The following is a 44,986-nucleotide window of genomic DNA, read 5'->3' on the forward strand; positions in this document are numbered from 1 at the left end:
TGGCGAGGAAGCGGTCGTCCCAGTCGCTACCGGGTCGCTCGTGCCGCACCCCCGCATTCGAATCTCGCTCCGGAGCCATCGACGTTGCCTTCATGTCACTACCTTCCGAACGGAAAGCCACCGCTTCCGCTGAGGACGCTTGACAGGTGGTTGTATATACAGGACTATACACCTAAATCCTGATTTTCAGTGACCCGGCACACATTCGTCATTTCGAGGAGAAAAACCCATGACCGACGCTTCCACTCCGCCAGGATCCGGCCCGCGTCCCGTCTCCGCCGCACACGGCAGCGAGCTGAGCGCTCTGGGCTGGCAACAAGAGGGCGCGTTGCGGATGCTGATGAACAACCTCGACCCCGAGGTCGCCGAACGCCCCGACGACCTCGTCGTCTACGGCGGTACCGGCCGGGCCGTGCGCAGCTGGGAGGCGTTCGACGCGATCGTGCGCACTCTGAAGACGCTGAAGTCCGACGAAACCCTGCTCGTCCAGTCCGGTAAGCCGGTCGGCGTGTTCCGCACCAACGAGTGGGCGCCCCGAGTGCTGCTCGCGAACTCCAACCTGGTCGGCGACTGGGCCAACTGGGAAGAATTCCGCAAGCTCGAACAGCTCGGCCTGATCATGTACGGCCAGATGACGGCCGGCTCGTGGATCTACATCGGCAGCCAGGGCATTCTGCAGGGCACCTACGAAACCTTCGGCGCCGTCGCCCGCAAGCGGTTCGGCGGCACCCTGGCAGGCACCATCACCCTCACCGCCGGTATGGGCGGTATGGGCGGCGCGCAGCCGCTGGCCGTCACCATGAACGACGGCGTCGCGATCTGCGTGGACTGCGATCCGGCCCGCATCGACCGCCGCATCGACCACGGCTACCTCGACACCAAGGTCGACTCCGTACAGGATGCGCTCGACCTCGCCATCAAGATGCGCGACGAGCGCAAGCCGCTGTCGATCGGCCTGGTCGGCAATGCCGCCGAGATCTTCCCGCAGTTGCTGGAGATGGACGCGCCCATCGACATCGTCACCGACCAGACCTCGGCTCACGATCCGCTGTCGTATCTGCCCATCGGCGTCGCGCTCGAGGATTGGCACAAGCTCGCCGACAAGGACCCCGGCTGGTTCACCACCGAGGCCCAGGCTTCGATGGCCAAGCACGTCGAAGCCATGGTCGGCTTCATGGACAAGGGTGCCGAGGTCTTCGACTACGGCAACTCCATCCGCGACGAAGCCCGCAAGGGTGGGTACGGGCGTGCTTTCGAGTTCCCCGGATTCGTCCCCGCCTACATCCGCCCGCTGTTCGAGGAGGGGCTGGGGCCGTTCCGCTGGGCGGCACTGTCGGGTGATCCGAAGGACATCGCCGCCACCGACAAGGCGATCCTCGAGCTCTTCCCGGAGAACGAGCACCTGAAGCGGTGGATCACCATGGCCGGCGAGAAGGTGAAGTTCGAAGGCCTGCCCGCCCGCATCTGCTGGCTGGGCTACGGCGAACGTCATCGCGCGGGCCTGAAGTTCAACGAAATGGTGGCGTCCGGGGAGCTCTCCGCCCCCGTCGCCATCGGCCGCGACCACCTGGATTCCGGTTCGGTGGCCTCCCCCTACCGCGAAACCGAAGCCATGGCAGACGGTTCCGACGCAATCGCCGACTGGCCGTTGCTGAACGCCCTGCTCAACACCGCCTCGGGCGCTTCCTGGGTGTCTATCCACCACGGCGGCGGCGTCGGCATGGGCCGCTCCATCCACGCCGGTCAGGTGTGCATCGCCGATGGCACCGAGCTTGCCGCACAGAAGTTGGAGCGGGTGCTGACGAACGATCCCGGTATGGGTGTGATCCGGCACGTGGATGCCGGGTACGAGCACGCGGCCGACGTCGCGCGAGAGCGCGGGGTTCGGATTCCTATGCAGGAGAGCTGATCTGAACGGTGCGCTCGGGGCTCCGGGCGCACCGGTGATAGCGATGACCCTCGGAGCCGCGTGAGGGGCGGCTCCGAGGTCATCGCGCTGTCAGGCAGCACCGCCGGGCCTGTTCGGGGCGGCCCGGTGATCCTGGTCAGGGCGGAGGACCTTCTCGAAGTTCGGGGCCGGCGACCAGACGTAACTCCGTCCGGCTTTCGCTCGAATCAGCAGGCCACGGTTCTCCAGGTCGACTAGATCGTTTCTCGCGGTCTGATCGGATATCTTATGACTTACCATGTCGAGCGTCCAGGCTGGGGATCGCCAAAGTTTGGTCAACTTTGGCTGTCGCTTGGGTCGCAGGGCTTCCGGCGCCCTCGTCGACGCGAACTCGCCAGTCGTGGGACCGCGGTCACAGGACTTGTAACATCGGCACATGAAGCTTGGAACACTCACTTGCGCAGGCATTCTCGCCACTTCTGCGCTGATCGTCGTGACACCTCTCGCATCGGCTTCCCCAACCGGATCGTCCGGCTACGGGGGCGTCCGGGAAGTCGTGGTCATCGACGGCATACAGGAGGTAGGCGATCTGTATACCTGCTGGGCGAGTGTGTATGAGCGTGACATCGAGTTCGATAATCAGAGCTCACGCGACTACATGGTGTACGCATCGCACGACTGCCTTGGTGACCCCATCGCGACAGTCGCCCCGGGGACGACTGCGACCCACTACGGTTGGTCGGCTCGAGCCACCCTCTACTAAGACCTATTGATCAACTGTTTCAAGCCCGCGGTGTCGCGTCCGCGGTGAGCGCTGGGCTGGAGACGACCTGTTGGGGGTGCGCGAGCGAGTCGTGCGCGCAACGCGTCGGCGTCTGCGAGTATGGGCCCGATCCCTGAAACGAGAAGGAGTCGAGCCGATGACGAAGTACCTGATCTCGTTCCCGAGCGGCGCCATAGCCGACGAGGATCTACAGGCGGCTTCGGATGCGTCGCGCGCAGTGGTCGAAGAGGCGAAGGCCGCCGGCGTCTGGGTGTTCGGCGGTGCCATCGACGAGAGCCTTCCGCCGGTCCTGGTCGACGGGGACGGCACGGTAACCGAGGGCACGTACCCGCAGACGAAGCAGCTCGAAGGCGGCTACGCGCTCCTCGAGTTGCCCTCACGCGAGGCGGCGCTGGAATGGGCCGGGAAGCTCGCAGCTGCCTGCCGGTGCGCGCAGGAGGTGCGCGCGTTCCACTTCGATCCCGCCAGTTGACGGGTTCGACCGTTCGCGTCGAAGGCGCTACTTCACGACTGATCGGTCTCGTCGGCGTAGACGCGGACTGCGAACTGCACCGGCTCGATGGAGATCTCGGCGAAATCCGCCGCTGACGCGAACGTCGCCTGAGGCGTACTTGCGTAGTCGACAGCGTGACCACCGGATTCGTCGACGATCCCGCCGATCGACTGTTCGTAGGCGGCCAGAGCGGATGTGATGACCGAATCGTCCCGGAAGTCGCTCTTGGCTCGAGCGAGGTACTTCCGGACCTCGTCATCGCTGTGCTGACAGCCGTAATCGGTCGGGTAACGCTGCGCGGGTTCCGGCGCCGGAGCCCATCGCAGGTCGTTGCTTTCAACGAAGTCGACGACCGCAGCGAGTTGCCCAACCGCCGTCACCAATTCCGGGAGCCGGCCCGCGCAGATTTCCGCGGCTGCCGATGCCGAGCCGAACACCCGCTCGAAACCTCGATCCAGCGGTCCCTGCGGTGCTGGGGCCGCGGCCACAATGGCATCCCAGACCGGCTGCGCGATGAGCGCGAACACGACCGCGTCGCCATCCAGCACGGTCGATGGGGAATAGCCGCCGTCCTCGATCGCGACATGCGTGCGCTCGATAAGGCGGATCAGATCCTCGATGTCACTGTCGGCGGTGAGTGCGTCACCCTCGAAGGTGCTGGTCTGATCGTCGGCGAATAACCGCCCCTCGCGATACCGGTCGACGAAATAGCGCAGAACCAGCTCGGTGTTGAGATCTACATGAATACCGTCGATGCCGCCGATTCGGTCGTAAGTGCCCTTGATACCCAGTGTGATCGGCAGGTAGTCACCGCCCACACGCCGCAGGACGACGAGAGTGGCGTCAACAGGCATCAGGCTTACGCCGGTGAGCATGCATCGGCAGTCGTAGAAACCCATATGTCAGAACCTATTCCTATGAAAATTGACATCCCGGTCGGCCCAGCAGACCCGATCGGGATCGACCACCGCCTAACGCGAACACTTCCCATCCGCGGCAATGGCTGACCACCACCCCGCCCGAACGTCCCTGCCGCACACCCACCGACTACCGTTCCGTCCTACTTACCCCGGCGATCAACGCGCGAGCTTGCGCACCGTATACGGCGTGCTTGGCCAGTAGATCGAATGTGCGTCCGTACACAGCGATCTCGCCTGGCTGGGTAATCGTCAACTCGGCAGTGATCGCCTCAACCTGCACCATCCGATCGTCGAACATGACAAAGTTCGTCACCTGCATCGGCAACTCGGCGGTCGACGGCACGATGCCAACAGTTGTTCGCGGGAGCCCGATAACTGCCAGTAGCCGATCCAATTGACCGGCCATCACAGCAGCTCCACCCACTGTGGTGCGGAGTACCTGTTCAGCGATGAGGATGTGGAATTTTCGGTTGCCGCGGTACAAGAGTTGCTGACGTTCGATCCGCTTGGCAACCGCTTCGTCTACGTCATCAGGTAGCCGATGGAACGCAACCGAATGGCGCAGGACGGCCTCAGCGTATTCGGCGGTCTGGAGAATTCCCGGGACGATATTCGGCTGGAAGATCCGCACGATCTGCGCCTGTTCAGCCAGCTTGATCGACCGGCGCTGCCCTTGCCGAAGTCCGGCGGCATGCTGGCGGCGATACTCTATGTACGCCGCATCCAGGTTGTGCACGCTGGCGAGCAAGTCATCGAGTTGATCGGATGCGTCGGCATGTCGGCAGTAGGCCCGCACGTCCGCGTCAGAAGGTTTGACCCTGCCGTACTCGATCTTCGAGACCTTGGACTCATGCCAGCCCTCACGGTTGGCGAGGTCACGACCGGTGATACCTGCGCGGCGTCGAAGCTCCCGAAGCCGTGCCCCGAGAGCTTCGCGCGCCTGTTGTATCGAGCCGGTCACCGTCCGGGGCTGACCGCAGAGATATAGTCGGCATACGGCGTGGCGAGCGGCCAGAGCCGTTCCCTCACTTCTCGACAGTGCCCGACGACAGCCGGATCAACTGTCATTGCGGCGGCGCCAGCCGCGCTTCCCCGCTCGTTCACCAAGTTGTACACAACACGGTCGTCATCGAGCAGCCAGAAGTCATCGAGCGGGACCTCACCTGCGTCCACCATATGGCGAGGCAAGTACCGGATATCTTCGCCGGCTTCAACGTTCAGCTCGGTCAACGCCAGCAACCACTTTTGGTAATCGGCGTGCGGAACGGTGACAACTCGGACCCTTGTCACCTTCACTCCACGTGCTGTCGTCCCCCGCACCAGGCGCGCCCACGGCTCGAACCACTCGTGGTCGTCCGGTTCTCCGTCGAGAAACCGGCGTAACGGCTCGGACTCGTTCGCAACCGCGTACGAGTCACGCACCTCCAGATGGAACGCCTCACGCCTGCACTGCCCGAACAGTTCAGGCCATGGGTTGCCGTTCAGCAGTCGCACCGTAGAACGTCCTCTCCCGTCGTGGTACTTCTATCGCCGTTTCATCCTCAGCCAACGTGAGTTGATCGAGCACATCGGGCTCTTTCACCAAGCGGCCCGACAGTGTGAACGTTCCGCGGCCAGTGTCGGCAAGCGTCGCACCGATGTAGTCGCGTGGTTCCGCGAACCCAATCAGGAGGTGCGGAATCTCGACCGTCCCCTCCCGATCAGTCGTCCAACCCTGCACGATGTAGCTGTCCTGGTCGGTCGCGTACAACGTCGGGCAGTCGTTGGTTCCGGAGCCGCCCCGTCCGAGAAACCGTATGCGCATTGCCTCATCCCCTGTCGAGCAGTGTGCACGGACTTTCCGTGTCGAGAATCATCGTCCTCGTCTACGGGCCGAAATTCGCCTAAATGCTCTAACTCGGCAAGTTTTATCAAACTTCTGGCCCTGGGTCACGCGTGGGCATAGCGTCCTGGACAGCCCTCGGCGCCGAGTGTCGACCCCTCCCCGGCACCGGGTGGTACCCAAACCAACGACCGCAGGGGGTTTCATGTCGGACTACATCGCCGTGTTCGCCGTGGCCGGTTCGATCGCTGTGTTGCTGCTCGGCCTGATTTACGTACTGCCCTACACCTTCGAAGACCCTGAACCGCCGATCACCGAGACGGCCCCTCGGATGTCGGTGCGGATGGCGCATGGGGTGATGCAGGCGCATCGCAGGTGCAGTATCGAGAGTTGCCCGCATAAGCGGGATGCGTATCGGACTCTGGTCGCGGTTGGAGCGATCACGCCGGATCAGCGTGCCGAACGGTATGTGCGGTGATCGATTCCGAGGATGAGCCGCGTGGGTGGGTCCACTGGGATGACGGGACCTGGTCGACGCTGGATGCGTATGGGACGCCGAGTGAACGGCGCACCCTCGAGGAGATGCTACGGGACCTACACCAAGGTGGAGAAGCCTGCTGACTTGTCCGATGTACGCGACTTCGCGCCGAGGAATGCTGCCGTACATGAGCACTGCGGTGTCGTTCGGCGAGCCGGATACGGTTCGCTCGCCGGCCTATCGGGTGGCGGTAGATAGCCGGACCAGGTGATTATGAATGCGTCCGGTACTGGAGAGGGCGGCGGTCGTGGTAGCAGGCACCATCTGGCGGTGGAAGCCGCGCAACGGCACGGGCGTCATCATGACCGACGATGAGACGCTCGTCTGGTTCCACCTGTCCGCTGTCCACGGCGAGAGCATCAGCACCATTACACAGGGGATGCCGGTCGACGTCGATATCGATGACATTCCGCAGGAGGGATACGAATACCGAGCGAAGTCCGTCCGGAGACGATTCCGGACAGCGCGGAAGTTCGTTCCTGTGGTCGAACTCGCACGCACCAGCGCTCTCGTTCCCCGTGTCGACTATGCCGAATGGCGCGCCGATATGGACGCGATGGTTGACCAAGAGTTTCCCGACCGTGAGTAAGTCCGCCGAGAGCATCTTCATCTGATTTCATCAGAAGTACAGGGCGATCTGCCCGAGGTCGTTCGCAGGATTTGCCGCGATGCCCCTGCCGCTCGTGAACGGCAGGGGCATCGAATCCACCCAGCGAGCGGGTCCGTAGTTCAGTCCAGCGTGCCGATCACCGATTCCGCGCCGGCGAGCAGCGCGCCGGAAGCGGCCAGCTCCACGGCCTTGTCGATCTCCGGCGCCAGATGCCGGTCGGTGCCGGGGCCGTCGACGTGCTCACGCAGCACCGCGCGAACGGCACCGGTGGCCGGGGACGGCTCCAGCGGAGCACGCAGGTCGAGCGCGCGGGCGGCGGTGAGTGCCTCGATGGCGAGCACGCGGGTCAGGCCGTCGAGCGCGCGGCGCAGCTTGCGCGCGGCGGACCAGCCCATGGACACGTGGTCTTCCTGCATTGCCGACGACGGGATCGAATCGACGCTGGCGGGAGCAGCCAAACGCTTCAATTCCGACACGATGGCCGCCTGGGTGTACTGGGCGATCATGTGCCCGCTGTCCACACCCGGATCATCGGCCAGGAACGGCGGGAGCCCGTGGTTGCGGGCCTTGTCGAGGAAGCGGTCGGTGCGGCGTTCGCTGATGCTTGCTACGTCGGCGACGACGATGGCGAGGAAGTCGAGGACGTAGGCGACGGGGGCGCCGTGGAAGTTGCCGTTGGATTCGACGCGGCCGTCGAGGGTGACTACGGGGTTATCGACGGCGCTGGCGAGCTCGCAGGCAGCTACGCGTTCGGCGTGGGCGACGGTGTCGCGGGCGCCGCCGGCGACCTGGGGAGCGCAGCGCAGGGAGTAGGCGTCCTGGACGACGGTGCAGTCGGGAGTGGCGTGGCTGGCGACGATGGCCGAATCCTTCAGCAGCCGAGTCATATTCGCGGCCGCGACCGCCTGGCCGGGCTGCGGGCGCAGGGCTTGGAGGTCGGCGGCGAAGACCTTGTCGGTACCGAGCAGACCCTCCACACTCATCGACGCCGTCACGTCCGCGAGCTGGAGCAGCTTGCGCAGGTCGTGGCAGGCCAGCACCAGCATGCCGAGCATGCCGTCGGTGCCGTTGATCAGCGCGAGGCCCTCTTTTTCTTCGAGCTCGACCGGCTCGATGCCTGCCGCCGACAGAGCCTGTGCGGCCGGCATGAGCTCACCGTCGGCATCGCGCACGGTGCCCTCGCCGATCACAGCCAGCGCGACATGCGACAGCGGCGCAAGATCACCGGAGCAGCCGAGGCTGCCGTACTCGTGCACCACCGGTGTGATCCCCGCCGACAACAGGTCGGCGTACACCTGCGCCACCTGCGGACGCACCCCGGTGCGACCGGTGGCCAGCGTGGACAGCCGCAGCAGCATCAGCGCGCGCACCACCTCACGCTCCACCTCGGGACCGGAACCGGCGGCATGTGAGCGGACCAGGCTGCGCTGTAACTGCTTACGCAGCTCCAGCGGGATATGCCGGACCGCGAGCGCGCCGAACCCGGTCGACACGCCGTAGACGGGCTTCGGGTCCGCGGCCAGCGCCTCGATCCGCTTGCGGCTCTCGGCGAGCGCGGCGATCGCGTCGTCCGACAGCCGCACCGGGGCGCCGTCCCTGGCGACCCGCACCACGTCCTCGGGCGCCACGGGACCGGTCCCGACGACCACGGCATCGGCGCTGTCCGCCGCTGCTCGCCCGGCGCGTCGCAAGGTCTCCATACTCACAATTGTTCTCCGTTCCGAAATAGGTCGTAGGACAAAACTCAGGCGCGCTCGGTCACCGGTGCGGCGACCGGGACGTCCTCCGGCTCGGGCTCCGGACGCACCCAGCGGCGATACGCGATGAACAGCAGCACCAGCCACACCACGCCGACGACCAGCGCGACCCGGCTGTCGGTGTCGAAGGCGATCACACCGATCACGAACACCAGGAACCCGATGGTGATCAGCTGCCCGTAGGGCCAGAACGGCACCGGGAACTTCAGCTCCGCGACCTCATCGGCGCTCATCCGGCGGCGCGAGCGGTAGTGCGAGAGCAGGATCATCAGCCAGACGAAGATGGTCGCGAAGGTGGCGATCGAGGCGATGACCAGGAACACCTTGTCGGGGATCAGGTAGTTGAGCAGCACGCCGACCAGCAGCGTGGCGGTCATGATGACCACCGTCATCCAGGGCACGCCGTTGCGGGAGACCTGCTTCATCACCGCGGGTGCCTGGCCGCGCTGGGCCATACCGAACATCATCCGGCCCGCTCCGAAGATATCGCTGTTGATGGCCGACAGCGCCGCGGTGATCACCACGATGTTGAGCACCGTCGCGGCCGGGCCGATGCCGAGCCCTTGGAAGATCTGCACGAACGGGCTGCTTTCGCCGCTGATGCTCTGCCACGGGTTGATGGCCATGATGACGGCCAGCGTCAGCACATAGAACAGGATGATCCGAACCGGGACGGTATTGATCGCGCGCGGGATCGTGCGCTCCGGATTCTCGGCTTCACCTGCGGTGATACCGATGATCTCGGTACCGCCGAAGGCGAACATGACGATCGCGAAGCAGGCGACGAAACCACCGAAGCCTTCGGGGAAGAACCCGCCGTCAGCCCACAGATGGGAGACACCGGTGCTGGTGTCGTGGACACCGAAACCGAAGATCAGGATGGCGATACCGCCGGCGATCATGGCCACGATCGCGACGATCTTGACCAGGCTGAACCAGAATTCGACCTCGCCGAACACCTTGACGTGCAGCAGGTTGATCGCGCCGATGAAGAAGATGATCGACAGCACCCAGATCCATCGGGGCACGTCCGGGAACCACAAGCCCATGTACACGCCGAACGCGGTGACGTCGGCGAGGCAGACGATGATCATCTCGAAGGTGTAGGTCCAGCCGGTCATGAACCCGGCCAGCGGGCCGAGGTGCTTGCTGGCGTACTCGCCGAACGATCCGGAGACCGGGTTGCTCACCGCCATCTCGCCCAGCGCGCGCAGCACGATGTAGATCGCGGCGCCGCCGATGAGGTAGGCCAGTAGCACGGACGGGCCTGCGCGATTGATCGCTTCGGCCGAGCCGTAGAACAGGCCGGTCCCGATGGCCGATCCGAGCGCGATGAAACGTATGTGCCGGGCGTTGAGCCCACGGGTCAGCACTTCGGCGGTCTTGTTCAAACCATTCTCCCGAGATCGTTCAGGCGGAAACCGATGCGTTTGGGCCGCGGTTGTGTGTCCCGTCACATTGGCCCTACATGTATAAACCTGTCTATACAGGAATGTCAACGCCCACATTCCGTACAGCGCGAGCCCGCGGTGGCCACGACAGGCGAACCGCCACGTCAGCCCCTTGACAGCCTGTCTATACAGGCCTATACATATTCGGCATGGCGTGATCCACCACACAGCGCGGTAACCACCGCGCCGCCGGGTCGCCACTCATGTCGACGCCGCAGAAAGTCAGGCTCATGAACAACGACGGCACCTCCGAGGACATCCTCAGGCTCGAACGCCGCACCATCGACGTCGTTCCGGACAACGAACGGCATGGCACACCGCGCAGCCAGTTCACCCTGTGGTTCGGGGCGAATATGCAGATCACCGCGGTGGTCGACGGTGCGCTCGCGGTCGTCTTCGGCGCCGACGCGCTCTGGGCAATTCTAGGGCTACTCATAGGCAACGTCTTCGGCGGTGCGGTCATGGCACTGCATTCGGCACAGGGCCCGCGGATGGGCCTGCCACAGATGATCTCGAGCCGTGCCCAATTCGGCGTCAAAGGCGCAGTGGTTCCGCTGGTGCTGGTGATCCTGATGTACCTGGGATTCGCCGCCACCGGCACCGTGCTGGCCGGGCAGGCAGTCGACAAGATGCTCGGGATCGACAACCCGACCGTCGGAATCCTCATCTTCGGCGCGCTCACCGCGTTCGTCGCCATCACCGGGTATCGGCTGATCCACGTGGTCGGCCGCATCGCCACCGTCCTCGGGATCCTCGGCTTCACCTACCTGGCGATCCGGTTGTTCGCCGAATACAACGTCGGCGACTTCGTCGGCATCATCGGATTCGACCCGGTGACCTTCCTGCTGGCCATCTCCCTCGGCGCAGGCTGGCAGCTGACCTTCGGCCCCTACGTCGCCGACTACTCCCGATACCTGCCGCGCAGCACCAGCGAACGCACCACCTTCTGGTCGACCTTCCTCGGCAGCGTCATCGGCTCGCAATGGTCGATGACCTTCGGTGCGCTGGTCGCGGCGGTCGCCGGTGACGCGTTCCTCGGCAACCAGGTCGGGTTCCTCGGCGAGCTCGCCGGGCCCGCCGTCATCGCCTTCCTGATCTATCTGGTGATCGTGGTCGGCAAACTGACGGTCAACGTACTCAACGCCTACGGCGGTTTCATGTCAGTGCTCACCAGCGTCACCGCGTTCAACGGGCGCTCGCACATCTCCACGGTCGCCCGCAGCCTGTACATCCTCGGGTTCGTCGGGGTGTCGATGTTGATCGCGATCGCCGCGAGCGCAGACTTCCTGGAGAACTTCAAGAACTTCGTCCTTGTGCTGCTCATGGTGTTCACGCCGTGGAGCGCGATCAACCTGATCGACTACTACCTGATCTCCAAAGAACGCATCGATCTGCCCGCGCTCTACGACCCGGCGGGCCGCTACGGCGCATGGAACGTACCCGCGCTGGCCTGCTACGCCCTCGGCGTGGTCGCGCAGATCCCGTTCCTGGCGCAGAAGCTCTACACCGGCCCGATCACCGACATGCTCGGCGGCGCCGACATCTCATGGATCGTCGGCATCGTATTCACGGCCGCGATCTACTACCCGGTCGCCAAACGCACCAACAACCCACCCGCGCAGATGATCTACCCGTCGCACACCGCGATGGTCGACACCCGTATCTAGGAGTCATGCATGGCAACCACCGCACTGACCGATATCGGCGTCCTCGTCACCAACGATCCCGCCCTCGGCGAAGGGCCGCTCGGCCTGCGCCGTGACGCCGCCGTCGTCTTCGAAGACGGCGCCGTCGCCTGGGTCGGCGATTCGGCCGCCGCTCCGGCCGCCGATACGCAGCACTCCCTTGACGGGCGCGCCGTACTGCCCGGATTCGTGGAATCCCACTCGCACCTGGTGTTCGCCGGGGACCGGGCCGAGGAGTTCGCGGCGCGGATGTCCGGGCAGAAGTACGCAGCGGGCGGAATCCGTACCACCATCGCGGCCACAAGGGCCGCCACCGATGAGCAGCTCGGGGCGAATGTGCGCAGGCTGCTCGACGAATCGTTGCGGGCGGGCAGCACGACCGTCGAATGCAAATCCGGCTACGGGCAGTCGGTCGCCGACGAACTGCGCAGTGTCCAGGTGGCAGGACGCCACACCGACGAGGTGACGCTGCTGGCCGCGCATGTGCCACCGCCCGAGTACGCGGGCCGCGCCGACGACTATGTGGCGATGGTGGTCGCGGAGATGATCCCGAAGTGCGCTCCGCACGCCAAATGGATCGACGTATTCTGCGAGCAGGGCGCCTTCGACCGCGACCAGGCGCACGCCGTGCTCACCGCCGGAATCGCGCACGGACTGATTCCGCGGGTGCACGGAAACCAGCTGCGGCAGGGGCCGGGTGTACAGCTCGCGGTGGAGCTCGGGGCGGCATCGGTCGACCATGTGACGCACGTGAACGCCGCCGATATCGACGCCCTCGCCCAGAGCGACACCGTCGCCACCCTGCTGCCCGGCGCGGACTTCTGCACCCGCAGCAGCTATCCCGACGCTCGCGCACTGCTCGATGCGGGTGTGACGGTGGCGCTTGGCGCCGACTGCAACCCCGGCACCAGCTATACGACCAGCCTGCCGTTCTGTATCGCCATCGCGGTGCGCGATATGCGCATGACACCGGACGAGGCCGTCTGGGCCGCCACCGCCGGCGGCGCCCGTGCCCTGCAACGCACCGACATCGGCGCGCTGACGCCCGGCGCCCGCGCGGACGCACTCGCGCTCGACGCGCCATCCCACCTGCACCTGGCCTACCGGCCCGGCGTCCCGTTGATCAGCCGAGTGTGGCGCGAAGGCACGCTCGCCCACGCGAACTGAGGAGCACACGATGCAACCACGCTGGACTGGCCGCACCGATGGCACCGCCCCCGAACACCTGCGCTGGCATCAGGTCGTCGAACCGTACGAGTCCGGTGTCGAGCCGGGCGCGTGTGTGTTCATCGGTTTCGCCAGTGACGAGGGGGTGCGACGCAACAAGGGACGCGTCGGCGCGGCAGCCGGACCCGATGCGCTGCGTCAGGCACTGGCACCCATGGCGCTGACCGAACCACACCGCGCCTTCGACGCGGGCAACGTCACAGTTGTCGACGCGCTCGACGAGGGTCAGCGCGAGCTCGGCGCCACTGTCGCAGAGCTATTGGACGCCGGGCATTTCCCGATCGTCCTCGGTGGCGGCCATGAAATCGCCTACGGCACCTACCTCGGCGTTGCCCGGTCCGCGCTGCGCACTTCTAGCACCCGGGTCGGAATCCTCAACCTCGACGCCCATTTCGATCTCCGCGCCGACCCGGTCCCCAGTTCCGGCACTCCGTTTCGGCAGATCCTCGAAGCGGACGGCGGTGTGCGGTACGCCGTGCTCGGCATCAGTCAGCCGAGCAATACCGCCGCCCTCTTCGACACCGCCGCGAAGTTCGACGTGCGCTACCTACTCGACGACGATTGCGATCAGGCGGCCGCACTCACCTTCGTAGACGGCTTCCTCGCCGAGGTCGACCTCGTGTACCTCACCATCGATCTGGACGTCCTGCCCGCCTCTGTCGCGCCGGGCGTCAGCGCTCCCGCGGCCTTCGGGATCCCCCTCCCGACGATCCAAGCCGTCTGCGACCACGTCACCGCGAGCGGCAAGCTCGCTGTCGTGGATGTGGCCGAGCTGAATCCGGGGCTCGATATCGATAACCGAACCGCACGAACGGCAGCGCGATTGATCCACCGCATCGGCACCCGGCATATGCCGTTGAGCTGAACGCGCGAAGGCAGCCGTCGGACCAATAGCCAGTCGAGCCGACGGCCGCGAACTAATGTCGAGCCGTGACCAGCGAATCTCACGAAGCGGCCATGCGGCTGCTCGATACTGTCACCGAATCGACGCAGCGTCTGCTCGCCACGATCGATTCTCTGGACGACGCCGCTCTCACCGAGCCGTCCCTGCTGCCCGGCTGGACCCGCGGGCACGTGCTTGCGCACCTGTCCCGAAATGCCGACAGCCTGGTCAATCTGCTGCTGTGGGCGCGCACCGGAATCGAAACCCCGCAGTACGCAAGCGCTTTCCTGCGCGAATCCGACATCCAGGAAGGCGCCCCACGGCCCCTCGCCGAGCAGCGCACCGATTTCGTGGAGTCGGCGCAGCGTTTCGTGGGCCTCGCCCGCACCCTCACCCCCGAGCAGTGGGAAGCCGAGGTACGCACCCGGCAGGGCCGCCCTGTCCCCGCGACCGAGATCGTCTGGATGCGCTGGCAGGAGGTCGAAATCCACCACGTCGACCTGGGCGCCGACTACACCCACACCGACTGGCCCAGCGCCTTCGTCACCCGACTGCTCCCCGAGGCCGCAGCGAGCTTGAGCAAGTCCGCCACAGAACCGTTCGACATCATCACCCCCGACTTCACCACCACCATCGGCGAAGGCACTCCCACCCACACCATCACAGCCCCCGCTGCCGACACTCTCGTATGGCTCCTCGGCCGCAACACCCCCGACTCACTCCCCCAACCTCTCCCGCCGCTCCCCGACTGGAAGTAGAGCGAGTGGGACCTGGTTGCGGCAATTGTCGAGAAGACCCAGCAGCCAGGTACCCTCGCGAGCGGTGTCAGGCGGCCTTGGCGGACCAGCCGTGGTGGGTGAGGCGGCTGTGGGGGGCTACGTTCGCGACGGGGGCGCCGGTGCAGTCGTTGGAGGCGAACAGCAGAAAGTTGCGCGAGCTGCGGTTCTCGACCTCGATCTCACGCGGGAAGCCGCTGGCCCAGCACTGGTCGAGGTTGCTCAGCTCCATCGTGCCGTCGATCATCACTACTTCGCGGCCGTCACCTCCGCCGAAGGAACCGGTGGGAAGGCCGGCGGGAAAGGCGGACGCGGCAGGTGCCGCCACGGACGCGGCGATGATAGTGAGAGCACCCATGCAGGAGACCATTCCAAGTTTCACGCGCCGATGCTACAAGCCGCGGACCGGCCATCCCCACCGCTGGAGGGTGTCAGCTGTCGCCGCTCGGGCGTGCCCGGAGGATCTGATCTCCGGCGTCGACGTAACGTTCGAACAGGTCGGTGACGTCGGCCAGACGTGCCCGAGCCGGCGGATCGTCGGTGAGTTCGGCGCCATGACGGAGGACCTCGACGAAACGGCGCGCGCGCTGCTGGCTGGCCGCGAGCAGGTTCTCCAGACCGCCGCGCGCTTCGACGAGTAGGCGACGACTGCCGGGTTGCGCGATGGTGCGGGCCAGGCCCCAGGACACCAACTCACGGACAGCCGTGCTCACCGCCCCCTTGCTGGCGTCGGCGACCACGCCGAGGTAGTCGAGGCCGACCGGTTCGGATTCGAGCAGCAGCCTGCCGTAGACGCGACCGGTGGCCCTGGCGAGGTTCCAGGAGGCGAACAGGTCGCCGACCTGCTGGGCGAACTCTTCTCGCTCGTCGGCGCTCATGATCGGATCTCGCGCAGGAACTCGAGCAGCACCGCGGTGACCGAGGCCGGCGCGTCCAACGGGGCGAGGTGGCCCGCGTCGGCGATGACATGTTCGCGGATCCCCTCGGCCGCGGCCCACCGTGGCATCGCCGAGGCGATGTTGCCAGTGCGATCGAGAGCGCCGCGGATCAGGCACAGCGGAAGCGGGGTCCGATATTCGGGCTCCGGGTCGACCAGACTCGCGGTGGCTCGCCAGACCTCGATGAATTCGACCTTGCCGATCCGGGTGAAGGCGTCGGCAGCGTACGCGCGTCCGGCAGGCGTCACGGCGGACGCGTCGGCCATCATCGATGGCAGCGATCGCGCCGGTATCAGCCGCAACATCGGTGCGGCCATCCGCAACAGGCCGCGCTCCCACGCACTCAGCGGCCCGTGGTTCCAGGTCGAGTCGATGACGACCAGTCCCGAATAACGCTGCGGCTCCCGGTACACCGCGACCTGACTCAGATTTCCGCCCAGCGAATGCCCGACCAGCACCGGCCGCTCCAGGCCGCAGTGCTCGATCAGCGCGGTGAGATCCGCCAGCGCCCGCTCCGCACTGAACCCACCGCTGTTCGGGCGCGACCGGCCGTGTCCGCGCATATCCCAACCGATCGCCCGCAGCCCAGCTCGTCGAACCTCATCCAGCTGTTCGTCGAACATGGCGGAGTCGACCCCGGCTCCATGGGTGAACACCACCGGCCACCCCGCCCCACCACTGTCGCGATGTCGGATCGCACACCCCGGAAGCTCTAATGTCTGTGTCATATTCACAATATTCTGAATATAGCCGAATATGCCGCTGAGTCGCCGAACCCCGATGCCGCTCGGCGCCTGAACGAGCGGCGGGAAGATCACGCGGCAAGCCTCCGTCGAGAACCCCGTAGCGCCTTGCACACTGCGCGACCCTCGGCGGCCGTGGAGGATGTCGCTGTGACGAGTCCGCGCATCCCGCTGGCCGACCTTCTCATCGCCGGTCTCACCGCATCGACCACGGCCGCCGAACGGGCGGCGGCGGTTCGGCCGCCGTACCCGGTACCCGCCGCCATTGCCCCCATCCGAGATCACGTTCTCCGCGAGCTCGAGGTCCGGCTGCCGCCTGACGGGGATGGGCCGCGGACGGTCACCCGGGCTTTGGGGCCGGTCGAAAGTTATCGGGAGACGGTCCGCGTGCTCGGTCGACCGCGCCGTGCGCTTTTCGATTTCGACGACGCGGCCTGTGCGTTGATCGCCGTGGGGGCACTGGCCGCCGACGACGTGGAGGACCTCGCCCCTTTCTTGCCCACCTGGTGCGGCTATCGCCGGCAGCTCGTACTGAACCGCCTCGCTGCCGGGGATCTGGCCGGCGCCCGGGCCTCGGCAGCAGAACTCGAGGACGAATACCGCTGGCGCGCTTACCGCGACATCGGCGCCGAGCTCGCTGTGCGCGGCGACGCCACAGGCTTCTTCGCTGAGTGGCGGCATTACGCGATCGCTCGTGAACGTGAGGACCTGGCCGAACTCGCGAAGCTGTTGGTCGCGGGTGTCGCAGGCCGCGAGGGTTGGAATCCAGCTCCGGCGGGCGGGCTGGTCGAGGACCTACAGCGTGTGGTCGACGGCCACGCCGCCGGGGTTCTGCCCGAGCTCGACCAACTGGTCCTGCTGTCCGCCGCCATCAGGTCGGTCACCGACCCCTGTCCGCAACGCGATCACCCCCTGCTCGACCGGGTCGTCGACCGTCTCGTCGCCATAGGCCCGGCCGCGGGCAAGGCGGCCGTGCACCGGCGCGACGCCGAGCTCGCCGCATTGTGGCCTGCCATCGGCAATCGTGACACCCTTGCCCGCATCCGCCAGGCGGTCCAGACGCCGGGGTTCCGAGAGAACCTGACGATGCTGCCGCGGGATGCGGCACCGGCCGGGTCCGACTGATCTGTTCGTCCACGACGATGTCCGCGTCGCCGGGGCCTGGCATGGAACTGTCGCAGCCGGGAGCTGGCGGCAGAGGAGCGCGACACCGGCCTGCGCGGTGCGGCCCCACGGTGATCCTTCTGGCGCGACCGACCTCGAACACGAATCGGCCCCTGATCTGCTGGTGCAGTTCAAGGGCCGATTTCTGTGCGCCCGAAGGGATTCGAACCCCTAACCTTCTGATCCGTAGTCAGATGCTCTATCCGTTGAGCTACGGGCGCTTGCCTGTGTTCAGTTGTTCACCCGGTTTCCCGGGCTTGGCGGAGGCGAGAGGATTTGAACCTCCGGTCCCCGTGAAGGGACAACTCATTAGCAGTGAGTCCCATTCGGCCGCTCTGGCACGCCTCCTGGAGCCTTCTCTTCGAGGGCACCGGTCCTTTCGAACCGCCGAGCAGCAAGGTTACAGTAGGCGATCCACAGAGTGCAAAACGGCTGGTAGTTAGCGTAAATTGCTGTCGAACCAGTCGAAGATCCTGGTTTGGGCGTCGACGAGATCGTCGCGCTCGTCCTCGTCGTCGTCGCCGGGTTTGTCGGCGCGGTGCAACAGGCCCGGGTAGCTGATCACCAGACTGGCCACCGACGCGCGGGCGGCGGCGTCGCGCAGTTGCTCGACCTCCGTGGGCGGGGTGGTGGGATCGGTGTCACCGAACAGGCCAAGCCACGGCGCCTGCAGGCTCGGGGCGATCTGCACCAGGGCCTCGGCCTTGCCGGTGAGCGGGCTGACGATGCCAGGGGCCGCGACGCTGACGGCGGCGCCGATGGGGCGGTTGGTCGCGACGAGGAAGGCCGCGGTGCCCGCGGTATCGAACCCGAGTGCGCCGATGCAGTCCGGGAACACCCCGTGCCGGGTCAGCCAGTCGAAGCAGGCGTCGAAATCCTCGAAGAGCTCGTCGCCGAACACCCCCGTCGACGGGGTGTCGGTGGCGCGGTGGAACAGGTTGGGGGCGACCACCGTCCAGCCCTCGGCGGCCAGCGCCCGCATGAGCTCCAGCAACGGTCCGGTGAACTCACCGGACTCGTGCAGCAACACGATGCCGCCGCGGGCATTGCCTTCGGGTTCGACCACCGTGATGGGCACCTGCCGGTGTGCGGCCGGGCGCTGATCCGGCTCGGGCTCACCCTCGGTTGCCATGTCGTCCCCGACGCGCAGCGGCGCTAAATCGTCATAAGTGCCCGACATGAATCCAGCCTAGGACCGAATTCTGATCTTGGGGAGAAATTGCACGTGAGAGGCCCTCGCGCACGAAAATTCCTGGGCCGGGCATATGGTTGGGGGGTGACCGCGCAGATTCGGCCGGACCTCGATTCCATTCCGGCGTACGTCCCCGGCCGCAACCATCCCGGTGCGGTCAAGCTCGCCAGCAACGAGACCACCTTCGGCCCGCTGCCCGCCGCGCTGAAGGCCATCACGGAGGCTGCGGAGCTGTCGAGCCGCTATCCGGACAATCAGGTGACGGAGTTGCGGGCCGCGCTCGCGGAGTTCCTCGGCGTCTCGCCGGCGAACGTCGCGGTGGGCTGCGGCAGTGTCGCGCTGTGCCAGGAGCTGGTGCAGATCACCTGTTCCTCGCCCGAGGACGAGGTGGTGTACGCGTGGCGCTCGTTCGAGGCGTATCCGATCGTCACCCAGGTGGGCAATGCCACGGCCGTGCCGGTGCCGCTCGACCCGGAGCTGGTGCACGATCTGGACGCCATCGCCGCCGCGGTCACCGACCGGACGAAGATGATCTTCATCTGCAACCCGAACAATCCGACCGGCACCGCCGTCGGCCGCGAGGCACTGACCGGCTTTCTCGATTCCGTCCCGGACAACGTGCTCGTCGTCCTGGACGAGGCCTACTACGAGTACATGCGGCTGACACCGCAGGATCGCCCCGACGGGGTCGAGCTCGGCCGGAATCGCCCCAATGTCGTTGTCCTGCGTACCTTCTCGAAGGCCTACGGTCTGGCCGGATTGCGGGCAGGCTATGCGGTCGGCGCGCCAGAGGTGATCACCGCGCTCCTGAAGGTGCATATCCCGTTCAGCGTCAACCGGGTCGCCCAGGCCGCCGCGGTCGCCTCGCTGGAGGCGCGCCACGAACTACTCGACCGCACCGAGCCGCTGATCGCCGAGCGCGACCGAGTGCGGGCCGCGCTGGTCGCCGCCGGCTACCGGGTGCCGCCGAGTGAGGCGAACTTCGTCTGGCTGGCGCTGGACGAGCACAGTGTCCCGTTCGCGGAGGCGAGCGCGGAAGCGGGTGTGCTGGTGCGACCGTTCGCCGGTGACGGCGTGCGTGTCACCGCCGGCGACCCACACGAGAACGACCTGTTCCTGAACTTCGCCACCGATCCGGCGGTCGCCGCCCGCTTCACGGGCTGACCTCCCCGAGCCCGTCAGGAGATCCCGAGTCCGCGTGCGATGGTCGGCCAGGAGCTGACCAGCTCGTCGGCCCAGTACGGCCAGGAATGGGTGCCGGTGGACCGGAAATTCGCAGTGTGCGCGATGCCGAGGGCGTTCAGCCGATCGACGAGGCGTCGGGTGCAGGCACTGGTGCCCGCCTCGAGCGGGCTGCCGAAGCCGATGGCGGTCAGCCATTCCGGATTACCGGGGTGGTCGTATGTGCCGGGGATACCGCTACCCGATGAGAGGTAGATGGCCTTGCCGCGCAACGCTTCCGCCTGGCTGGTGACGTCGTGCGCGAGCCACGCCGGGTCGTCGGGGCGGCCGAACATATTGTCCGGATCGCCCTTGTACGTGGCGATCACGGCGCGGACCTGCGCCTGACCGAGGTCGGATCCGCTGGTGTAGCAGCCGCTGTGCGCGGCGATGGCGCTGTAGAGCTGCGGTTCGCGCACGGCGAGCATCATGGCGCCCTCGGCGCCCATCGACACCCCCATGAGGGCGTTACGGCCGTTACCGTCGAATCTGGCGTCGATCAGCGGCGGTAGTTCCTTGGTGAGGAACGTCTCCCACATGTTCGTGCCGAGCACGGGATCGGGGTGCTGCCAATCGGTGTAGTAGCTGGCCGGACCACCGACGGTCAGCACGACGTTGACGTTCTTGTCCTCGTAGAACTCCATCGCCCGGCCACGTTCGATCCAGTTGTTGCTGTCCTCGACGGCGCTACGACCGTCCAGCATGTAGACCGTCGGCCGAGGAGCGCTGCGATCGCGCGGCAGCAGCACCTGCACTTCGACGGTGCGGCTCATGGCGGGCGAATCGACGTAGACGCGCAGCCTGCGATCGGTGATCTCGCTGATCCCGCTGATCGTGGGGCGTGCGGACATGGGCCTGGTCTGCTCGGCCATGCCAGGGCCGTCGGAGGATCCGGTGCCTTGTTCCTCGACGGGCGCCGCCGTTGTCAGGGGGGCACCGGTCGCCACCGCACCGATCAGCAGTGCGGCGCTCACCAATGCGCCGGACAGCCAGCGCCGCGGGCCACGCCGAGACAGCATGCAGCCATCCTGCCAGACGCGCCGACGAGGCTCCGGCGGCGCGAGTCGGGCGCGGCGCGGATTCATCCTGTCAGCTCGATATTCGGCCGAACTCAGGGCTCGTAGACGCCGTAGGCACGGTTGGCGATACACATCGGCACCACATGCTGATCCCGGCGCCATTCGAATCGGGCAGCAGCCTCGACGGTTTCGCGTTCCACCAGGCAGACGGTGGTGGTGCCGGGCAGGGTGATATTCGCCAGCGGCGAGACCGCCAGCGGGATCCCGACGTAGACCTTGTTGTTCATGCACACCGGCACCACCGGTACACCGCGGGCGGCGCTGTGGCGGTCGGCCACGCCTTGGGCGTACGGCACACCGCCGCAGTCCAGTGGGTCGGCGTCGCTCGCCTGGGCCGGTGCGGCGGCGAGGGTGAGACCGGCCGCGGTACCCACGGCCAACAAGGTCAGGGATCTAGCGATGGTGGTCCACGTCATAGCGGCATTGAAACACCCGGCCCGCACGACACACTCGATAATCCGGGCGTGTCATCAGGCTGGGATGTGATCGGTATCGAGGCGACGACGCCCGCCGCGGCCGGAGAGATCCGGCCGACGGCGGCGGTTCGTTGCGGAGACGGAGGGATTTGAACCCCCGGTCGCTCTCACGACGCTCGCTTTCAAGGCGAGTGCATTCGGCCGCTCTGCCACGTCTCCAGGCCAACGATCGTAACCGATCCGGCCGATGGCTCAGCGGCCGTCCGAGAGAGCCTCGAGGTCGATGCGGGAGAACACGTCGGCGATGACGTCGAGCTGCTCGGGGGTGAGCAGGTCGATGAAACCCTTACGGACGGCCTCGACATGGCCGGGCGCGGCTTCGGACAACATGCTGACCCCGGCGTCGGTGAGTTCGGCGAGGACCCCGCGCCCGTCCTCTAGACAGGTATTGCGGCGCACCAGCCCCTGCGTCTCCATCCGGCGGATCTGATGGGTGAGGCGACTGCGGGAGGACAGCACGCCGTCGGCGAGTTCGCTCATGCGCAGCGACCGCCCCGGTGCCTCGGACAGCAGCACGAGGATGCGGTATTCGGCCAGGCTCAGATCGTTGTCGCGCTGCAACTGCCGGTTCAACGTGGTCATCAGGCGGAGATGGCCGTCCATGAACGCCCGCCACGCGTTCTGCTGAGCCGGGGTCAACCACTCCGGCTCAGCGGAAACGCGACCGCTTGGTTTGGTAGGCACGTCGGTATTCTATGTCGTCCGACCAGCGAAGTTACCGGCCGGTTACCCCTTTCGCGGTCAGCGCGGGGTGGCGAGCAGATCGCGCGAGAGATCACCGACCTTCGCGTGGCCCGACAGACCCATCGCCGAATCGAAGTCGGCGAGCAGCAGACGCAACGCATGACGCACGCCGTCATGGCCCGCGATGCCGAGGCCGTAGGCCCATGGGCGCCCATAGAACACCGCTTTCGCGCCGAGCGCCAAGGCGATGAGCATGTCGGAGCCCGTGCGGATACCGGAATCGAAAAGCACATCGGCCCGATCGCCGACACTCGCGACGACGGCGGGTAGCGCGTCAAGGGCCGCGATGGAGCCATCGACCTGACGACCGCCGTGATTGCTGACCACCACCGCGTCGGCGCCGGCGTCCACCACCTGCCTGGCATCGTCGGGATGCAGGATGCCCTTCACCGCGATCGGCAGATCGGTCCATTCCCGCACGTGCGCGATATCCGCCGGACGCAGCGTGTGGTTGCCGAAGAGCCCGGCCCAGGTGAGGATCGCGGTGCGCATCGCGTCCTCGCTGTCCTCGGGCGGCGCGGGTAGCTTGGCGCGGAACACCGGATCGGATAGGTAGTTGGCGATGCCCTTACCCTGCAGGAACGGCAGATGCGCCAATTCCAGATCACGGGGACGCCAGCCGAGCGACGGGGTGTCGACGGTGACGACGATCGCCTTGGCGCCCGCCTTCTCCGCACGCTGGACGAACGAGCGGGCCAGATCGTTGTCGGCCGGCCAGTACAGCTGGTACCACCATTCGCCGGAGACCGCACCGACTTCCTCGATGGTCGACGATGCCGCCGTGGACAGCACCATGCCAACCCCGAGCTCCTTGGTGACCTCGCCGACCACCGTCTCCCCGCGCTCCTGCAGCAGCTCCAGCACGCCGACCGGTGCGGTCAGCACCGGTGCAGCCAGTTTGGTGCCGAGCACCTCGACCGACAGATCGCGGGTGCCGTAGCCGGTGGTGCCGCGCAGCATGCGCGGGACGATCCGGTACCGGTCGAAGGCCGCGCGGTTGGCCTGCGCCGTCCGCTCCCCCGACGCGCTACCCGCGACGTAGGCGAAGGCCTCTGCGCCGAGCAGCTCCTCGGCGCGCGCCTCGAGCCCGTCCGCCGTCATCGGCAGTTCGGGCACCTCGCCGCCGAGACCGCGAAAGTAGATCTCATTCTGAAAGTCGATGAAGCTGCTCACGCTCGAAGACGCTAGCCCCTGCGCCCCGTGACCGCGCCCACACACCCGAATCCCACCGCGACGTTGCCGCGATGGTCCGGTGGTAGCCCGAAGTGGTCGGGCAATATGGGGCGTGTGCGTGCGATCAGGTTGAACGGGTTCGGCGGCCCCGAGGTGATGGAGTGGGCCGAGACGCCCGATCCGCAGGCCGGGCCCGGTGAGGTACTCATCGACGTTGCCGCCGCCGGAGTGAACCGGGCCGACGTCATGCAGCGTAAAGGCCACTATCCGCCGCCGCCGGGTGCGAGTGAGGTCCCCGGGCTGGAGTGTTCGGGCGTGATCGCTGCTGTCGGTGATGGCGTGCGCGGCTGGTCGGTGGGTGATCGGGTGTGTGCACTGCTGTCCGGCGGCGGCTACGCCGAACGCGCCGTCGCACCGGCGGGCCAGCTGCTTCCCATACCGGACGGGCTCGATCTGGGCGCGGCCGCGGGATTGCCCGAGGTCGCGGCCACGGTCTGGTCGAACCTCGTGATGACCGCCGGACTACACGCGGGACAGCTGGTGCTGATCCATGGCGGTGGTAGCGGTATCGGCACGCATGCGATCCAGGTGGCCAAGCGGCTCGGCGCCCGGGTCGCGGTGACGGCGGGTTCGGCGGGCAAGCTGGAACGGTGCCGTGAGCTGGGCGCCGACATCCTGATCAACTATCGCGAGGAAGACTTCGTCGCCGTCATCCGTGCCGAACAGGGCAGCGGTGGACCAGGGGCGGACATCATTCTCGACAATATGGGCGCCGCCTACCTCGCGCGCAATGTGGAAGCGCTGGCCACCTACGGACAGCTGGTCGTCATCGGGTTGCAGGGCGGGGTCAACGCCGAGCTGAATCTCGCGGCGCTGCTGGGGAAGCGTGCCGCGGTCCGCGCGACGAACCTGCGCGGGCGTCCGGCGAACGGGGTCGGCAGCAAGGCCGAGATCATCGCCGAGGTCCGCGAGCATGTGTGGCCGCTGGTCACGGAGGGAGCGGTGGTTCCGGTGATCCACGCCGAACTGCCGATCAACGAGGTCGGTGACGCACACGCATTGCTCGACTCCGCCGACACGGTCGGCAAGGTCGTGCTGCACATCGGCGACTACTGAGTCGCACGGAGCTATCGCTCGCCGGTCCGCACCGCACCCGACCAGACCGGCCGGACCTCGCAGATCGCCGGCCTACGCGCACAGGTAGTCGCCGACGGGATCGACTCGTGTTGTGGCGCCGGCATTCGGTCGGCGGGGGTGCAGAGCCGGGGTGAACCCGGTTGCGCGCTACTCAGTCCAACGCCGACAACGCGCGACCGAGCTGGTCGATCTCGAACCTCGTCGTGTAGGGCGCAAGGCCGACGGTCACCGCACCACCCTCATCGTTGACACCGAGCGCATCGAGCAGCCGGCTGCCGCCGTGCGTGCCGCTGAGTACGACGATGCGATTGTCGGCGAGCTTTGCGGCGATCTTCTCCGCCTGCAGCCCGACCATGGTGAAGCTGACGGTCGGGATACGGGTGGAGGCACGGCCGATGACGGTGAGGTTGTCGATCTTGTCCAGGGTGTCCATCAGATGCTCGAACAGCTGGTCGTGATAGTCCTGCAGCGAGGTGATGGAGATTTCCAGGCGCTCACGGCGAGTGCCGGTGGCGCGTTCGTCCAGGCTCGCCAGATAGTCGATCGAGGTGGTCAGCCCGGCGAGCAGCGAATACTGGTGCCCGCCGACCTCTAGCCGCTCCGCACCCTTGGCATACGGGTTGAGCGACATCGACGGGATGCGGTCCAGAAACGCCGGGTCGCGGAACACCAGCGCACCGATCTGCGGCCCACCCCACGACGGCGCGCTCAGCGCGACCACGTCGGCGTTGAGTTCCTCGATATCGATCAGGGCGTATGGCGCGGCGCCGAACGCGTCGGCCACCAACAGTCCACCCACCTCATGGACCCGGTCCGCGGCAACCCGCACCGCGGGCGCCGAACCGACGATCGGTGATGCGGCGGTCAGTGCGACCAGACGCGCAGTGGGCCCGATCAGCTCCTCGAACTGCCAGGACGGCATCTCGCAGGTCTCGATCTCGACCTCGGCCCAGCGCACATGCGCGCCGTAGCGGTTGGCGATGCGCAGCCAGGGGGCGACATTGGCCTCGTCATCCAGGCGCGACAGCACGATCCCGGTACCGAGCCCGAGACGCGAGCTCAGCGATTCGGCCAGCCAGGCCAGCAGTACCGCACGATCCGGTCCGAGCACTACGCCGGCGGGATCACCGCCGACCAGGTCTGCCACCGCCTCGCGCGCCGAGTCCAGAATCGCGGCTGCGCGCTTGGCTGAGCCATGGCGGCCGACGTGGGAAAACGACGACGTACGGAAACCTGTTGATACGGCCCGGGATACCGAATCCGGAACCAGCATGCCCGCTTGCGGGTCGAGATGGATCCAGCCGTCGCCCAGGGACGGTATCAGGCCCCGAACCCGTGCGACGTCGTAAGTCATGCTGGCCACTCTAAGGGCAGCGGGCGAGGCCGCGTAACCCTCCCCACAGCCACCGCCTTTAGCACGTTCGCCGCCGACGCGACATGATGGAGACCATGACGCACTCGGATGACGCATCGGATCCCGTTGTCGTAATCGGACCCGAAGGACGCCCCCTGCTGCTACCCGGCGGTAAGGGTTCGGACGCGCCTTTCACCGCCCAGGTGGTCTCCGACGACGACGGCAAACCCAACGACTCCGACGACCGCGACGACTCCGGCGAATCACTGGCCGACATGGTCGAGCAGCCGGCAAAGGTCATGCGCATCGGCACCATGATCAAGCAGCTGCTCGAGGAGGTCCGTGCGGCACCGCTCGACGATGCAAGCCGCGCCCGCCTGCGTGAGATCCACAAGTCCTCGATCCGTGAGCTGGAGCAGGGGCTGGCACCGGAACTGCGTGAGGAGCTCGAGCGGCTCACGCTGCCGTTGACCGATGAGTCCGTGCCATCGGATGCCGAGCTGCGCATCGCCCAGGCCCAGCTCGTCGGCTGGTTGGAGGGCTTGTTCCACGGTATTCAGACCGCGCTGTTCGCCCAGCAGATGGCCGCGCGGGCGCAGCTCGAGCAGATGCGCCAGGGCGCGCTGCCGCCCGGTGTGCACGCGAGCGACCCCCGTGGTGGCCAGCACGGCCAGACCATCGGCGGCACCGGCCAGTACCTGTAACCGCAGGACAAATAGTGCTGGCCGGGCCCGGAACGTATCGGCCGAGTAGTGTCGAGCACCGTGCCCGCCGCTGCCGCTCGCCCCGACTCGGTTTCTGAAGTGAGTAACGAACAGACCTCCGAACCCATCGTCACCGCGCCCGTCGAGCCTGCCGAGCCGCTGATGTCGGACTCGCAGTCCTTCGCCCGCGCGTGGCGGGACATGCACGACGGCTTCGGCCAGCGCGAGTTGTGGCTATCGCTGGGCTGGCAGGACATCAAGCAGCGTTACCGGCGCTCGGTGCTCGGCCCGTTCTGGATCACCATCGCCACCGGAGTGCAGGCCACCGCCATCGGCATTCTCTACGCGGCGCTGCTCGGGCAGCCGCTGCGGGAGTACCTGCCGTATGTGGCGGTCGGGTTGATCGTGTGGAACGTGATCCAGGCCAGCATCCTCGAAGGCTCCGATGTGTTCATCGCCAACGAGGGGCTGATCAAACAATTGCCCTCGGCGTTGAGCGTGCATGTGTATCGCCTCGTGTGGCGGCAGTTCTTGTTCTTCGCGCACAACTTCGCGATCTATTTCGTCGTTCTGATCGCGTTCGGGGTATGGCAGAACCTGCATTGGACGGTCGTTTTCGCGATACCGGCCTTGTTGTTGATCTTCGCGAACTCCATGTGGGTATCGATCCTGTTCGGCATATTCAGCACCAGGTACCGCGATATCGCCCCGATCCTCGGCAGCATGACCCTGATGCTGTTCGTGCTGACCCCGGTCATGTGGAACACGAAGAGCCTGCAGGAACAGGGCGGCGAGGTGGCCGATCGGGCCAAGCTGGCCGAAATCGTGCCGACCTTCCACTACCTGGAAATCGTGCGCGCACCGCTGCTCGGTGACGACCAGCAGCTCTATCACTGGGTGATCGTCGGCGCGATCACCGTCGTCGGCTGGGTCGCCGCCGTACTCGCCCTGAAGAAGTTCCGTTCGCGCGTCCCGTACTGGGTATAGGAGTCGATGCAGCGATGACAGATCATGTGAGCATCGAAACCCGCAATGCGTGGGTGGAGTTCCCCATCTTCGACGCGAAATCGCGGTCACTGAAGAAGGCCTTCCTCGGTAAGGCCGGCGGCGCCATCGGACGTAATCAGTCCGACGTCGTGGTGGTCGAAGCCCTGCGTGACATCACCCTCTCACTGAAAGAGGGTGACCGGATCGGCCTGGTCGGACACAACGGCGCCGGCAAATCCACCCTGCTTCGGCTGCTGTCGGGCATCTACGAACCCTCGCGTGGCAGCGCCAGGATTCGCGGCCGGGTGGCGCCGGTCTTCGATCTCGGTGTCGGCATGGACCCGGAGATCTCCGGCTACGAGAACATCATCATCCGCGGACTGTTCCTCGGGCAGACCCGCAAGCAGATGATGGCCAAGATCGATGAGATCGCCGACTTCACCGAGCTCGGCGAATACCTGTCCATGCCGCTGCGCACGTACTCCACCGGTATGCGCGTGCGCCTCGCGATGGGCGTGGTCACCTCGATCGATCCGGAAATCCTGTTGCTCGACGAGGGCATCGGAGCCGTCGACGCCGAATTCATGAAAAAAGCCCGGCTGCGCCTCCAGAAATTGGTGGCCCGATCCGGCATCCTGGTCTTCGCCAGCCATTCCAACGAATTCCTCGCCCAGCTCTGTGATTCGGCCCTGTGGATCGATCACGGCCAGGTCCGGTTGCACGGCGGCATCGAGGAAGTGGTGCGGGCGTACGAAGGCCCCGAGGCGGGTAATCACGTCGCGACCGTCCTTGCCGAATTGGAAGCCGAGAAGGCTGCCGGTGACGCCGAACGAGAACTGGAGCCGAACCAGACATGAGTGAGCCGACCGGGCCGAACACCCCGATCGCTGCCGGGGCGTCCCCGGTCGAGTCAGCGGCTTCCGCCGAGCAGGTGGCGGTCGACACCGGCGCGACCGCGCGCATCGTCGCCGTCGTCGTCACGCACAAGCGGCGCGAACTGCTGACCGAATCGCTGAAGGTGCTCGCCTCCCAGTCGCGTCCGGTCGACCATCTGATCGTCGTCGACAACGGCAATGAGCCGGAGGTCGCCGATCTGGTCCGCGACCAGCCACTGGAAACCACCTACCTGGGCTCGGCCCATAACCTGGGCGGAGCGGGCGGGTTCGCGCTCGGCATCCTGCACGCACTGAGCCTCGGTGCCGACTGGGTGTGGCTGGCCGATGACGACGGCAGGCCCGAAGGCCCCGAAGTGCTGGCCACGCTGCTGGACTGCGCGGGCAGGCACGGCCTGGTCGAGGTCTCGCCGGTGGTCTGCGATATCGACGAACCCGACCGGCTGGCATTCCCGCTGCGGCGCGGCGTTGTCTGGCGGCGGCTGCGTTCGGAACTCGGCGACGAGGACTTCCTGCCCGGTATCGCGTCGCTGTTCAACGGTGCGCTCATCTCCGCCACCGCGATCGACGTCATCGGTGTGCCCGATCTGCGCTTGTTCGTCCGCGGCGACGAGGTGGAGGTGCACCGCCGACTTGTGCGCTCCGGCCTCCCGTTCGGCACCTGCCTGCAAACCGCCTACCTGCATCCCAACGGCGCCGCGGAGTTCAAGCCGATTCTCGGCGGCCGCATGCACACCCAGTACCCGGACGACCCGGTCAAGCGCTACTTCACCTACCGAAACCGTGGCTACCTCATGTCCCAGCCCGGCATGCGCAAGCTCCTCCCCCAGGAATGGATCCGCTTCTCCTGGTTCTTCCTCGTCACCCGCCGCGACCCGGCCGGTCTGCGCGAATGGTTCCATCTGCGCAGCTTGGGCCGGCATGAGCAGTTCGGGAAACCGGAGTAGGTTGCGCGCGCCCGCTCGGGCGAAAATCGGTTGCGCCGGATCGGCGCGTCTGTGAGAGTCGAGGAAACTTCGAGGTGAACGAGGAGGTGGAGTTCGTGGTGAATGTCGCGCGGTGTGTCGTGTCCGGGTCGGCGGTGCAGGTGCACGCCACCGGATCGAACTCCATCTCGTACTCAACTCGCTGAGCTCCGATCGGGGCTCGGCGTCCCCACGGAGGTTCTCTCACCATGGTCGATAACGACCTGTTGGTTCCCTATGGCTGGACCGAACGCGTCCGGCTCGAATATGCCGCACTGCTCGACACCGATTGCGTGCCCGCACGGGTGATTCGGATGGATCGTGGCGAATGCGATGTCGCGACACCCACCGGACCCGGTCGGGCGACGTGCCCGCGCTCGGATTCCGAGGTCAGCGGTCTCTGCACCGGTGACTGGGTGCTCATCGACGAGACCATGCACGTGCGGCGGATGCTGCCGAGGCGCTCGGCGATCGTGCGCTCAACGGCGTCACGCGATTCGCACGGGCAGGTGCTCGCCGCCAATGTCGATACGGTGCTGGTCTGCACCGCGGCCGACGGCGACGTCGACCTCGGCCGGATCGAGCGCATGCTCGCCCTCGCCTGGGAGTCCGGAGCGCAACCAGTCGTCGTGCTCACCAAAGCCGATGCGGCCGACCATCTTCCGCTGGACCAAGTCAGTGCCGTCGCGCCGGGCGCCACGGTGATCGCGGTCAGCGCCACCGCCGGATACGGCCTCGATGTGCTCACCGCTCTGCTCGACGGCACCGTGGCGTTGATCGGACCGTCCGGCGCGGGCAAGTCCACGCTCGCCAATGCCCTGCTCGGCGCTGAGGTCTTCGCCACCAATGATGTTCGCGCAGTCGACAAGAAGGGCAAGCACACCACGGTGCACCGTGAGCTGCGCCCATTGCCCGGCGGCGGCACGTTGATCGATACGCCGGGCCTGCGCGGCGTCGGGATCTGGGACGCGACCGAAGGCATCGAACGCGCCTTCAGCGATATCGAATCCCTCGCCGCCGACTGCCGATTCAATGATTGCGCGCACGGTGGCGAGCCCGGTTGCGCGGTCCGTGCCGCCATCGATAGCGGCGAACTCACCGAGCGCCGCTTCGACAACTACCGAAAGCTCGCCCGCGAGAACGATTGGATGGCCGCCCGCACGGACAAACGTCTGCGCGCCGAACGCGAGAAGGCGTGGCGCGATATCACCAAACAGCACCGCCGGATGTTCCGCGAGAAGAACCAGCGGCGCTGACAAGGGCACGCGGCGGGCCATCGGGCAACCGGTGGCCCCCGTTGCCGTCGGCCAGCCGCTTCAGCCGGCCTGTGGCGCGAACCGTTGCCCATGCGTCGCGGACAGCCGACCTACCAGCGACAACGGTCGATCAGACTGCCGTAGGGACGGTGTGAAGCACGCCACTCGACAGCCCTATGCAACTGGTTGCATAGGGTGTGGGTTTACGCTTAGTGTCGAGAAGCGGATGGCCGCGGATGCCGTACCGCGGCGGATACGACAGGAGCAGTCAATGACCGAATCGAAGTCGCTCGCGGGTAAAACGCTGATCATGTCGGGCGGCAGCCGCGGCATCGGGCTGGAAATCGCCAAGCGGGCCGCGGCGGACGGCGCGAACATCACGCTGATCGCCAAGACCGATCAACCGCATCCCAAGCTCCCCGGCACCATCCACACCGCCGCCGCCGAGCTCGAGGCCGCGGGCGGCAAGGTACTTCCGTTCGTCGGTGACGTGCGGATCGACGAATCGGTCGCGGAGGCCGTCGAGCAGACGATCGAGCGGTTCGGCGGCATCGACCTCGTGGTGAACAACGCCTCGGCCATCGACCTCTCGCCCACCGACGCGCTGCCGATGAAGAAGTACGACCTCATGCAGGACATCAACTGCCGCGGCAGCTTCCTGCTGTCGAAGCTGTGCATCCCCTCACTGCGCGAATCCGCCGCGGCCGGGCGCAATCCGCACATCCTCACCCTCTCCCCGCCGCTGAACCTCGACCCGAAGTGGGCAGGCTCCTCGCTCGGCTACACCATCGCCAAGTACGGCATGTCGCTGACCACGCTCGGCCTTGCCGAGGAACTGAAGTCCGACGGCATCGGCGTCAACTCGCTGTGGCCGCGCACCACCATCGCCACCGCCGCGGTGAAGAACCTGCTCGGCGGCGAGGAAATGGTCGCCACCTCCCGCACCCCCGATATCTACGCCGACGCCGCCTACCTGGTGCTGACCTCGCCGTCCACCGAAACCACCGGCAACTTCTTCATCGACGACGACGTCCTCGCCGCCCACGGCATCACCGACCTGGACAAGTACCGCGTCGTGCCGGGCGACGGACCGCTCACCACCGACCTGTTCCTCTGATCGGCAGCCGGCTACCGCACCAGAGGCTCCACCGCGCTCGCAGTCCGGCGCACGGGAGCGGCGGCCTGCTGTCATCCTGGGGCCGGGCTGATCGCGCAGCCCGGCTCGGGACATCAACGCCTGCGACTAGACCAGCAGCATCGGCAGGAAGCTGAGCAGCATCAAGAGGGCGGCGCAGGCCCAGGAGACGTAGAGGAAGACCATGCCGGGAGTCTTCTGGGGTACCGGGCCGATGGCGCCGTTGAGGAAGATCAGGGCCGGGGCGCGGTAGTAGAGGCGGGCGGCTTGACCTTCGGCGACGGGGGCGACGGTGGTGGCCGGGCCCATGTCGAACAGCCAGGGAGTGCTCACCTTCACCTGGTGCTGGCCGGGGCCGACCGGGATGTGGTTGGCACCCCAGCGGGTGCCGGGAACCTGCTGGCCGTTGACGAAGATCTTCGGCTTGGTGATGGCGAGCATGAAGGCCATCGGCGTGTAGGAGGCGTCGACGGTGAGGCCGGGCGGGTCACCCGGCATACCCTGGCCGACGGGCCCGGCGTGCGCACCCGGCGCGCCGTACGGCATCGGCGGCTGACCATTGGGCATCGGCGGCTGCCCCATCGGAGGCTGGCCGTAAGGCCCGCCCTGCGGATACGGAGCCGGACCGTTCGGCATCGGCGGTCCCGGCGGACGGCCGTATGGCATCGGCTGCCCCGGCGCCGGGTGACCCGGCATCGGCTGCCCCATCGGCGGCTGCCCGTAAGCCGGCGCACCGGGCGGCGCGAACTGCGCCGCACCCCCGAACTGTGGCTGACCTGGTACAGGCTGCGCCTGCGGCGCCCCGGGGTAACTCATCGATTCCTCCCAAGATCGGTAACGTGCACGGCGCACCCTACCGGTGTTTCTCCGGTCCCTCATGTCGAGAACGAATGGGCCCGGCCATGGCTGATCAACGCCCTGACCGCCCGGGTTCAGGGCAGCGCGAGCTCACCAATACCTACCCACCCCAGCCGAACTCGAATCACCGGAAAACACTGAGGGGCGGTCGACCACTGTCGCGCTTCGTGATCGACCGCCCCCGGCCTCAGTCCCCGTTGATCCCGTACAGCCGTTCCCAGTTCGCGCGGCTGGTGAGTTCCGGCACCGCCGCGCGGTACTGCTGTTGCAGCGCAGGCAGTTCGCGACGCAGGCGACGCAGCACACGCACAGTGCGCAGCAGCAGCTTGCGGGCGGTCGCCTTGTCGCGGCGGCGAACTCGCACACCGGACTGGGAGGCGTCGGTGACGACCACGTGGTCGAACAGCGACACATGCCACCAATGCGCGTCCTCGCGGGTGACGCCGACGATGCCGTGCTGGGTGCGGCCGGTCCACTGCGTGATCGCACGCTTGACCAGCACCGCGAGCAGACGGCTCGGCTCACCACCGGCGCGCCGGACCTGAATTTCCGACGACGGCACCGGCGGTGTCGCGGCCGGGTGCTTGATCGTCTCGGCGTAGTCGCCACGGCTGGTGCGGGCCGCGGCCAGCGCCTCGATACCACCGTCGCGCAGCACCTGCGGGCCGCGCAGGAAGTCCTCGATGCCCTGCAGGGTGGTGTGCGCGAGGCCGTACTGCATCGCCACCAGGTGCTCGGCCAGGTTGCGGAACAACTGACGGGTGATGGTCTTGCCATCGAGATCGGTGTGCATGGCGCAGACGATCAGCGAGTTACGGGTGCTGAAGTAGCGGGCCCAGTCGTCGAAGTCTTTCCAGTAGAAATCGGCATGCCAGACCGCGGCATTGGGCAGCGTCACCGTGACGAACCCGTTCTCGCGGGCGCGGATGCCGTACTCGACGTCATCCCACTGGAAGAAGATCGGGATCGGCAGGCCGATCTTCTCGACCACCTCGGCCGGGATCAGGCAGGTCCACCAGGCGTTGTAGCCGGCGTCCACACGACGTTCCTGATTGCGCTTGAGCATGCTGGTGTTGCGCAGCGCCTTCGGCACCTTCTGCCCGTGGCTGAGTTCGTGCATATGCACTTCCTCGGCACCGACATTGAGGTAGTCGGGGTTGAGCAGGAACAGCATCTGCGCGCCGACCAGGGTCGGTTCGACGGTGAGGTTCGCGAAGGCATTGAGCCGCAGTACCGTTTCCGGCTCGCAGAGGATGTCGTCGTCCATCAGGATGACGTCGGCATGCTCGTTGGCGCCGGAGACCTCGTAGAGCCCACGGGTGAAACCACCCGCACCGCCGAGGTTGGGCTGGCGGATGTAGCGCAGCTTGTCGCCGAAGACGGGCTGGGTCTGCTGGAACAGCGGCCGGTCCTGCACCAGGTCGGTGCCCTGGTCCACCACGTAGACGGCGTCGATGGCGGCGAGGACCACCGGATCCGATGCCAGCGCGGCGACCGTGTGCGCGCAGTCCTCGGCCCGGTTGAAGGTGCAGATCGCGATGGCGACCGGACGAACCCGTTCGGGCGCCTCGGTGGTCCAGGTCAGCGCGGAGATGCCGAGTTCGGCGCCGACCGCGTCGAACTCCAGCCACAGCGCGCCGCCGTCGACGTACTGGTCCACCGGCGCGGACAGCGTCAGCGGACCGCTCGCGTCGATATCGGCGCTGGCGATGATGCGCCGGTGTCCGGCGATATCGGACGCGACCAGCCGCACCCGCGCCTTCTTGGCCACCTCGAGCACCATCGAGGCCTCGACCGCGGTGACGGTGGTCCAGCGCTGCCAGTAGCTGGCCGCGAATCGGCCGAAATAGGTGTTGGTGTGTGCGGTCGCGCCCTTGTCCAGCCGCAGCGCCTGCCGCTCCCGCGTCGAGCGGCCCTTGACCACGGCATACAGCTCATCGCTGACCTTCGGCGACGGGCCGGTGAAGATCCCTCGTTGCAGCACCAGCCGATCGGGCGCCGGGTGGGAGGCGGCACGCAGCGCGTCGGGCGCGGCGTCCGAGCGATCGTTCGTTTCGGTAACGGCCTGGGTAGCCGACTGGTCCATGAAGTCCTCGAAATTCCTTATTGTGCCGACGGGACAGACATGTCCCTGCATACGGTTCGCGGCGGGAGCGAGGATATCAATCGCACACGCCGTAAGCCCGCCGAGTAGCTACCCACCAGGCCGGTGGGATAACCCTGCGGTTGTCACGTTCACTCGGCACCGACACGCTGGGGAGCCGGTTCGGTCTTACCGGTGAACACGAACTTGTCATAGGCCCAGTACCGGAACACCACCGCGACGATCTGGCCGATCAGAGTGCCGGAGATGTTGTCCGAGAGCGGGCTGGACAGGTCGAGGATGTAGCGGGAAAAGCCGAGGCAGCCGAGCTGCAGGCCGATCGCGATGACGTTGAACAGCGCGTACAGCAAGTATTCGCGGCCGGGGTTGTCGGTCTTCTTGTGCGAGAAGGTCCACCACTTGTTGCCGAAATAGGTGACCACCGTCGCGACGACGATCGCAATGATCTTGGCGGGCAACGGAGCGTGGTACAGCACACCCTCGCCACCCCAGAACACCAGCAGGTTGTAGGTCCCCGCGTCCACCAGGAACCCGATGGCGCCGACGACCAGAAACGCGCCGCCCTGACGCAGTGCGGTGCGCACCTTTCCGGTCAGCGACGGGCGCGCCGGTGGTGCTGACTCGGGTGCGGGGCTGGTCGGCTCACTGGGTGACACTCGGGCGACGGTACCGCAGGCACCTCGCTGGGGCGTTTGCCCGCACACACCTGTAATCTCCCGGTGTTCCCATTCACAGCCGACCTCGAGGATTGACCCGGGTGGATTCCGCCGAGCTTCGCATTGCCGCCGTGGTCCCTTGCCACAATGAAGAGGCTTCGGTCGCCAAGGTCGTCACCGACCTGCAGGCCGCCGTGCCGGGGATCGTCGTCTACGTCTACGACAACCTGAGCACCGACGCGACCGCCGAGCGCGCCCGCGAAGCCGGTGCGATCGTGCGCGCCGAAACCACCAAGGGCAAGGGCAACGTGGTTCGCCGCGCGTTTGCCGACATCGAAGCCGATGTCTATCTGATGATCGACGGCGACGACACCTACGAGGCGTCGGCCGCGCCGCTGATGATCAAGACGCTGCTCGACGGCCCATACGACCACGTGCTCGGTGTGCGCAAGCAGGACCAGGACGCGGACGGTTCCGCGTACCGCGCCGGGCACGAAACCGGCAACAAGGTGCTCAACGGTGTCGTCGGCAAGGTGTTCGGCGAGAATGTCGAGGACATGCTGAGCGGGTTCCGGGTCTTCTCGCGCCGGTTCGTCAAGAGCTTCCCCGCCGTCTCGCGCGAGTTCGAGATCGAGACCGAGCTGACGGTGCATTCGCTGCACCTGCGGGTGCCGCAGACCGCGGTGCCGGTGGGCTTCCGTGATCGTCCCGCGGGCAGCGAGAGCAAGCTGCGCACCTATCACGACGGTTTCAAGATCCTCGCGCTGATCATCGGGCTGGCCAGGCATGAGCGCCCGGTCGCGTTCTACGGCTTGTTCGGCACGCTGAGCTGGCTGGTTTCGGTGATTCTGACCATCCCGATCGTCATCGAGTTCTACGACTCGCACACTGTGCCGCGTTTCCCGACGCTGTTCCTCGCCTTCACGCTGTTGCTGCTCGGCAGCCTGGCCTGGACCGCGGGCATGATCCTGGACGGCATCCGCCGGTCGAGGCACGAAACGGCGCGCCTGGTCTACCTGCGCTATTCGGCTCCCGGGGAGGACCCGCGTCCCGGTGAGGCCGGGCGTTGACCACCTCCGCCGACCGGAAATCCGCCGAGCGCGAGGAACCGGTCGATCCCGAGAACACCACAGCCGGTGACGAGTCCGGCGAGGCGGCAACCGACACGGTGACCACCGACAACGCCGCCGAGCCCGCCCCGCCCGCAGCCGAGCCCGGCGACGACAACGTGGCGACCGAGACCACAGCCGCGGGCGGTACCAAGAAGAAGTCTGCCGCCGCCCAGAACCCACTGCGGCGCACGGCCGAGGCACTGATCACCAAGCTCGGTGCCGCGACCGTCGCATTCGCCATCCTCGCGACCCTTTTCGGCGCCGTCTTCGCCGTGATCACCCCGCCGTTCTGGGGCCATGACGAGATCACCCAGTTCGGCCGCGCCTACCAGGTGGCACACGGCGGTTTCCTGCCACAGGAGATCGAAGACCCTCGCGGCGTCGCCTACGGTGGCCAGGCGCCCGCGGCCATCGACGCGCTGATGGGCTATGCGTTCCGCGACTACAACGACAACCCGGAGGAACCGGGCGCGATGGTCGGCGACCCGGCCGGTTACGACCGGGTCGGTGACGCCGAGATCACCTCGCAGCAGAAGCAGGTCTGGTTCACCAATACCGCCGCCTACTCCCCGGTCCCGTATGTGCCCGCCGCGATCGGTATCCGGGTGGCGGAGCTGACCGGCCTCGACGCGAGCGGCATGGTGCTGCTGACCCGGCTGTCCGGGCTGCTCGCCTACCTCGTGATCGTCGGGTTCGCGCTCTGGGCGCTGCGGGCCTACCGCGTGCAGTGGCTGGTGTTCAGCATCGCGCTGCTGCCCATCGCGGTCTTCCAGTCCGGCACCGTCACCGCGGACACCATGACCAACGCGCTCGCCATCATGGTGTCGGCGCTGCTGGTCAAGGCGCTGTTCCTTGGCAAGGGACTGGGCCGGGTGGAGACGACGGCGCTGCTCGCCGCGACGGTGCTGCTGCCGCTGAGCAAGCCGACCTATGTGTTGCTCGCGATGCTCGTGGTGCTTGTCCCCGCCAAGCGATTCGGTTTCTCCGGCCTGCTGCGCTTGGTCCCGTTGGTGTGCGCGGCGATCGGTGCGATCGGGTTCGCGGTCTGGATGAAAATCGCCGCGCCGACCGGCGACGGCATGAGCCTGATGCGGCCCGAGCACCAGTGGTACACGGTGAATCCGGGCGAGCAGCTCACCGGAATCCTGCGCGATCCGTTCGGCTTCCTCGGTGTCTTCGGCGAGAGCATCGCCCGCCGCGATCAGGAATGGTTCACCGAGTTCTTCGGCGAGCTCGGCTTCGGCTACGTCGATGTACCTGCGATGTCGGTCGTGACCTGCCTGTTGGCGTTCGCGGTCGGCCTCGGGATCGCCGAGCGGATGTCGGCCCCGGAGTTCCGGAGGACCCTTGTCGTCGCTCTGACCCTCGCGGCCAGCGTGGCGATGATCTACGTGACCCTCTACATGTCGTTCACGCCGATCGATTTCTACATCATCGACGGAGTGCAGGGCCGCTACTTCGTGCCGCTGGCGATCCTCACCTTCGCGGTGCTGCTGCGCTGGATGCCGTTGCGGCTCACCGGTCCCGGCGGAAAGGCGCCGGGACGGGCCGCACCGATCACCATCGTGGCGGCCACGTCGATCGCGCTGGCCGCGGCGGCGATCAAGTACTACGTGGTGGTGTGGGGCTGATCGTCGTTTCGCCGGCGGCCGCATAGGCCCTCTCGGTGCTCGCTTTGTGCTGGCGCCACCAGTTCTCGTTCGTCCGATACCAGGCAATGGTGTCGGCGAGCCCGGCACGGAAGTCGGCATAGCGGGGCTGCCAGCCGAGTTCGGTGCGCAGCCGGCTCGCGTCGATCGCGTAGCGCTGGTCGTGGCCGGGCCGGTCGGTGACGTGGTCGAAATCGTCCGGGTCGCGGCCGAACGCTTCGAGGATCAGCCGCACGACGGTCTTGTTGTCGAGTTCGCCGTCTGCGCCGATCAGATAGGTCTGTCCGATCCGGCCGCGTTCCAGCACATCCCAGACCGCGCGGTTGTGGTCGTCGACGTGGATCCAATCCCGGATCTGATGGCCCGCGCCGTACAGCCGGGGCCGCACACCGTCGATGAGATTGGTGATCTGGCGCGGGATGAACTTCTCCACATGCTGATACGGGCCGTAGTTATTGGAGCAGTTGGACAGCGTGGCGCGCACCCCGAACGAGCGGGTCCAGGCCCGCACCAGCAGATCACTGGCGGCCTTGGTCGCCGAGTACGGGCTGGACGGGTTGTAGGCGGTCTGCTCGGTGAACGCCGGATCGCCGGCGTCCAGGTCGCCGTACACCTCGTCGGTGGAGACGTGGTGATAGCGCACATCGTGGCGGCGTACCGCCTGCAGCAGTGAGTAGGTGCCGACGATATTGGTCTGCACGAACGGCCACGGCTCGCTCAGCGAGTTGTCATTGTGCGATTCGGCGGCGAAGTGGACGACCGTGTCGACACCACTGACCAGTTCGTCGACCAGATCCAGATCGGCGATATCGCCGTGCACGAAGTCGATTCGGTCAGCGACCGGCGCGATCGATGCCCTGTTGCCCGCATAGGTGAGCGCGTCCAGCACGGTGACCGTGACCTCGGGCCGTTCGGTCACGGTCTGCTGGACGAAGTTCGCCCCGATGAACCCGGCACCGCCGGTTACCAGCAATCGCACCCCACGACCTTACGTCGGCCCATCCGGTCCCGCCCCATCGCGGGATGGGCGAATTGCGAAGATAGCCGGGCCACATCTATGTGTCCTTGCTCTCGTCGAATTCTTGGATCGTTTCTGCGTAGCCGCGGCGTGCCCAGGGAAAAGTGCTCCAGGAGTACACGTTTCCAAGACCGCACAGCGGCAAACCCCTCCGCGGTGAACGGAATTTGAACGAACGGATACCGCCGGTTCACCATTCGTTAGCCGTATTCGATTTCCATCATTTCGTCCCCCCCGTACGTTTAACATCGAGGTTCCAGAAATGCTGATGAGGAAATTCGCCGCGACTTCCGCGCTGTTGATCGCCGCACTCGGTGTCACGGCAGGCGCCGTCAACGCCGCACCCGCCACCGAGGCCGCCGTCGGCTTCACCGCCGAGAGCAACGGCTCGTCGTCGATCATCACCACCGATGCCGGCTCGCTCGTCGCCGAAGACGACACCTTCAAAATCAAGGCGAGCGATGGCACCGTGCTCGCCGGGGCTCCGCTGACCTTCCGGGTGGACGATTTCGAGTTCCCGATCGCCGCCGATATCGCGGGCCGCACCGCCACCCTGACCCCGCAGCTGGACCTGGACAAGGCCGTCTACAAGCCGGTCGCCCTGCCGTTCGAGGACCAGGCCAACTGGAAGACCCCTTATGACCGGGAGAAGGACGCCTTCAACCGGTTGAAGGACACCATCAGCACCGGCGCCGCGGTCGGCGCCCTTGTCGGCGGCATCGGCGGCGGTGCGGTCGGTTGCGTGCTCGGCGGTATCGCGGGCGCGACGGTCGCCTCGGCCACCATCGTCGGCCTGTTCGGCCCGTTCATCCCGGCCGCCGCGGTCGGCTGCCTCGGCGGAATCCTGGCCATCGGCGCGCTCGGCACCCTCGCAGGTCAGATCCTGATCACCGCGCCGGTCGCGATCGGCGCCGCGATCCAGTACTTCAGCACGGTCAACGCGCCGTTCAACCCGCCGGCCAAGTAGATCGAACCCGGACAGCTACCACAGAAATCCCGCCCGGATCACCCGGGCGGGATTTCTGCGCGGAATCACCGATTGTTTGCCTAAGAATTCGTCGGTTGTATTTCGGATACCATTCCGGAAGGTCAGGGCATCGAATTGTTTCCCGCGTGTTTCATGCGGTGCGGACCCGGTCGGACTGTTCGATCCGCGCCCGGATGAATCGCGAAGCACGGGCAAGCGCGGCGCGCCCTTCCGGCAGATTCGGCGCGATGCTCATGAAATCGTGCACCGTGCCGCGCCACAGTTCCAGCGAGTTCGGCACGCCCGCCGCGGTGAGACGCCGGGCCATGAGCTCGCTGTCGTAGCGCAGCAGCTCCTGCTCCGCCGCGACGAGCAGTACCGGGGGAAGGCCGGTGAGAGTGGCGTTGACCGGTGACAGCTTCGGGTCGAGCACCCCGCCGACCTCACCACCCAGTTTCACCACCGCGGCGAGCGCCGCGAGCGGGATATAGGCGTCGCGCGCAGTCTTCTCGTAGTCGCGTTTGGCCGCGTAGTCCAAGTCGAGCAGCGGACTGAGCCCGAGCAGACCGGCAGGTGCGGGCAGCCCCGCCTCGAGCGCGGCGAACACCGTCGAGAAGGCCAGCAGACCACCGGCCGAATCACCGGCGATGACGATGCGCGCCGGATCGACGCGGTGGCGCAGCAGCCAGCGGTAGGCATTGAGGCAGTCGGCCAGCGAATCGGTGATTCTTGTTCCGGGCAGCTGCCGGTATTCGACGTTCACCACCGTCAGACCGGTCCGGCGGGCCAAGCCGGCCGCGACCGGGCGGTGCGTGCGCAATCCGCAGATGGCGAAGCCGCCACCGTGGAAGTACAGCACCGCACCGTGGCGCAGCGACCGCGCCGCGCCCGCGGGCCGGATGATCTCCATCCGGAAGCCGTTCAGCGATACCTGTTCACGATCGATGCCCGAGGGTTCCGGGCGCAACATCGACAGTCCGTCCACCAGGGCAGCACCGACGGGCAGGGTCATCCGGTTGATCGGGAAGGTCCGCAGAACCGGCCGCACCACGCCACGGAAGGCCGCCTCGAGCACGCGTCCAGGCGTGCTCGGTCCGCCTGGGTTCACCACGATGCCGGGTTCTCTGGTCGCAGACATCGCACACCTGCCCTCCGCTCGGGGCGTCGAATCCCCGGCCGGACGGCTGCCCGGATGAGCGTCGACGCTGACGTTCGCACCGATCGCACACGGTGGTGCTTCAGATCGCACACCGCAGTCTTCAGAAACGCGAACGTTTCAAAACTCGCGGCCTCAGCACACCATGCGGACGTGACGCGTGCAACAACATTGCCCGAATCCGCTATTCCCCATACCTGGTACCCGCACTCCGTAACCATTTCGAACAGGAGTCGGAATCTCCCCGAATCCTGGACCGACCTGCGACGCCACCGGAACAGCCTGATCGTCACCACAGGGCAACGGCAGGCCGATCGAACCGGTCGTAGACCCGCACCGCCGGACTGGCAGACTGTTGAGACATGCGCGGAATCATTTTGGCCGGCGGCACCGGGACCCGGTTGCACCCGATCACGCGCGGCGTCAGCAAGCAGCTGGTACCGGTCTACGACAAGCCGATGATCTACTACCCGCTCTCGACGCTGATGCTCGCCGGTATTCGCGACATCCTGGTGATCACCACCCCAGAGGACGCGGCCTCGTTCCAGCGCCTGCTCGGCGACGGCACCCAGTTCGGCATCTCGATCGATTACGTCGTCCAGCCCGAACCCGACGGCCTGGCCAGGGCCTTTGTCCTCGGCGCGGACCATATCGGCACCGACAGCGCGGCACTGGTGCTCGGCGACAACATCTTCCACGGACCGGGGCTCGGCACCAGCCTGAACCGTTTCGCCGGACTGGACGGCGGTGCCGTGTTCGCCTATCGGGTCTCGGATCCGACCGCCTACGGCGTCGTCGAATTCGCCGACGGCCGCGCGGTATCCATCGAGGAGAAGCCGAAGGTACCGCGGTCGAACTACGCGATTCCGGGACTGTATTTCTACGACAACGATGTCGTCGAGATCGCACGCGGCCTGCGCCCGTCCGGGCGCGGAGAATACGAGATCACCGACATCAACCGGGCGTATCTGGACGCGGGCAAACTGCGCGTCGACGTGCTCGCACGCGGCACCGCATGGCTGGACACCGGAACGTTCGATTCCCTGCTGGACGCGGCCAATTACGTCCGCACCATCGAAGAGCGCCAGGGCCTCAAGATCGGCGTACCCGAGGAGGTGGCATGGCGGATGGGTTTCATCGACGACGACCAGCTGTGCGCGCTGGCCGATCCGCTGGTCCGATCCGGTTACGGCAACTATCTGCTCGACATGCTCGAGCACGGACGAAATTGGTAGGCATGCAGATCAGGGAAATGTCGATCCCGGGAGCGTGGGTGTTCACCCCGCGCCTGCTGACCGATGAACGCGGCACCTTCGCCGAGACATTCAAAGCCTCGGAGTTCGAGAAGGCGACCGGGCGTCGCTTCGATCTGCTCCAGGTCAACACCTCGGTGTCGGCTGCCGGGGTGTTGCGCGGTATCCACTACACCGAAAACCCTCCCGGCCAGGCCAAATACGTGAGCTGCGTGCGTGGCGCGTTCCTCGATGTGGTGGTCGATCTGCGCGAGGGCTCGCCGACGTTCGGGCGCTGGGACAGCGTGCTGCTCGATGATGTGGACCGGCGTTCGGTATATCTGTCCGAGGGGCTCGGCCATGCGATCCTCTCGCTGGCCGACGACTCCACCGTCACCTATCTGTGCTCGCTCGAGTACTCCCCCGAATTCGACCGGGACCTCGACGCTTTCGATCCGGAGCTGGCCATCGACTGGCCGCGCACCGACCGGGAAGGCCGCGCGATCTCCTATCTGCGCTCGCCGAAGGACGCTGCCGCGCCGCGACTGGCCGACCGCTGAACGCCCGGCGACGCACCCCGCATAGCCGAGCCCGCCGCACTCAGCGACAGTTCGCGCGCGCCTCGTCGATTGCCGTGCGGGCATCCACGGCCACCGACCGGATGCTGTCGAAGGCCGCCCGATAGCGCTCGATTTCGTTGGCCTTGTCGACGTACACCGGCCCGGTGAACGCCTCGACGTACACCACCGGCGGTTCCGGCGATCCCGCCGCCGGGTCCGGAGCGGGGAATTCGAGCAGCACGAACGGGCCGGACTCGATGCCACGGTGGTATCCGGCATCCGAGGGCACCACCTGGATTCGCACATTGGGCAGCTCACACATCAGCCGCAAATGGTCGAGCTGGCCCGCGGTCACCGAACGTTCGCCCAGCGGGCGCCACAGCGCTGCCTCCCCGATCAGCACATCCAGCCGCAGCGGCGACTCGTCCCTGGTGAGCAAGGGCTGACGGGCCATGCGCAGGCGGACCCGGCGCTCGACGTCGGATTCCGACAGTTCCGGGCGCGCGGCCAGCAACAGCGCACGGGCATAGGACTCGGTCTGCAACAGACCGGGAATCAGCTGGTCCTCATAGGCGAACAGCCGGGACGCCGCCTCCTCCAGGCCGATGTAGACGTCGAATCCCTCGCCGATGACGTCGCTGTAGCCGGTCCACCAGCCGCGTGCCTTGGTCTCCTTGGCCAGCGCCGTCAGCGGTGCCACCGCCTCCGGCGGCGCCCCGTAGACCTTGCACATGGCCTCGACGTCCAGCCCGCGCAACGAGGTCTGCCCGGTTTCGATGCGCCAGATCTTGGCCTCGGACCACTCCAATTGCTGTGCGGCGGCGCGGGTGGTCATCCTGGCGCGGTTGCGCAGGTCGCGCAGCTGCCTGCCGAGGCGACGCCTCGGCATGGTCGATCCGGTGGTCCCCTGTGGTAGTGCCATCGTTGCTCCCCCTTATTAGACGAACGGCATTGTTCCACAACGGAACCGAGAGGGAAATAGCAACGATGTCACAGACAGGACGACGTCACCTCTACGACAGCTATTTCCGTGAGCCGCCGCGGCGGAACCGCCAGAACTGCACCGCACGAACGTCTTCGGAAAGCTGATTGACCGGCTCCGCCACATCGGACAGCGCCTGGAACAGGTCGTCGGCCAGATCGCTGATGTGCTCGACCCGTGTCGCCAGCCGGGACGCGTTCACCAGGAACTCCAGCACCAGACGCACCGACGCGGCGATGCTCAGCCCCAGCGGCACCGCGATCAGTGCCGCGAAGATCCCAAGCAGGGCCGACGCCTGCCACATCAGCAACGTCAACGCGATCGGGATGCCGAACGCGAACAGCAGCCCGAGTAGATAAGCCAACGGCAGGATCGTCCGGGTTGCGGGCCTGCGGAACTGGACGTCGAGCAAGCCGCGCACGGCGTCGGCGCACCACTGGCGGAACGCGCGCCTGCTGACGAACGGCTCTGGCGTGGTCTCCTCCTCCGTCGCCGTGCCGGGGAACCGGCGCGCCGCGGTCGAGCGCCAGGTGATCCAGCGCGACTCGGTCTCCAGCTCGTCGTCCGGTTGCGGCGCTCCGGTGCCGGCGGACTCATCTGTCATGCCCCGAATCCTTCCCGTTCCCCGTTACAGATCAGGTCCTGCATTCATGGTTCGTATCGAGGGCAGGTGCCTGAAGCGTTACGGGTTTTCGCG

The 44,986-nt window shown here is 66.6% G+C and carries 46 protein-coding genes, 3 tRNA genes and 1 pseudogene (1 of these 50 running past the window's edge); 23 read left to right on the forward strand and 27 right to left on the reverse strand.

Annotation, left to right across the window (positions count from 1 at the left end; all coding sequences use genetic code 11):
• A pseudogene (locus GV792_RS21615) lies at positions 1-46 on the reverse strand (NAD-glutamate dehydrogenase domain-containing protein) (its annotated part extends 3,314 nt beyond the left edge of the window); the annotation flags it as partial.
• A 183-nt stretch (positions 47-229) separates the two neighbouring features.
• Between GV792_RS21615 and hutU the strand changes: the two are divergent.
• Complete coding sequence (hutU, locus tag GV792_RS21620; protein WP_163826113.1) at positions 230-1,909, forward strand: urocanate hydratase; 1,680 nt, start codon at positions 230-232, stop codon at positions 1,907-1,909.
• Between the two features lie 90 nt (positions 1,910-1,999).
• On the opposite strand, the gene GV792_RS30395 is transcribed toward hutU, so the two are convergent.
• Positions 2,000-2,356 carry a DeoR family transcriptional regulator gene (locus tag GV792_RS30395; RefSeq protein WP_369008996.1) on the reverse strand — a complete coding sequence of 119 codons (357 nt, stop codon included), beginning with the start codon at positions 2,354-2,356 and terminating at the stop codon, positions 2,000-2,002.
• Between GV792_RS30395 and GV792_RS21630 the strand changes: the two genes are divergently transcribed.
• Complete coding sequence (locus GV792_RS21630; protein ID WP_163826115.1) at positions 2,325-2,651, forward strand: hypothetical protein; 327 nt, start codon at positions 2,325-2,327, stop codon at positions 2,649-2,651. The genes GV792_RS30395 and GV792_RS21630 overlap by 32 nt on opposite strands.
• A 157-nt stretch (positions 2,652-2,808) precedes the next feature.
• On the forward strand, positions 2,809-3,144 hold the full coding sequence (locus GV792_RS21635; RefSeq protein ID WP_163826116.1) for a YciI family protein: 336 nt from the start codon (positions 2,809-2,811) through the stop codon (positions 3,142-3,144).
• 32 nt (positions 3,145-3,176) lie between these two features.
• On the opposite strand, the gene GV792_RS21640 is transcribed toward GV792_RS21635, so the two are convergent.
• The 4 genes from GV792_RS21640 to GV792_RS21655 form a co-directional block, all read right to left on the reverse strand.
• A complete protein-coding gene (locus GV792_RS21640; RefSeq protein ID WP_163826117.1) occupies positions 3,177-4,064 on the reverse strand; it encodes a hypothetical protein in 888 nt (295 codons plus the stop codon).
• A gap of 148 nt (positions 4,065-4,212) precedes the next feature.
• Complete coding sequence (locus GV792_RS21645; RefSeq protein ID WP_163826118.1) at positions 4,213-5,046, reverse strand: DUF5753 domain-containing protein; 834 nt, start codon at positions 5,044-5,046, stop codon at positions 4,213-4,215.
• The gene (locus GV792_RS21650; RefSeq protein ID WP_163826119.1) at positions 5,043-5,579 is read right to left on the reverse strand and encodes a DUF6879 family protein; all 537 of its coding nucleotides are present in this window, start codon (positions 5,577-5,579) and stop codon (positions 5,043-5,045) included. The genes GV792_RS21645 and GV792_RS21650 overlap by 4 nt, the downstream gene beginning before the upstream one ends.
• Positions 5,548-5,889, reverse strand: a complete 342-nt coding sequence (locus tag GV792_RS21655; RefSeq protein WP_163826120.1) for a hypothetical protein — start codon at positions 5,887-5,889, stop codon at positions 5,548-5,550. Before GV792_RS21655 ends, GV792_RS21650 begins: the two co-directional genes overlap by 32 nt.
• Positions 5,890-6,112: 223 nt before the next feature.
• Here GV792_RS21655 and GV792_RS21660 point away from each other — a divergent pair, with 223 nt between their 5' ends.
• Entirely contained in the window at positions 6,113-6,385 is a 273-nt protein-coding gene (locus tag GV792_RS21660) for a hypothetical protein (protein ID WP_163826062.1), read from the forward strand.
• Positions 6,386-6,662: 277 nt separating this feature from the next.
• Positions 6,663-7,034, forward strand: coding sequence for a hypothetical protein (locus tag GV792_RS21665; protein WP_163826121.1), 372 nt, complete (start codon positions 6,663-6,665; stop codon positions 7,032-7,034).
• A 140-nt stretch (positions 7,035-7,174) separates the two neighbouring features.
• Here the strand turns inward: GV792_RS21665 and hutH are convergent, their stop codons facing one another.
• Together hutH and GV792_RS21675 are read right to left on the reverse strand one after the other, a co-directional pair.
• Positions 7,175-8,755 carry a histidine ammonia-lyase gene (hutH, locus tag GV792_RS21670; RefSeq protein ID WP_163826122.1) on the reverse strand — a complete coding sequence of 527 codons (1,581 nt, stop codon included), beginning with the start codon at positions 8,753-8,755 and terminating at the stop codon, positions 7,175-7,177.
• Positions 8,756-8,799: 44 nt separating this feature from the next.
• On the reverse strand, positions 8,800-10,203 hold the full coding sequence (locus tag GV792_RS21675) for an amino acid permease (protein WP_163826123.1): 1,404 nt from the start codon (positions 10,201-10,203) through the stop codon (positions 8,800-8,802).
• Between the two features lie 290 nt (positions 10,204-10,493).
• On the opposite strand from GV792_RS21675, the gene GV792_RS21680 reads away from it, so the two are divergent.
• The 4 genes from GV792_RS21680 (at position 10,494) to GV792_RS21695 (ending at position 14,816) form a co-directional block, all read left to right on the forward strand.
• Positions 10,494-11,930 carry a purine-cytosine permease family protein gene (locus GV792_RS21680; RefSeq protein WP_163826124.1) on the forward strand — a complete coding sequence of 479 codons (1,437 nt, stop codon included), beginning with the start codon at positions 10,494-10,496 and terminating at the stop codon, positions 11,928-11,930.
• Between the two features lie 9 nt (positions 11,931-11,939).
• Positions 11,940-13,115 (forward strand): imidazolonepropionase, encoded by a 1,176-nt coding sequence (hutI, locus tag GV792_RS21685; protein WP_163826125.1) that lies wholly within the window; start codon positions 11,940-11,942, stop codon positions 13,113-13,115.
• A 10-nt stretch (positions 13,116-13,125) separates the two neighbouring features.
• Positions 13,126-14,040, forward strand: coding sequence for a formimidoylglutamase (gene hutG / locus GV792_RS21690; protein WP_163826126.1), 915 nt, complete (start codon positions 13,126-13,128; stop codon positions 14,038-14,040).
• Positions 14,041-14,105: 65 nt separating this feature from the next.
• Positions 14,106-14,816, forward strand: coding sequence for a maleylpyruvate isomerase family mycothiol-dependent enzyme (locus GV792_RS21695; RefSeq protein WP_163826127.1), 711 nt, complete (start codon positions 14,106-14,108; stop codon positions 14,814-14,816).
• Positions 14,817-14,883: 67 nt separating this feature from the next.
• Here the strand turns inward: GV792_RS21695 and GV792_RS21700 are convergent, their stop codons facing one another.
• The 3 genes from GV792_RS21700 to GV792_RS21710 all read right to left on the reverse strand — a co-directional run bounded on the left by GV792_RS21700 (position 14,884) and on the right by GV792_RS21710 (position 16,428).
• Positions 14,884-15,192: a hypothetical protein gene (locus GV792_RS21700; RefSeq protein ID WP_163826128.1), complete on the reverse strand. Its 309-nt coding sequence runs from the start codon at positions 15,190-15,192 to the stop codon at positions 14,884-14,886.
• A gap of 73 nt (positions 15,193-15,265) precedes the next feature.
• Complete coding sequence (locus GV792_RS21705) at positions 15,266-15,712, reverse strand: GbsR/MarR family transcriptional regulator (protein WP_163826129.1); 447 nt, start codon at positions 15,710-15,712, stop codon at positions 15,266-15,268.
• Positions 15,709-16,428, reverse strand: coding sequence for an alpha/beta fold hydrolase (locus GV792_RS21710; RefSeq protein WP_309138618.1), 720 nt, complete (start codon positions 16,426-16,428; stop codon positions 15,709-15,711). Before GV792_RS21710 ends, GV792_RS21705 begins: the two co-directional genes overlap by 4 nt.
• Positions 16,429-16,665: 237 nt before the next feature.
• Here GV792_RS21710 and GV792_RS21715 point away from each other — a divergent pair, with 237 nt between their 5' ends.
• A complete protein-coding gene (locus GV792_RS21715) occupies positions 16,666-17,640 on the forward strand; it encodes a hypothetical protein (protein ID WP_218581209.1) in 975 nt (324 codons plus the stop codon).
• A gap of 187 nt (positions 17,641-17,827) precedes the next feature.
• On the opposite strand, the gene GV792_RS21720 is transcribed toward GV792_RS21715, so the two are convergent.
• From GV792_RS21720 to GV792_RS21730, 3 genes are all read right to left on the reverse strand, one after another.
• Positions 17,828-17,900 (reverse strand) — tRNA-Arg (locus GV792_RS21720).
• Positions 17,901-17,937: 37 nt separating this feature from the next.
• A tRNA-Ser gene (locus GV792_RS21725) sits at positions 17,938-18,027 on the reverse strand.
• Positions 18,028-18,118: 91 nt separating this feature from the next.
• Positions 18,119-18,859 (reverse strand): dienelactone hydrolase family protein, encoded by a 741-nt coding sequence (locus tag GV792_RS21730; protein WP_163826131.1) that lies wholly within the window; start codon positions 18,857-18,859, stop codon positions 18,119-18,121.
• Between the two features lie 96 nt (positions 18,860-18,955).
• Between GV792_RS21730 and hisC the strand changes: the two genes are divergently transcribed.
• The gene (gene hisC, locus GV792_RS21735; protein ID WP_163826132.1) at positions 18,956-20,035 is read left to right on the forward strand and encodes a histidinol-phosphate transaminase; all 1,080 of its coding nucleotides are present in this window, start codon (positions 18,956-18,958) and stop codon (positions 20,033-20,035) included.
• Positions 20,036-20,049: 14 nt separating this feature from the next.
• Here hisC and GV792_RS21740 read toward each other — a convergent pair whose 3' ends face one another.
• The 5 genes from GV792_RS21740 to GV792_RS21760 form a co-directional block, all read right to left on the reverse strand.
• Entirely contained in the window at positions 20,050-21,111 is a 1,062-nt protein-coding gene (locus GV792_RS21740; protein ID WP_163826133.1) for an alpha/beta hydrolase, read from the reverse strand.
• Positions 21,112-21,203: 92 nt separating this feature from the next.
• The gene (locus GV792_RS21745) at positions 21,204-21,587 is read right to left on the reverse strand and encodes a hypothetical protein (RefSeq protein ID WP_256668525.1); all 384 of its coding nucleotides are present in this window, start codon (positions 21,585-21,587) and stop codon (positions 21,204-21,206) included.
• 134 nt (positions 21,588-21,721) lie between these two features.
• A tRNA-Ser gene (locus tag GV792_RS21750) sits at positions 21,722-21,806 on the reverse strand.
• 33 nt (positions 21,807-21,839) lie between these two features.
• Complete coding sequence (locus tag GV792_RS21755) at positions 21,840-22,250, reverse strand: MarR family winged helix-turn-helix transcriptional regulator (protein ID WP_163826155.1); 411 nt, start codon at positions 22,248-22,250, stop codon at positions 21,840-21,842.
• Between the two features lie 138 nt (positions 22,251-22,388).
• Positions 22,389-23,564, reverse strand: a complete 1,176-nt coding sequence (locus GV792_RS21760) for a lactate 2-monooxygenase (RefSeq protein ID WP_163826134.1) — start codon at positions 23,562-23,564, stop codon at positions 22,389-22,391.
• A gap of 114 nt (positions 23,565-23,678) precedes the next feature.
• Between GV792_RS21760 and GV792_RS21765 the strand changes: the two genes are divergently transcribed.
• Positions 23,679-24,680 carry an NAD(P)H-quinone oxidoreductase gene (locus GV792_RS21765; RefSeq protein ID WP_163826156.1) on the forward strand — a complete coding sequence of 334 codons (1,002 nt, stop codon included), beginning with the start codon at positions 23,679-23,681 and terminating at the stop codon, positions 24,678-24,680.
• Between the two features lie 172 nt (positions 24,681-24,852).
• Here GV792_RS21765 and GV792_RS21770 read toward each other — a convergent pair whose 3' ends face one another.
• Entirely contained in the window at positions 24,853-26,055 is a 1,203-nt protein-coding gene (locus GV792_RS21770; RefSeq protein WP_163826135.1) for a cysteine desulfurase-like protein, read from the reverse strand.
• A gap of 95 nt (positions 26,056-26,150) precedes the next feature.
• Here GV792_RS21770 and GV792_RS21775 point away from each other — a divergent pair, with 95 nt between their 5' ends.
• The 6 genes from GV792_RS21775 (at position 26,151) to GV792_RS21800 (ending at position 31,977) form a co-directional block, all read left to right on the forward strand.
• Positions 26,151-26,759 (forward strand): bacterial proteasome activator family protein, encoded by a 609-nt coding sequence (locus GV792_RS21775; RefSeq protein ID WP_175583136.1) that lies wholly within the window; start codon positions 26,151-26,153, stop codon positions 26,757-26,759.
• A 162-nt stretch (positions 26,760-26,921) separates the two neighbouring features.
• A complete protein-coding gene (gene wzm / locus GV792_RS21780) occupies positions 26,922-27,746 on the forward strand; it encodes a galactan export ABC transporter permease subunit Wzm/RfbD (RefSeq protein WP_163826158.1) in 825 nt (274 codons plus the stop codon).
• A 14-nt stretch (positions 27,747-27,760) separates the two neighbouring features.
• Positions 27,761-28,603: a galactan export ABC transporter ATP-binding subunit Wzt/RfbE gene (wzt, locus tag GV792_RS21785; RefSeq protein ID WP_163826136.1), complete on the forward strand. Its 843-nt coding sequence runs from the start codon at positions 27,761-27,763 to the stop codon at positions 28,601-28,603.
• Positions 28,600-29,586, forward strand: coding sequence for a galactofuranosyltransferase GlfT1 (gene glfT1 / locus GV792_RS21790; protein WP_175584645.1), 987 nt, complete (start codon positions 28,600-28,602; stop codon positions 29,584-29,586). Before wzt ends, glfT1 begins: the two co-directional genes overlap by 4 nt.
• A 227-nt stretch (positions 29,587-29,813) precedes the next feature.
• On the forward strand, positions 29,814-30,860 hold the full coding sequence (gene rsgA, locus GV792_RS21795) for a ribosome small subunit-dependent GTPase A (RefSeq protein ID WP_163826137.1): 1,047 nt from the start codon (positions 29,814-29,816) through the stop codon (positions 30,858-30,860).
• Between the two features lie 271 nt (positions 30,861-31,131).
• Entirely contained in the window at positions 31,132-31,977 is an 846-nt protein-coding gene (locus GV792_RS21800; RefSeq protein ID WP_163826138.1) for an SDR family oxidoreductase, read from the forward strand.
• A gap of 126 nt (positions 31,978-32,103) precedes the next feature.
• Here the strand turns inward: GV792_RS21800 and GV792_RS29795 are convergent, their stop codons facing one another.
• The 3 genes from GV792_RS29795 to GV792_RS21815 all read right to left on the reverse strand — a co-directional run bounded on the left by GV792_RS29795 (position 32,104) and on the right by GV792_RS21815 (position 35,613).
• A complete protein-coding gene (locus GV792_RS29795) occupies positions 32,104-32,811 on the reverse strand; it encodes a hypothetical protein (RefSeq protein ID WP_256673867.1) in 708 nt (235 codons plus the stop codon).
• Between the two features lie 229 nt (positions 32,812-33,040).
• The gene (locus tag GV792_RS21810; protein WP_163826139.1) at positions 33,041-34,939 is read right to left on the reverse strand and encodes a glycosyltransferase; all 1,899 of its coding nucleotides are present in this window, start codon (positions 34,937-34,939) and stop codon (positions 33,041-33,043) included.
• A 149-nt stretch (positions 34,940-35,088) separates the two neighbouring features.
• Complete coding sequence (locus GV792_RS21815; protein ID WP_309138617.1) at positions 35,089-35,613, reverse strand: GtrA family protein; 525 nt, start codon at positions 35,611-35,613, stop codon at positions 35,089-35,091.
• 101 nt (positions 35,614-35,714) lie between these two features.
• Between GV792_RS21815 and GV792_RS21820 the strand changes: the two genes are divergently transcribed.
• Both GV792_RS21820 and GV792_RS21825 read left to right on the forward strand, forming a co-directional pair.
• Entirely contained in the window at positions 35,715-36,683 is a 969-nt protein-coding gene (locus tag GV792_RS21820; RefSeq protein WP_163826140.1) for a glycosyltransferase, read from the forward strand.
• Positions 36,680-38,356 (forward strand): DUF2142 domain-containing protein, encoded by a 1,677-nt coding sequence (locus GV792_RS21825; RefSeq protein ID WP_163826141.1) that lies wholly within the window; start codon positions 36,680-36,682, stop codon positions 38,354-38,356. The genes GV792_RS21820 and GV792_RS21825 overlap by 4 nt, the downstream gene beginning before the upstream one ends.
• Here GV792_RS21825 and rfbB read toward each other — a convergent pair.
• Complete coding sequence (gene rfbB / locus GV792_RS21830) at positions 38,328-39,353, reverse strand: dTDP-glucose 4,6-dehydratase (RefSeq protein WP_163826142.1); 1,026 nt, start codon at positions 39,351-39,353, stop codon at positions 38,328-38,330. The two genes, GV792_RS21825 and rfbB, sit on opposite strands and share 29 nt — an antisense overlap.
• Positions 39,354-39,654: 301 nt before the next feature.
• Here rfbB and GV792_RS21835 point away from each other — a divergent pair, with 301 nt between their 5' ends.
• Positions 39,655-40,359: a hypothetical protein gene (locus GV792_RS21835; RefSeq protein ID WP_163826143.1), complete on the forward strand. Its 705-nt coding sequence runs from the start codon at positions 39,655-39,657 to the stop codon at positions 40,357-40,359.
• 151 nt (positions 40,360-40,510) lie between these two features.
• Here GV792_RS21835 and GV792_RS21840 read toward each other — a convergent pair whose 3' ends face one another.
• Positions 40,511-41,497, reverse strand: coding sequence for an alpha/beta hydrolase (locus tag GV792_RS21840; protein WP_175583135.1), 987 nt, complete (start codon positions 41,495-41,497; stop codon positions 40,511-40,513).
• Positions 41,498-41,877: 380 nt separating this feature from the next.
• Between GV792_RS21840 and rfbA the strand changes: the two genes are divergently transcribed.
• Positions 41,878-42,750, forward strand: a complete 873-nt coding sequence (gene rfbA, locus GV792_RS21845) for a glucose-1-phosphate thymidylyltransferase RfbA (protein WP_163826144.1) — start codon at positions 41,878-41,880, stop codon at positions 42,748-42,750.
• 2 nt (positions 42,751-42,752) lie between these two features.
• Positions 42,753-43,307 carry a dTDP-4-dehydrorhamnose 3,5-epimerase family protein gene (locus GV792_RS21850; RefSeq protein ID WP_163826145.1) on the forward strand — a complete coding sequence of 185 codons (555 nt, stop codon included), beginning with the start codon at positions 42,753-42,755 and terminating at the stop codon, positions 43,305-43,307.
• Positions 43,308-43,347: 40 nt separating this feature from the next.
• Here the strand turns inward: GV792_RS21850 and GV792_RS21855 are convergent, their stop codons facing one another.
• A complete protein-coding gene (locus GV792_RS21855) occupies positions 43,348-44,229 on the reverse strand; it encodes a helix-turn-helix domain-containing protein (RefSeq protein ID WP_163826146.1) in 882 nt (293 codons plus the stop codon).
• A gap of 100 nt (positions 44,230-44,329) precedes the next feature.
• On the reverse strand, positions 44,330-44,893 hold the full coding sequence (locus GV792_RS21860; RefSeq protein WP_163826147.1) for a DUF4282 domain-containing protein: 564 nt from the start codon (positions 44,891-44,893) through the stop codon (positions 44,330-44,332).
• Positions 44,894-44,986 lie beyond the last annotated feature (93 nt).

The organism is Nocardia cyriacigeorgica (genome assembly GCF_010868145.1).
GTDB classification, from domain to species: domain Bacteria; phylum Actinomycetota; class Actinomycetes; order Mycobacteriales; family Mycobacteriaceae; genus Nocardia; species Nocardia cyriacigeorgica_D.

Bases quoted from the DNA above. Each gene is read 5' to 3' on its own strand.
- GV792_RS21630 (WP_163826115.1), top strand. From the start codon at position 2,325: ATGAAGCTTGGAACACTCACTTGCGCAGGCATTCTCGCCACTTCTGCG.
- wzt (WP_163826136.1), top strand. From the start codon at position 27,761: ATGACAGATCATGTGAGCATCGAAACCCGCAATGCGTGGGTGGAGTTC.
- GV792_RS21655 (WP_163826120.1), bottom strand. From the start codon at position 5,889: ATGCGCATACGGTTTCTCGGACGGGGCGGCTCCGGAACCAACGACTGC.
- wzm (WP_163826158.1), top strand. From the start codon at position 26,922: ATGTCGGACTCGCAGTCCTTCGCCCGCGCGTGGCGGGACATGCACGAC.
- GV792_RS21855 (WP_163826146.1), bottom strand. From the start codon at position 44,229: ATGGCACTACCACAGGGGACCACCGGATCGACCATGCCGAGGCGTCGC.
- hutU (WP_163826113.1), top strand. From the start codon at position 230: ATGACCGACGCTTCCACTCCGCCAGGATCCGGCCCGCGTCCCGTCTCC.
- GV792_RS21740 (WP_163826133.1), bottom strand. From the start codon at position 21,111: ATGCTGTCTCGGCGTGGCCCGCGGCGCTGGCTGTCCGGCGCATTGGTG.
- rsgA (WP_163826137.1), top strand. From the start codon at position 29,814: ATGGTCGATAACGACCTGTTGGTTCCCTATGGCTGGACCGAACGCGTC.
- hutI (WP_163826125.1), top strand. From the start codon at position 11,940: ATGGCAACCACCGCACTGACCGATATCGGCGTCCTCGTCACCAACGAT.
- GV792_RS21755 (WP_163826155.1), bottom strand. From the start codon at position 22,250: ATGGACGGCCATCTCCGCCTGATGACCACGTTGAACCGGCAGTTGCAG.
- rfbA (WP_163826144.1), top strand. From the start codon at position 41,878: ATGCGCGGAATCATTTTGGCCGGCGGCACCGGGACCCGGTTGCACCCG.
- GV792_RS21835 (WP_163826143.1), top strand. From the start codon at position 39,655: ATGCTGATGAGGAAATTCGCCGCGACTTCCGCGCTGTTGATCGCCGCA.
- GV792_RS21705 (WP_163826129.1), bottom strand. From the start codon at position 15,712: ATGAGCGCCGACGAGCGAGAAGAGTTCGCCCAGCAGGTCGGCGACCTG.
- GV792_RS21770 (WP_163826135.1), bottom strand. From the start codon at position 26,055: ATGACTTACGACGTCGCACGGGTTCGGGGCCTGATACCGTCCCTGGGC.
- GV792_RS21680 (WP_163826124.1), top strand. From the start codon at position 10,494: ATGAACAACGACGGCACCTCCGAGGACATCCTCAGGCTCGAACGCCGC.
- GV792_RS21860 (WP_163826147.1), bottom strand. From the start codon at position 44,893: ATGACAGATGAGTCCGCCGGCACCGGAGCGCCGCAACCGGACGACGAG.
- GV792_RS21700 (WP_163826128.1), bottom strand. From the start codon at position 15,192: ATGGGTGCTCTCACTATCATCGCCGCGTCCGTGGCGGCACCTGCCGCG.
- GV792_RS29795 (WP_256673867.1), bottom strand. From the start codon at position 32,811: ATGAGTTACCCCGGGGCGCCGCAGGCGCAGCCTGTACCAGGTCAGCCA.
- GV792_RS21800 (WP_163826138.1), top strand. From the start codon at position 31,132: ATGACCGAATCGAAGTCGCTCGCGGGTAAAACGCTGATCATGTCGGGC.
- GV792_RS21730 (WP_163826131.1), bottom strand. From the start codon at position 18,859: ATGTCGGGCACTTATGACGATTTAGCGCCGCTGCGCGTCGGGGACGAC.
- GV792_RS21840 (WP_175583135.1), bottom strand. From the start codon at position 41,497: ATGTCTGCGACCAGAGAACCCGGCATCGTGGTGAACCCAGGCGGACCG.
- GV792_RS21745 (WP_256668525.1), bottom strand. From the start codon at position 21,587: ATGACGTGGACCACCATCGCTAGATCCCTGACCTTGTTGGCCGTGGGT.
- GV792_RS21635 (WP_163826116.1), top strand. From the start codon at position 2,809: ATGACGAAGTACCTGATCTCGTTCCCGAGCGGCGCCATAGCCGACGAG.
- GV792_RS21665 (WP_163826121.1), top strand. From the start codon at position 6,663: ATGCGTCCGGTACTGGAGAGGGCGGCGGTCGTGGTAGCAGGCACCATC.
- GV792_RS21660 (WP_163826062.1), top strand. From the start codon at position 6,113: ATGTCGGACTACATCGCCGTGTTCGCCGTGGCCGGTTCGATCGCTGTG.
- hutG (WP_163826126.1), top strand. From the start codon at position 13,126: ATGCAACCACGCTGGACTGGCCGCACCGATGGCACCGCCCCCGAACAC.
- GV792_RS21850 (WP_163826145.1), top strand. From the start codon at position 42,753: ATGCAGATCAGGGAAATGTCGATCCCGGGAGCGTGGGTGTTCACCCCG.
- GV792_RS21810 (WP_163826139.1), bottom strand. From the start codon at position 34,939: ATGGACCAGTCGGCTACCCAGGCCGTTACCGAAACGAACGATCGCTCG.
- GV792_RS30395 (WP_369008996.1), bottom strand. From the start codon at position 2,356: ATGCCTGCGCAAGTGAGTGTTCCAAGCTTCATGTGCCGATGTTACAAG.
- GV792_RS21775 (WP_175583136.1), top strand. From the start codon at position 26,151: ATGACGCACTCGGATGACGCATCGGATCCCGTTGTCGTAATCGGACCC.
- GV792_RS21640 (WP_163826117.1), bottom strand. From the start codon at position 4,064: ATGGGTTTCTACGACTGCCGATGCATGCTCACCGGCGTAAGCCTGATG.
- glfT1 (WP_175584645.1), top strand. From the start codon at position 28,600: ATGAGTGAGCCGACCGGGCCGAACACCCCGATCGCTGCCGGGGCGTCC.
- hutH (WP_163826122.1), bottom strand. From the start codon at position 8,755: ATGGAGACCTTGCGACGCGCCGGGCGAGCAGCGGCGGACAGCGCCGAT.